General features: G+C 70.4%; 46 protein-coding genes and 3 pseudogenes (1 of these 49 only partly in view). 25 read left to right on the top strand and 24 right to left on the bottom strand.

What is annotated here, in order from left to right:
* A protein-coding gene (locus ACZ60M_RS11495) for a hypothetical protein (RefSeq protein WP_465417147.1) crosses the window boundary here: on the top strand, positions 1-82 show its 3' end. Its footprint begins 218 nt before the window's first position; only the last 82 of its 300 coding nucleotides appear in the window; its start codon lies off the left edge, out of view; the stop codon is at positions 80-82.
* A gap of 114 nt (positions 83-196) precedes the next feature.
* Here ACZ60M_RS11495 and ACZ60M_RS11490 read toward each other — a convergent pair whose 3' ends face one another.
* Positions 197-1,114 carry a zinc-binding dehydrogenase gene (locus ACZ60M_RS11490; protein ID WP_465417145.1) on the bottom strand — a complete coding sequence of 306 codons (918 nt, stop codon included), beginning with the start codon at positions 1,112-1,114 and terminating at the stop codon, positions 197-199.
* 118 nt (positions 1,115-1,232) lie between these two features.
* Between ACZ60M_RS11490 and ACZ60M_RS11485 the strand changes: the two genes are divergently transcribed.
* The 3 genes from ACZ60M_RS11485 to ACZ60M_RS11475 all read left to right on the top strand — a co-directional run bounded on the left by ACZ60M_RS11485 (position 1,233) and on the right by ACZ60M_RS11475 (position 5,140).
* Complete coding sequence (locus ACZ60M_RS11485; protein ID WP_465417144.1) at positions 1,233-1,664, top strand: winged helix-turn-helix transcriptional regulator; 432 nt, start codon at positions 1,233-1,235, stop codon at positions 1,662-1,664.
* A gap of 150 nt (positions 1,665-1,814) precedes the next feature.
* Complete coding sequence (locus ACZ60M_RS11480; protein ID WP_465417143.1) at positions 1,815-3,392, top strand: FMN-binding glutamate synthase family protein; 1,578 nt, start codon at positions 1,815-1,817, stop codon at positions 3,390-3,392.
* Between the two features lie 14 nt (positions 3,393-3,406).
* Positions 3,407-5,140, top strand: a complete 1,734-nt coding sequence (locus tag ACZ60M_RS11475) for a thiamine pyrophosphate-dependent enzyme (protein ID WP_465417141.1) — start codon at positions 3,407-3,409, stop codon at positions 5,138-5,140.
* A 13-nt stretch (positions 5,141-5,153) separates the two neighbouring features.
* On the opposite strand, the gene ACZ60M_RS11470 is transcribed toward ACZ60M_RS11475, so the two are convergent.
* The gene (locus ACZ60M_RS11470; RefSeq protein ID WP_465417227.1) at positions 5,154-6,686 is read right to left on the bottom strand and encodes an MFS transporter; all 1,533 of its coding nucleotides are present in this window, start codon (positions 6,684-6,686) and stop codon (positions 5,154-5,156) included.
* A gap of 330 nt (positions 6,687-7,016) precedes the next feature.
* Here ACZ60M_RS11470 and ACZ60M_RS11465 point away from each other — a divergent pair, with 330 nt between their 5' ends.
* On the top strand, positions 7,017-7,613 hold the full coding sequence (locus tag ACZ60M_RS11465; protein WP_465417139.1) for a helix-turn-helix domain-containing protein: 597 nt from the start codon (positions 7,017-7,019) through the stop codon (positions 7,611-7,613).
* A gap of 39 nt (positions 7,614-7,652) precedes the next feature.
* Here ACZ60M_RS11465 and ACZ60M_RS11460 read toward each other — a convergent pair whose 3' ends face one another.
* Complete coding sequence (locus tag ACZ60M_RS11460; protein WP_465417137.1) at positions 7,653-8,609, bottom strand: LacI family DNA-binding transcriptional regulator; 957 nt, start codon at positions 8,607-8,609, stop codon at positions 7,653-7,655.
* A 158-nt stretch (positions 8,610-8,767) separates the two neighbouring features.
* Here ACZ60M_RS11460 and ACZ60M_RS11455 point away from each other — a divergent pair, with 158 nt between their 5' ends.
* The 5 genes from ACZ60M_RS11455 (at position 8,768) to ACZ60M_RS11435 (ending at position 14,910) form a co-directional block, all read left to right on the top strand.
* Positions 8,768-11,212: a glycoside hydrolase family 2 TIM barrel-domain containing protein gene (locus tag ACZ60M_RS11455; RefSeq protein WP_465417136.1), complete on the top strand. Its 2,445-nt coding sequence runs from the start codon at positions 8,768-8,770 to the stop codon at positions 11,210-11,212.
* 48 nt (positions 11,213-11,260) lie between these two features.
* Complete coding sequence (locus ACZ60M_RS11450) at positions 11,261-12,583, top strand: MFS transporter (RefSeq protein WP_465417134.1); 1,323 nt, start codon at positions 11,261-11,263, stop codon at positions 12,581-12,583.
* A 26-nt stretch (positions 12,584-12,609) separates the two neighbouring features.
* Complete coding sequence (locus tag ACZ60M_RS11445) at positions 12,610-13,233, top strand: GDSL-type esterase/lipase family protein (RefSeq protein ID WP_465417132.1); 624 nt, start codon at positions 12,610-12,612, stop codon at positions 13,231-13,233.
* A gap of 127 nt (positions 13,234-13,360) precedes the next feature.
* A complete protein-coding gene (locus ACZ60M_RS11440; protein ID WP_465417131.1) occupies positions 13,361-14,206 on the top strand; it encodes an NAD(P)-dependent oxidoreductase in 846 nt (281 codons plus the stop codon).
* Positions 14,206-14,910, top strand: a complete 705-nt coding sequence (locus ACZ60M_RS11435) for a 4'-phosphopantetheinyl transferase family protein (protein ID WP_465417129.1) — start codon at positions 14,206-14,208, stop codon at positions 14,908-14,910. The genes ACZ60M_RS11440 and ACZ60M_RS11435 overlap by 1 nt, the downstream gene beginning before the upstream one ends.
* On the opposite strand, the gene ACZ60M_RS11430 is transcribed toward ACZ60M_RS11435, so the two are convergent.
* From ACZ60M_RS11430 to ACZ60M_RS11365, 14 genes are read right to left on the bottom strand one after another with little or no spacing between them, the layout of a single operon-like run.
* Positions 14,897-15,835, bottom strand: coding sequence for a hypothetical protein (locus ACZ60M_RS11430; RefSeq protein ID WP_465417127.1), 939 nt, complete (start codon positions 15,833-15,835; stop codon positions 14,897-14,899). The genes ACZ60M_RS11435 and ACZ60M_RS11430 overlap by 14 nt on opposite strands.
* Complete coding sequence (locus ACZ60M_RS11425; protein WP_465417126.1) at positions 15,835-16,362, bottom strand: flavin reductase family protein; 528 nt, start codon at positions 16,360-16,362, stop codon at positions 15,835-15,837. The genes ACZ60M_RS11430 and ACZ60M_RS11425 overlap by 1 nt, the downstream gene beginning before the upstream one ends.
* Positions 16,359-17,423 (bottom strand): MupA/Atu3671 family FMN-dependent luciferase-like monooxygenase, encoded by a 1,065-nt coding sequence (locus tag ACZ60M_RS11420; protein ID WP_465417124.1) that lies wholly within the window; start codon positions 17,421-17,423, stop codon positions 16,359-16,361. Before ACZ60M_RS11420 ends, ACZ60M_RS11425 begins: the two co-directional genes overlap by 4 nt.
* 16 nt (positions 17,424-17,439) lie before the next feature.
* Entirely contained in the window at positions 17,440-18,684 is a 1,245-nt protein-coding gene (locus tag ACZ60M_RS11415; RefSeq protein WP_465417122.1) for an MFS transporter, read from the bottom strand.
* Positions 18,685-18,705: 21 nt separating this feature from the next.
* Positions 18,706-20,223, bottom strand: a complete 1,518-nt coding sequence (locus tag ACZ60M_RS11410) for an amino acid adenylation domain-containing protein (RefSeq protein ID WP_465417225.1) — start codon at positions 20,221-20,223, stop codon at positions 18,706-18,708.
* A gap of 11 nt (positions 20,224-20,234) precedes the next feature.
* A complete protein-coding gene (locus ACZ60M_RS11405) occupies positions 20,235-21,308 on the bottom strand; it encodes an HAD-IIIC family phosphatase (RefSeq protein ID WP_465417120.1) in 1,074 nt (357 codons plus the stop codon).
* 3 nt (positions 21,309-21,311) lie between these two features.
* Positions 21,312-22,277: a 3-oxoacyl-[acyl-carrier-protein] synthase III C-terminal domain-containing protein gene (locus ACZ60M_RS11400; RefSeq protein ID WP_465417118.1), complete on the bottom strand. Its 966-nt coding sequence runs from the start codon at positions 22,275-22,277 to the stop codon at positions 21,312-21,314.
* Positions 22,277-23,380 carry an acyl-CoA dehydrogenase family protein gene (locus tag ACZ60M_RS11395; RefSeq protein ID WP_465417116.1) on the bottom strand — a complete coding sequence of 368 codons (1,104 nt, stop codon included), beginning with the start codon at positions 23,378-23,380 and terminating at the stop codon, positions 22,277-22,279. The genes ACZ60M_RS11400 and ACZ60M_RS11395 overlap by 1 nt, the downstream gene beginning before the upstream one ends.
* Positions 23,373-23,630, bottom strand: coding sequence for an acyl carrier protein (locus tag ACZ60M_RS11390; RefSeq protein ID WP_465417114.1), 258 nt, complete (start codon positions 23,628-23,630; stop codon positions 23,373-23,375). The genes ACZ60M_RS11395 and ACZ60M_RS11390 overlap by 8 nt, the downstream gene beginning before the upstream one ends.
* Positions 23,627-24,490 carry a 3-hydroxyacyl-CoA dehydrogenase family protein gene (locus ACZ60M_RS11385; RefSeq protein ID WP_465417112.1) on the bottom strand — a complete coding sequence of 288 codons (864 nt, stop codon included), beginning with the start codon at positions 24,488-24,490 and terminating at the stop codon, positions 23,627-23,629. Before ACZ60M_RS11385 ends, ACZ60M_RS11390 begins: the two co-directional genes overlap by 4 nt.
* Complete coding sequence (locus ACZ60M_RS11380) at positions 24,487-27,885, bottom strand: thioester reductase domain-containing protein (protein ID WP_465417110.1); 3,399 nt, start codon at positions 27,883-27,885, stop codon at positions 24,487-24,489. The genes ACZ60M_RS11385 and ACZ60M_RS11380 overlap by 4 nt, the downstream gene beginning before the upstream one ends.
* Entirely contained in the window at positions 27,882-31,277 is a 3,396-nt protein-coding gene (locus tag ACZ60M_RS11375) for an acyl carrier protein (protein WP_465417108.1), read from the bottom strand. The genes ACZ60M_RS11380 and ACZ60M_RS11375 overlap by 4 nt, the downstream gene beginning before the upstream one ends.
* Complete coding sequence (locus ACZ60M_RS11370) at positions 31,274-32,680, bottom strand: condensation domain-containing protein (RefSeq protein WP_465417106.1); 1,407 nt, start codon at positions 32,678-32,680, stop codon at positions 31,274-31,276. Before ACZ60M_RS11370 ends, ACZ60M_RS11375 begins: the two co-directional genes overlap by 4 nt.
* Entirely contained in the window at positions 32,677-34,452 is a 1,776-nt protein-coding gene (locus tag ACZ60M_RS11365) for a non-ribosomal peptide synthetase (protein ID WP_465417104.1), read from the bottom strand. The genes ACZ60M_RS11370 and ACZ60M_RS11365 overlap by 4 nt, the downstream gene beginning before the upstream one ends.
* A 439-nt stretch (positions 34,453-34,891) precedes the next feature.
* On the opposite strand from ACZ60M_RS11365, the gene ACZ60M_RS11360 reads away from it, so the two are divergent.
* Positions 34,892-35,701: an AfsR/SARP family transcriptional regulator gene (locus ACZ60M_RS11360; RefSeq protein WP_465417102.1), complete on the top strand. Its 810-nt coding sequence runs from the start codon at positions 34,892-34,894 to the stop codon at positions 35,699-35,701.
* Positions 35,702-35,923: 222 nt separating this feature from the next.
* Here ACZ60M_RS11360 and ACZ60M_RS11355 read toward each other — a convergent pair whose 3' ends face one another.
* The gene (locus tag ACZ60M_RS11355; RefSeq protein WP_465417100.1) at positions 35,924-36,775 is read right to left on the bottom strand and encodes a helix-turn-helix domain-containing protein; all 852 of its coding nucleotides are present in this window, start codon (positions 36,773-36,775) and stop codon (positions 35,924-35,926) included.
* 207 nt (positions 36,776-36,982) lie between these two features.
* Here ACZ60M_RS11355 and ACZ60M_RS11350 point away from each other — a divergent pair, with 207 nt between their 5' ends.
* The 3 genes and pseudogenes from ACZ60M_RS11350 to ACZ60M_RS11340 all read left to right on the top strand — a co-directional run bounded on the left by ACZ60M_RS11350 (position 36,983) and on the right by ACZ60M_RS11340 (position 38,819).
* Complete coding sequence (locus tag ACZ60M_RS11350) at positions 36,983-37,960, top strand: aldo/keto reductase (protein ID WP_465417098.1); 978 nt, start codon at positions 36,983-36,985, stop codon at positions 37,958-37,960.
* Between the two features lie 95 nt (positions 37,961-38,055).
* Positions 38,056-38,299, top strand: a pseudogene (locus ACZ60M_RS11345) (transposase); the annotation flags it as partial.
* A 103-nt stretch (positions 38,300-38,402) separates the two neighbouring features.
* Positions 38,403-38,819, top strand: a complete 417-nt coding sequence (locus ACZ60M_RS11340) for a hypothetical protein (RefSeq protein WP_465417231.1) — start codon at positions 38,403-38,405, stop codon at positions 38,817-38,819.
* On the opposite strand, the gene ACZ60M_RS11335 is transcribed toward ACZ60M_RS11340, so the two are convergent.
* Positions 38,806-39,702, bottom strand: coding sequence for a helix-turn-helix domain-containing protein (locus tag ACZ60M_RS11335; protein WP_465417096.1), 897 nt, complete (start codon positions 39,700-39,702; stop codon positions 38,806-38,808). The two genes, ACZ60M_RS11340 and ACZ60M_RS11335, sit on opposite strands and share 14 nt — an antisense overlap.
* 104 nt (positions 39,703-39,806) lie before the next feature.
* Between ACZ60M_RS11335 and ACZ60M_RS11330 the strand changes: the two genes are divergently transcribed.
* From ACZ60M_RS11330 to ACZ60M_RS11305, 6 genes are all read left to right on the top strand, one after another.
* A complete protein-coding gene (locus ACZ60M_RS11330; RefSeq protein WP_465417094.1) occupies positions 39,807-40,565 on the top strand; it encodes a nuclear transport factor 2 family protein in 759 nt (252 codons plus the stop codon).
* 12 nt (positions 40,566-40,577) lie between these two features.
* Positions 40,578-40,904, top strand: a complete 327-nt coding sequence (locus ACZ60M_RS11325) for a MoaF-related domain-containing protein (protein WP_465417093.1) — start codon at positions 40,578-40,580, stop codon at positions 40,902-40,904.
* A 68-nt stretch (positions 40,905-40,972) separates the two neighbouring features.
* Entirely contained in the window at positions 40,973-41,869 is an 897-nt protein-coding gene (locus ACZ60M_RS11320) for a protein-ADP-ribose hydrolase (protein WP_465417091.1), read from the top strand.
* A complete protein-coding gene (locus tag ACZ60M_RS11315; protein ID WP_465417089.1) occupies positions 41,866-42,693 on the top strand; it encodes an SIR2 family NAD-dependent protein deacylase in 828 nt (275 codons plus the stop codon). Before ACZ60M_RS11320 ends, ACZ60M_RS11315 begins: the two co-directional genes overlap by 4 nt.
* A gap of 45 nt (positions 42,694-42,738) precedes the next feature.
* Entirely contained in the window at positions 42,739-45,396 is a 2,658-nt protein-coding gene (locus ACZ60M_RS11310; protein WP_465417087.1) for an ATP-binding protein, read from the top strand.
* 243 nt (positions 45,397-45,639) lie between these two features.
* Entirely contained in the window at positions 45,640-46,284 is a 645-nt protein-coding gene (locus tag ACZ60M_RS11305) for a DUF4333 domain-containing protein (RefSeq protein ID WP_465417085.1), read from the top strand.
* A gap of 138 nt (positions 46,285-46,422) precedes the next feature.
* Here the strand turns inward: ACZ60M_RS11305 and ACZ60M_RS11300 are convergent, their stop codons facing one another.
* Positions 46,423-46,842, bottom strand: coding sequence for a tetratricopeptide repeat protein (locus tag ACZ60M_RS11300; protein WP_465417223.1), 420 nt, complete (start codon positions 46,840-46,842; stop codon positions 46,423-46,425).
* A gap of 65 nt (positions 46,843-46,907) precedes the next feature.
* Positions 46,908-49,004, bottom strand: a pseudogene (locus tag ACZ60M_RS11295) (AfsR/SARP family transcriptional regulator); the annotation flags it as partial.
* Between the two features lie 338 nt (positions 49,005-49,342).
* Between ACZ60M_RS11295 and ACZ60M_RS11290 the strand changes: the two are divergent.
* From ACZ60M_RS11290 to ACZ60M_RS11275, 4 genes are read left to right on the top strand one after another with little or no spacing between them, the layout of a single operon-like run.
* Positions 49,343-49,732, top strand: a complete 390-nt coding sequence (locus ACZ60M_RS11290) for a YbaB/EbfC family nucleoid-associated protein (RefSeq protein ID WP_465417083.1) — start codon at positions 49,343-49,345, stop codon at positions 49,730-49,732.
* Positions 49,733-49,736: 4 nt separating this feature from the next.
* On the top strand, positions 49,737-50,051 hold the full coding sequence (locus ACZ60M_RS11285) for a type VII secretion target (protein WP_465417081.1): 315 nt from the start codon (positions 49,737-49,739) through the stop codon (positions 50,049-50,051).
* Positions 50,052-50,062: 11 nt separating this feature from the next.
* Complete coding sequence (locus ACZ60M_RS11280; protein WP_465417079.1) at positions 50,063-50,791, top strand: WXG100 family type VII secretion target; 729 nt, start codon at positions 50,063-50,065, stop codon at positions 50,789-50,791.
* An 8-nt stretch (positions 50,792-50,799) separates the two neighbouring features.
* Positions 50,800-51,510, top strand: coding sequence for a hypothetical protein (locus tag ACZ60M_RS11275; protein ID WP_465417078.1), 711 nt, complete (start codon positions 50,800-50,802; stop codon positions 51,508-51,510).
* Between the two features lie 294 nt (positions 51,511-51,804).
* On the opposite strand, the pseudogene ACZ60M_RS11270 reads toward ACZ60M_RS11275, so the two are convergent.
* The 3 genes and pseudogenes from ACZ60M_RS11270 to ACZ60M_RS11260 all read right to left on the bottom strand — a co-directional run bounded on the left by ACZ60M_RS11270 (position 51,805) and on the right by ACZ60M_RS11260 (position 55,866).
* Positions 51,805-52,567: pseudogene (locus ACZ60M_RS11270) on the bottom strand (transposase).
* Positions 52,568-52,599: 32 nt separating this feature from the next.
* Entirely contained in the window at positions 52,600-53,154 is a 555-nt protein-coding gene (locus tag ACZ60M_RS11265) for a hypothetical protein (RefSeq protein ID WP_465417076.1), read from the bottom strand.
* Positions 53,155-53,295: 141 nt separating this feature from the next.
* Positions 53,296-55,866: an ATP-binding protein gene (locus ACZ60M_RS11260; RefSeq protein ID WP_465417074.1), complete on the bottom strand. Its 2,571-nt coding sequence runs from the start codon at positions 55,864-55,866 to the stop codon at positions 53,296-53,298.
* Positions 55,867-56,098: 232 nt separating this feature from the next.
* On the opposite strand from ACZ60M_RS11260, the gene ACZ60M_RS11255 reads away from it, so the two are divergent.
* Complete coding sequence (locus tag ACZ60M_RS11255; RefSeq protein ID WP_465417072.1) at positions 56,099-56,938, top strand: hypothetical protein; 840 nt, start codon at positions 56,099-56,101, stop codon at positions 56,936-56,938.
* Positions 56,939-57,075 lie beyond the last annotated feature (137 nt).

Here is a 57,075-nt window from a genome sequence, read left to right as displayed (position 1 = left end):
GAACCGCGCCGCCGTCCAGAGCGGACACTTCGACAAGATCTACAAGCCGGTCCACGACGCCCTGCACCAGACGCAGATCTGACCGCGCCCTCAAGCGCCGACCCCGCATCGACAGCGCATTCGACCCGGCCGACTTCGACACCGCCTACGCCCCTCGGCGGGGCCTGCCGCGAGGCCCCGCCGAGGGCGTCCGCTGTCAGGGCACGAGCACGTAGCGGCCGCGGACGCCGCCCTCGGCCGCCGCCTTGTGGGCCTGGGCGGCCCGGTCGAGCGGCAGGACCTCGTGGACCCGCGTCGGCAGGCCGCCCGAGGCGGCGCGGGTCAGCAGCTCGCCCAGCCGCGCCGTGTCGGGCTGCACCTGAAGCGTCTGCACCGCGATCCCGCGCTCGGGCGCGGGCACCATGTTCGGGCGGACGCCGACGAACGTGCCGCCGTCGCGGACCGGGGCCAGGCCCCACGCCTGCAGCGAGGAAGTGTCGACGACCGCGTCCCAGCCCGAACCCGCCTCGGTGGCGAAATCGGCGCCGAGACTCCGCACGAAGGTCTCGTCACCGGCGCGGGCCACGCCCGTGACCTGCCAGTTCCGTTCGCGCGCAAGCACGACCACGCCGGCCCCGATGAGTCCGGCCGCACCGGCGACCAGCAGGCGGGCGCCCTCGGCGGGCGCAGCGCCGAGCAGGTCGACGATCTGCGCCGCGCTGAGCCCGGCGAGCGGCACCGTCGAGGCCGCGACCAGGTCGAGGCCGTCCGGCACCACCGCGACATCGGCGGCGTCCACGACCAGCTGCTCGGCGTACGTCCCGAAATCGCGGTCGAATCCGAAGACGGCACCGGCGACGCGGGTGCCGATCCCCAGTTCGACCCCGGCCCCGACAGCACTGACGGTCCCGGAGAAGTCCCAGCCCAGGCCGGTGTGCTCGGGCTGGGTGATCAGCCCCAGCCCGTGGAAGAAGCCGCTGGCGACGCCCAGGTCGGTGGGGTTGACCGGCGCGGCGGCCACCTCGACCCGCACCTGGCCGGGTCCCGGTTCGGCAAGGGGGACATCGATGACCGCGATCGCGTCCGGTCCGTAGGGGGCGCGGACGACGGCTGCGCGGAAGGTGGCGGTGTTCATGGTTTCGGCTCCTGCCGTTCGGCGGTGACTTGACTACTTCACTATGGCTGTGTAACTCTCCAATGGGAAGTACGCACTTTGGAGTGCGTAAGCCACCCGCAGGCAACCAGGAGGAGCCATGCCCACCATGACCGCGGCCCAGCAGCGCGAGCAGGCCCAGTTCGAATACAACGCCTACCTGGCGGCCTGCCCCAGTCGTCAGCTGCTGAGCCGGATCTCCGACAAGTGGGTCGCGCTCGTCCTGGCCGCGCTGGGCGGGGACGGGGCAGGCGGCGACGGCTCGGGACCGAGGCCGATGCGGTACTCGGAGCTGTCCCGTCGGCTCGCCGGCGTCAGCCAGAAGATGCTCACCCAGACCCTGCGCTCCCTCGAACGGGACGGCCTCCTCACCCGCACCGTGACCCCGACGGTCCCCGCGACGGTCACCTACGAGATGACCGACCTCGGCCTCTCCCTCCACCACCTGATGCGCGGCATCAAGGACTGGGCCGAGTCCCACATGGACGAAGTCCTCGCCAACCGCGACACCTACGACGGCCGGGCGACCTGACCTGCTTCAGAACTGGATCATGACCTTGAGGGCTTCGCGGCCGTCCATGGCCGCATAGCCTTCGGGGGTCCGGTCGATGCCGATGGTCTGGTCGAAGGCGAATGCCGCTGACCGGCAGATTCGTCCACTGTGACCGATTACCGTGGCCGCATGCTCCGTTTCGCACCGTTCTTCACCGTCGTGCTGCTGGCCGTCGCAGGCAGCGCGCTCGCCGCGGCGGTCTCGCCGTGGTGGCTCGTGCTGGCCGTGCCGATGCTGGTCCTCAGCGCGGTCGGCGTCTGGGACCTGGTCCAGCGCCGCCACTCGATCCTGCGGAACTACCCGCTCAGCGGGCACTTCCGCTTCGGGCTCGAGGGCATCCGGCCCGAGATCCAGCAGTACTTCGTCGAGAGCGACACCGACGGGCGGCCGTTCGACCGGGACGCGCGCTCACTGGTGTACGAGCGGGCGAAGGCGGTCAACCAGGAGAAGGCCTTCGGCACGGAACTGGACGTCTACGAGGTCGGCCAGGAGTTCCTCGCCCATTCCCTGGCCCCGCTCGAGCCGCCCGCCGAGCAGCACCGGGTGTCCGTGGGCGGCCCCGAATGCAAGCAGCCCTACGACATGGCGCTGCTCAACGTCTCGGCGATGAGCTTCGGCGCGCTCTCGCCGCACGCGATCCTCGCGCTCAACGGGGGCGCGCGGCTCGGGGGTTTCGCGCACGACACCGGGGAGGGCGGCCTGAGCGACTACCATCTGCGGCCCGGCGGGGACCTGGTGTGGGAGATCGGCTCGGGCTACTTCGGGTGCCGCACGCCCGAAGGCAAGTTCGACATCGAGCAGTTCGCGGCCAAGGCCGCGCACCCGCAGGTCAAGTGCGTGTCGGTCAAGCTCTCGCAGGGCGCGAAGCCGGGCATCGGCGGGGTCATGCCCGCCGCGAAGGTGAACCCCGAGATCGCCGGCATCCGCGGCGTCCCGGTCGGCGAGAAGTGCGTCTCCCCGCCCGGCCATGCGGCGTTCGCGGGCCCGACCGGCCTGCTGGAGTTCGTCGCCGAGCTGCGCGAACGCTGCGGCGGCAAACCCGTCGGGTTCAAACTCTGCGTCGGGCGGCGCAGCGAGTTCCTCGCGATCTGCAAGGCGGCCATCGCCACCGGCATCATGCCCGACTTCATCATCGTCGACGGCTCCGAAGGCGGCACCGGGGCGGCACCGCTCGAATTCGAGGACAACGTGGGCATGCCGCTCACCGACGGCCTCACCTTCGTCCACAATGCTCTCGTCGGGACGAATCTCCGCGAGCACGTCCGCGTCGGGGCCTCAGGCAAAGTGGCCTCGGGCGCCGACATCGTCAAACGCCTCATCCAGGGCGCCGACTACACGAACGCCGCCCGCGCCATGATGATGGCGCTCGGCTGCATCCAGGCCCAGCGCTGCCACACCAACCGCTGCCCGGTCGGCGTCGCGACCCAGGACCCGCGCCGCTACCGGGCCCTCGAGACGGGCACCAAGGCCGAGCGGGTACGCAGCTTCCAGCGCGAGACCGTCGCCAGCGCCGCGGCGCTCATCGCCGCGATGGGACTGCCCGGCCCGGAGGCGCTGCGCCCCGCGCACCTGGTGCGGCGCACCGCCGACCACACCCTGACCCCGTTCGACGAGGTCCATCCGGGCCTCGGTCCGGGCCAGCTGCTCGCCGAGACGCCGCCGACGTGGGCCGCCGACTGGCACACCGCCTCGGCCGACCGCTTCTAGGAGAGGGAGACAGGATGTCGAAGTCCGTCAGTCAGACCATCGTGGACGCACTGGTGTCGCAAGGGGTGCGGCACGTCTTCGGCGTGGTCGGCGACGCGCTCAACAGCGTCACCGACGCGATCCGCACCACCGAGGGCATCGACTGGGTCGCGACCCGCCACGAGGAGGCCGCCGCGTTCGCCGCCGGGGCGGTCGCGCAGCTGACCGGGCGGCTCGGGGTGTGCGCCGGCACCGTCGGGCCGGGCGCGGTGCACCTGCTCAACGGCCTGTACGACGCCGCAAAGAGCCACGCGCCGGTGCTGGCGATCACCGGGCAGGTGCCGTTGGCCGAGCTCGGATCGGACTACTTCCAGGAGGTCGACAACGACCACCTGTTCCGCGACGTGGCGCTGTTCAACCGCACCGTCACCAGTCCGGCCCAGATGCCGTACCTGCTGGACCAGGCCGTGGAGGCCGCGTTGAACGGCCCGGGTGTGGCCGTGCTCAGCCTCCCGGGCGACGTCGGGCCGCAGCCGGTGGCCGATCCGCGCCCGGCGCGGGCGTTCCGGGGCCGGGTCCGCTCGGTGCCCGAGGCCGCCGACCTCAAGCGCGCCGCCGCGATGCTCGAAGCCGCGCACAGGGTCACGATCCTGGCGGGCTGCGGCTCGTCGGCGGCCCGCGCCGAGGTGCTGGAGCTCGCGGAGCGCCTCGGCGCGCCCGTGGTGGTCACTTTGAAGGCCAAGGAGATCTACGACGCCGACGAGACGCACCAGGTCGGCCAGGTCGGTCTGCTCGGCAACCCGGCCGCCGCGAAGGCGATGACCGATTGCGACCTGCTGCTCATGGCCGGCACCGACTTCCCCTACCGGGACTGGTATCCCGAGGACGCCGAGGTCGTCCAGATCGACGCGCGCGCCGAGCACCTCGGCAGGCGGGTGCCCGTCGACATCGGACTGGTCGGCGACGCCGAGCTCACCCTGCAGGCGCTGAACCGGCTGGTTGAAGGCCGGGCGCGCGACGGCGGCCGACTCGCGCGTATCCGCGAGGAGTACGGGCGGTGGCGCGAACGCCAGGCCCGGCTCACCGACCCCGCCTACGGCGAGGGCCTGGCCCAGAAGGCCCGGTCGGCGCTCGACGACCCGGGGCACCGCATCCGCCCCGAGGCGGTCGCGGCGGCCGTCGGCGACCTCGCGGCCGACGACGCGGTGTTCACGTCGGACACCGGCATGTCGACGGTCTGGCTGGCCCGCTTCGTCCGTATGCGGCCCGGCCAGCGGCTCATCGGCTCCTACAACCTCGGTTCGATGGCGAACGCGATGCCGCAGGCCATCGGGGCCGCGACCGCGTTCCCGGGCCGCCAGGTGATCGCGTTCTGCGGCGACGGGGGCTTCACGATGCTGCTGGGCGACCTGCTCACGGCGGTCAGGTACGCGCTCGACGTCAAACTGGTCGTGTTCGACAACCACCGGCTCGGCATGGTCAAGCTCGAACAGGAGCAGGCGGGCCTGCCCGAGTTCGGCACGGTGCTCCCCAACCCGGACCTGGCGGCGGTCGCCGAAGCTATGGGCGCCACCGGAATCCGCATCGCCGACCCCGCCAAGCTCCGCACGGCCATGGCCGAGGCCCTGGCGCTGCCCGGACCCGTCGTCATCGACGTCCTCACCAATCCGCAGGAGATCGCCGTCCCGCCGAAGACGACCGCGGGCCAGGCGTGGGGTTTCGCGATCGCCAAGATCAAGGAGACGCTGCACAGCGAAGGCGACGCCTGAGCGAGGGCGCTCGCTATCCTGCGGGACGGCGCGGGCCCCGCGCGAGGATGTAGAGGAGCAGGGCCGCCATGACCGCGGCGCCCACCCACATGGACTGGCGCCATCCATCCACGAAGGACTCTTGGGCGGCGCGGATGAGCGTATCGGCGTCCGTCTCCGCATGCTCAGCGGCGGAGAAGGCGGTGGCGATGCCGTCTCTGGCGGTGGCGGCGTCGGTGCCGTCGAGGCGGGAATCCACGGCGTTCCGGTATCCGGCGGTGAGGACTGCGCCGAGGAGCGCGACCCCGAGGGCCGTGCCGAATTCCCGGGTGATGTCGTTGAGTGCGGAGGCGACGCCTTGACGTTCACGGGGCAGCGCCGCGGTGATGGCCTCGGTCGACGGTGTCATCGTCAACCCCATGCCGAGTCCCATGGAGAGCATGCCGGGGAGGATCGACGGGTAGCCGCCGTCGACGGAGACGAACGCCGCCATGAGGGCGAGGCCGACGCCGCCGAGGAGGATGCCGACCGCCATCATCGAGCGCGCGCTGACGCGCGCGGCGGCCTTCGGGGCGAGTCCGGAGGCCGCCATCATCAGCAGCGCCATGGGCATGAGCGCCAACGTGGACTGGAGGCCGGTCCAGCCGAGCACCGCCTGGAAGTACAGGAACAGCACCACGAAGATCCCGGCCTGCACGCCGAACACGACCAGCAGCGCCAGCGCGCCGCCCGCGAGGCCGCGGTCGCGGAACAGGCGCAGGTCGAGCAGCGGCGCGCGCCTGCGCAGTTCCCAGACGGTGAACGCGGCGGCGGCCGCGGCCCCGATGAGCAGACCGAGCAGCGCGATCGGGTCGCTCCAGCCCTGATCGGGGGCTTCGTGCAGGTAGTAGACGAGGCCGACCACGGCGATCACGGAGGTGATCGAGCCGCCGAGGTCGAACGGGTGGCGGGCGGGTTCGCGCGAGTTCGGGACGGCGCGGGCGGTCATCGCGGCTGCGGCGACGACCAGCCCGACCGGCAGGGCGAACAGCCACCGCCAGTCCGCCACGTCGACCAGGAGCGCCGAGAGGTACATCCCGAGGATGCCGCCGCCTCCGGCGACGCCGGTCCACACGCCGATCGCCTTGGCACGCTCGGATTCGGGGAAGGTCGAGGTGATGACTGCGAGGGTGACCGGCATGATCGCCGCCGCACCGACCCCGGCCAGCAGCCGGGCGCCGAGCATCACCTCGGTCGCGGTGGCGAGCGCGGCGGCGGCGTTGGCCGCGCCGAAGACGGCGAGGCCGGTCAGCAGCACCGGTTTGCGGCCCCAGCGGTCGCCGAGGGCGCCGAGCGGCAGCAGCAGGGCGGCGAGGGTGATCGTATAGATGTTGATGAACCACAGCACCTGGGTCTGCGACGCGTCGAAGGCGACGGCCAGCTGGGGCTGGGCGACGTTGAGCCCTGACACGGAGGCGATGACGGCCATGAGGGCGACGCAGACGGCGGCCAGGATCTCGCGGCGTCGGCGTGGATCGTCGACGGTCGGGTCGGGTTCGGCTGCGCGCGTGGGGACTTGCGAAGTCATTGGAGTCCTCTCAGCATGAATTCGGGCGGGTTCAGGGGCGTTTGACGGCGCGCACGACGACGTCGTGGAGTTCGACCGCGCGGCGCCGGCCCCGCATCCCGCGTCCAGGGCCGTGCCCGGAACGAGGTCGTCGGCCGCTTCGGCGAGGTACGGATTCGCCGGGTGCGCGGCACCGCGCTTCTGCCGCCAGCGCTGTTCCCAAGCGTCCCTGTCGAACTCGGTCATCGTTCCCCTCCTTGTGGGCCTGTGCCCCGGGGCGGGGCACCGCACGATGGTGACGCTCGATCCCGAGAATGTGCAAAGCTATTTGCCGAATGGCAAAATGGGGACATGGGAACGGATCTGGAATCGACGCTCGACGCGGTCGGGCCGCGACTCAAACGCTTGCGCCTGGGCCGCGACGTCACGCTCCTCGACCTCGCGGCGGAGACCGGCATCTCGGCGAGCACGCTGTCCCGCCTCGAGTCGGGCCTGCGGCGTCCGACCCTCGAACAGCTCCTCCCCCTCGCCCGGGCCTACGGCGTCACGCTCGACGAGCTCGTGGACGCCCCGCCCACCGGCGATCCGCGCGTGCACCTGCGCCCGATCGCCTGCCGTGACGGGGCGACGATCCTCCCGCTCACCCAGCGGCCCGGCGGGATCCAGGCGTACAAGTTCGTGCTGCCGACCGGCCGGGACGATGCCGAACCCGACATGCGCACGCACGAGGGGTACGACTGGGTCTACGTCCTCAACGGCCGCCTCCGCCTGGTCCTCGGCGAGCACGACATTCTCCTCAAACCGGGTGAGGCCGCCGAGTTCGACACCCGCACCCCGCACTGGTTCGGCGCGACGAGCGCCGGACCCGTCGAGTTCCTCAGCCTCGTCGGCAGACAGGGCGAACGCGCGCACATCCGCGCCGCACCGGGGCGGCGCCCGCCGGGCTAACCGACGGCTTTCTTGGGTTCTAGTGCGTGGCCTTGCGGTTCAGGAGGTTCCGCCGGGAACGATCGTCAGCGGGGAGCCGACGGGGGCGTTCGCCGCCGCGTCGGCACGGCCGAGTTCGGCGAGGACTCGCTCGAACATATCGGTCGCCGCCGCGCCGAGGTCGTAGGCGACCGTGGTCAGCGGGGGAATCGTGAGCCGGGAGAGCGGGGTCGCGTCCATGCCGATCAGTGCGAGCTCGGTCGGGACGCGCCAGCCGCGAACCGTCCCGGCCGACAGGAGCGCGGTGGCGACGTCGTCGTTGTAGCAGACCACGGCGATTCCCGGCGGTTCGAGTTCGTCCACCGCGGCCAGGGCGTCCTGCGAGTCGACGTCGAGGCGCACGATCTTCGGTTCGGCAAGTCCTGCTTCGATACAGGCGGCGCGAACGCCCTCCTCCCGGAGGAGGCCGAAAGGGTCCTGGCGGGCGTCCGCGAGGTGGGCGAACGCCAGTCGCGTGTGCCCTCGGGCGATGAGGTGGCGGGCTTGGAGTTCGCCGATGGCGCGGTTGCGGGCGTCGTCGGCGTGCGAGGGCTCGACCGCGTGAACGCCGCGCTCGTCGAGGAGTCTGCGCTGCTCCGGGGTGAACGGGATCATCGAGACCACCGCTGCCGGGGCCATCCCGACCGCGATGCGGTCGAGCGACTGCCTCGACGGCGCAGAGAACCGCAGCACCAGGGTGAGCCCGGCGGCGGCGAGGGCTTCGGTGAGCCGGTCGACCAGATCCTGCAGGTTCTTGCCGAAGGTGGTGTTCGGAATGAGCAGGACGACCAGGTCGCTGGAGCCGCGCGCGAGGGTGCGTCCGGCGACCGACGGGTGGTAGTCGAGCTCGGCCGCGGCCCGGTGCACGCGGTCGCGCGTTTCGCTGGCGAAGCGCTCGTCGCGGCCGTTGAGGATCAGGCTCACGGTCGCGCGCGAGACGCCGGCGCGTTTGGCGACGTCGGCGCTGGTGACCGCCATGTCCGTCTCCTTTCGGCTTGCGAGTGGGTGCAACAGGATCTTACGGGACGAGTTCGGCCCCGGAGTTGACGCGCGTTAACAACGTGTGCTTCCCTAGGTTACGCGCGTTAACAACCTTGTCCGCCGACGCGCTGACACCGGAGCCTGAGGAGTTCGCCATGACGCGACGGCAGTTCAACCGCGGTTGGTCGTACCGGCCGAAGACCACCGCATTCCAGGAGCTCGGCGGCGCGGGCGCCGAGGCCTGGACCGAGGCGGTACTCCCCCACGACGCCCTCATCGGCGCCCAGCGGCATGCCGACGTCCCGCGCGGCGAGACCACCGGGTACTTCCCCGGCGGCGCATTCGAGTACCGCAGGACCCTTCCCGTGCCCGCTGAGGACGCGGGCAAGCGGTACGTCCTCGAATTCGACGGGGTCTACCGCGACGCGATGGTCTACGTCAACGGCGCCCTCGCAGGCCAGCACGCCTACGGCTACTCGCGGTTCACCGTGCGCATCGACCCGTACCTGACGTTCGGCGGGGACAACGAGATCCGCGTCGAATGCCGCGCCCACCTCGACTCCCGCTGGTACACCGGCGCTGGGCTCCACCGGGAGGTGCACCTGCACGTCACCGAGCCGGTCCACTTCGCCGTGGACGGCATCCGGATCACCACCCCGGACATCGACGGCGAGCGCGCCGTCGTCGACATCGAGGCCACAGTCGTCAACGGCGGTTTGACGACCGCGACCTACCTCGTCACCGGTGCGGTCACCGGCCCCGACGGGACCGAGCTCGTGCGCGGCCGCTCGCCGATCACGCTGCCGCCGGGCGGGTCCGGGGTGGTGCGGCAGCGCCGGTACGTCCCCGAGCCGAAGCTCTGGAGCGTGGACGACCCGAACCTGTACACGGCCGAGCTGCGCCTCCTGGACGGCGACCGCCTCGTCGAGGAGGCGGACCTCGCGTTCGGCATCCGCTCGCTCCGGCTCGACCCCGAGCACGGGCTGCGGATCAACGGCGAGATGGTCAAGCTGCGCGGCGCGTGCGTGCACCACGACAACGGCCCGCTCGGCGCGGCTTCCTTCGCGGCAGCGGAGGAACGGCGGGTGCGGCTGCTCAAGGAGGCCGGGTTCAACGCGATCCGGAGCGCGCACAACCCGGCGAGCCCGGCGATGCTGGAGGCCTGCGACCGCCTCGGGATGCTCGTGATGGACGAGTCGTTCGACATGTGGACCTCCGGCAAGTCCGACTTCGACTACGCCTTCGACTTCCCGCAGTGGTGGGAGCGGGATCTGGAGGCGATGGTCGCCAAGGACTTCAACCACCCCAGCGTCGTCTTCTACTCGATCGGGAACGAGATCCCCGAGACCGGCACCGCTCACGGATCAGTCTGGAGCCGCCGTCTGGCCGAGAAGGTGCGCACGCTCGATGCGACCCGGTTCGTCACCAACGGGGTCAACGGCTTCGTGTCCGTCCTGGACGCGGTGATCCCGGCGATGCGGCAGCGCCGCGAGAGCGCCGGGGCCGACGCGGGCGGCGTGAACGGGATGATGGCCGGGTTCGGGCAGATGATGGACCAGATCCAGGCCTCGCCGATGGTGACCGAGCGGACCGAGGAGTCGTTCGCGGTGCTGGACGTGGCCGGGATGAACTACGGCGAGGCCCGGTACGAGCCGGACGCGGCGGCGTTCCCGGACCGGATCATCGTGGGCGCCGAGACCTGGCCGAGCGTGATCGACCGGAACTGGGAGCTCGTGAAGGCCCACGGCCGGATCATCGGGGACTTCACCTGGACCGGTTGGGACTACCTGGGCGAGACCGGGATCGGCCTGATCCAGTACGCGGGCGAAGGCGAGGGCGCCGCATCGTTCTCCAGCGGGTTCCCGGGTCTGACCGCGTGGTGCGGGGACCTCGACATCACCGGGCATCGCCGACCGGTCTCGTACTACCGCGAGACGGTCTTCGGGCTCCGTTCAACGCCCTACATCGCCGTGCAGCGGCCCGAGCGGTACGCGGCCGAGGTCGCCGTGGCGACGCCGTGGTCATGGAGCGACACCCTCTCGGGCTGGAGCTGGCCCGATCATGTGGGCGCACCCGTCCGCGTCGAGGTCTACTCGGACGCCGAAGAAGTGGAGCTGCTGCTCGACGGCCGCAGCCTCGGGCGCGCGAAAGTCGGTGCCGAGCGGCGCTTCCGCGCGGACTTCGACCTCCTGTACGAGCCGGGCGAGCTGACCGCCGTGGCCTACACCCGCGGGGCGGAAACCGGCCGGGCCGGTTTGGCCTCGGCCGGCGCTGACCTGCGACTGTCCATGGAATCGGACCGGTCCGAACTGGACGCCGACAACGATCTGGCCTTTGTAGACATCATGCTCGCCGACGGAGACGGCGTCGTCCACCATGCCCTGGACCGCGCCGTCACCGTCGCGGTCGAGGGCCCGGCGGTCCTCCAGGCGCTCGGCAGCGCCAACCCCGTGACCGACGAGGGCTTCTGCAACGACACGCACCTGACCTTCGACGGCCGGGCCCTCGCGATCGTGCGGCCCACCGGGCCCGGAGCGATCACCGTGACCGCCACCTCGGAGGGCTGCGAACCGCAGTCGCTCACCTTGCACGCCAACTGATCCCCATCACCTGATCCCTCACCGAATTGACAAAGGAGTCACGAGACCATGACCAACGATCTCCCTTCCGCGGTCGTCGCGGACGCAGGCGCGGTCCTCGACCAACCACCGCCGGGGCCTGGTGCCACCCGCACTGAGCAGCCGAAGGCGAACGGCCGCTGGGTCCTGCTGCTGATCCTCGCCATCTTCGGCGCCTATATCGCCTGGGTGACGCCGATCGGCGTCTCCCTTGCCGTTCAGGTCAATGCGCTCGCGCCCGACCATGAGGAGTACCTCGGGATCGTCCTGGGCATCGGTTCGGCCTCGACCATGGTCTTCGGGCCGTTCTTCGGGCAGTTGAGCGACCGCACCCGTTCCAGGCTGGGACGGCGTCGGCCCTGGATCATCGGCGGCACCGTCGTCGGGGCCGTCGGCCTGGTCGCCATGGCGGCCGCGCCGAGCGTGTCGCTGCTGTGCGCCGCCTGGGTGATCGCCCAGATCGGTTGGAGCCAGGCCGCCAACAACCTCGTCACGCTCCAGGCCGACCGGCTCCCGGAGTCGCAGCGCGGCAAGGTCGCCGGGTTCGCCGGTTTCGCGACCATGGTCGCCCCGGTCCTCGGCGCGGTGATCGCCGGTTCGTTCGCCGCCGACCCGTTCCTGCTCTTCCTCGTGCCCGGTGCGATCGGCACGGTCCTGATGGCCCTGTTCGTGCTGCTGGCCCGTGAGGACGACAGCCGCGGCCTGGTCGTCACCGAGGCGCTGACAGCGACGTCGGTGCTGTCGAAATACGGGTTCGACCCGCGGCGCTACCCCGATTTCGCCTGGAACTGGATCGCCCGCTTCCTGTTCTTCTTCGGCCTGACGCTCAACACCACCTACACCGCGTACTTCTTCGCGTCCCGGCTGGACATCCCGGTGAGCGAGATCGGCGGCACCGTCGCCACCGTGGGCATCATCGGCGTGGCCGCCACGATCATCGGAGCACTCGGCAGCGGCGGGCTCTCCGACAGGCTCGGCCGCCGCAAGGTGTTCGTGATCGGCTCAGGGCTCCTGTTCTCCCTGGGCACCATCGTGACCGTGCTCGCAGACGACCTGCCGCAGCTCATCGTCGGCACCTTCGTGTGCAACCTCGCCATCGGCGTGTTCTCGGCGGTCGACCAGGCCCTGTTCATCGACGTGCTCCCCGAGCGCGACACCGACGCCGGCCGGTTCATCAACCTCACCCAGTTCGCCGTCGCCATCCCGCAGTCGATCGCCGCGCTCGCCGCCGCGGCACTGCTGACCATCGGTGCGGCCGGGGGCGAGCAGAACTACACGGCCGTCTATGTGGCAGCCGCGATCTGCACCGCCATCGGCGGATCACTGGTCACCCGCATCAAATCCGTGCGCTGACACGAAGACTCGAGAAGGAGCAGCACATGTTCACCGACTGGCACCGCATGATCGAGCGGCGGTTCCTCGGACCGTCGCGGGCGATGAAGGCCTCCCACTTCGAGCAGCTGGAGCTGCACGGCGGCGAGATCGTCTTCCTCGGCGACAGCATCACCGAAGGCGGCCAATGGCACGAATGGTTCCCGGGCCTGGCGGTCGCCAACCGCGGTATCGGCGGCGACACGACCACCGGCGTCCTGAAACGGCTCCACACCGCCACGGCAGGCCCGCCGCGCGCCGTCCTGCTGCTCATCGGCACCAACGACCTGAGCCTGCAGTACCCGACCGAAGCGATCGCCGCCAATGTGGATCGCATCGTGTCAGCCATCCAGGCGGACGCCCCTGACGCGCAGATCGTCCTCCAGAGCGTAATGCCCCGCAGGGCCAAACGCCGCGAACGCATCCAGGAGCTCAACGACCGCTACCGCGAGATCGCGCACGCCCGAGGCATCCGGTTCCTCGACCTGTGGCCCGCGCTCGCCGACGAAGCCGGAGCGCTGAACCGCGCCTACACCCTGGACGACCTCCATCTCAACGGCGCGGGCTACCGTGCCTGGATCGACCTGCTGCGACCGGTCGTCGCGGACGCCCTGGCGGACCGTCAGGCATAAACGACTCGACCCTGGTCACACCTTCGGCTCACTCCGAGCAAGAAACCGGGGTATCGCGAGCTCACCGCCGCTGAGCGGCGCGCTCGCGGACCCCGCGACGATCGCCTCCAGGTCTAGACTGGCGGCCATGACCTCGATCGGCTTCATTGGCCTCGGCAGGATGGGCCGCATCATGGCCCGGCGGCTCATCGATGCGGGATTCGATGTGGCCGTGTGGAATCGGACTTCGGACGCGATGGAGGGGTTCGCGTCGGCGGCCGCCGACGCGCGGCAGGCCGTGGCGGGGCGGCAGTTCGTCGTCACCATGCTCACCGGGCCGGAAGCGGTGCTCGAAGTCCTGTTCGGCGAGCACGACGCCGCGACGGCGCTCGCGGAGGGCACCACCGTCATCGACATGTCCACGATCGGCCCCGAGGCCGTCCGGGAACTGCGCGAACGGCTTCCCGACACTGTGCACCTCGTCGACGCGCCGGTCCAGGGCAGCCTCCCGCAAGCGGAAGCCGGGGCCCTGCGCATCAGCGCGGGCGGCGACGCCCAGGTCGTGGCCGCGTGCCAGCCGGTGCTCAGCACGCTCGGAACCGTGCGCCATGTGGGTCCGCTCTCGTCCGGCGCGAAACTGAAAGTCGTGGTGAACGCGGCGATGATCGCCTCGTTCGGGGTCATGGGCGAGGCGCTCGAACTCGCCCGGACCCTCGAGTTGAACGAAGAGGACGTCTTCGAAGCGCTCTCGTCCACCGCCGTCACCTCGCTCGCGGAACGCGTCCGGCAGCGGATCGACGACACCGACGGCCCCACCCGGTTCGCACTCGGCTTGGCAGAGAAGGACTTGCGGCTGTGCCTCCGGGCCGGACTGGCCGAGGACGGCATCGTCGCCGCCGCCCAGGGGCGGTTCGCCGCGGCGGTGGCGGACGGGCTGGACCAGCGCGACTTCTCGGAGATCGTGCGGTACCTCCGCGGCGCGAAGGCGCGGTAGTGCTCGGGCGGGGCGAGTGCCAGGTGTGGTGGGCCGGGCCCGGTGACGTCAGGGACTGGCACCGCGGGCTGCTGAACGAGCAGGAGCGCGGGCGCGCCGACGCCTACCGCCAGGAGGTGGATCGCGCCCGGTTCACGATCGGCTGCGCGCTCAGCCGGATCCTGCTGGGGCGGTTGACCGGGACCGAGCCGGGCGAGCTGCGGATCGATCGGGAATGCGACGATTGCGGTGGGCCCCACGGGAAGCCGAGGATCGCCGGGGATCTGGCGCACTTCTCGGTGAGCCATTCCGGGGAGCGGGTAGCGGTGGCGGTAACCGGGGCAGGGCCGGTCGGGGTCGACGTGGAGTCCCGCGATGCGGTCGCCGAAGGCCTGGCGGAGCGGGTGCTCGCGCCCGGGGAGCTCCTCGAGTTCGAGGCCCTGGAGCCGAAAGCGCAGCGGGAGGCGTTCTTCACGTACTGGGTGCGCAAGGAGGCGGTCCTCAAGGCCACCGGGGACGGCCTGCGGTTCCCGATGCGGCGCCTACGGGTGAGTGACCACCGCAGTCCGGCAGCGTTGCGGGCCTTCGAGGGCCGACCCGCGCTGGCGATGCGGCTGTTCGATCTGCGGGCGTCCGAGGGTTACGCGGCCGCCGTGGCGGTGGCGACCGGCGAACCGGTCGACGTCACCGTCCACAGCGGCACGGATCTGCTCACAGGTCGTTGAGGGCGCTCCGCAGCGCCGCGAGGCTCGCGTCGAAGTCCAGCGACAGACCCAGTTCCATAATGGGCAGTTCTCGCAGGAAGCCCCGAAGGTCGGCCTCGACCGCCTGCGAGACGGCGGGGTCGGACTTCCCGGTGAGGATGTCGTCGCGGCAGCGGTCCACCGCCTCCTCCAACGGGACCGGCCTGACCCCGGGTTCCCCGTGCCGCAGGAACACCAGCACCTCCGGGCGCAGCCGGGGCGCGAGCGCGACCTCTGGCCTGCCGGTCCAGCTGACGCGGAACTTGCGGCCGTCATCGACTGCCGCAGTGGGCAGCCCGGTCAGCTCCTCGCATCGGTCGAAGAGCCCGGCGTCGAGGTACATCACCTGAGGCAGGCCGGTCACGACCCGGGCGGGCCCGTCAATCGAGCGGACCATGATGTCCTCGCCCGCGAGCACCGCGCCGTTCCTGGCCGCCCAGTAGCCGAACGTCGACTTGCCGGTCCCGGTGGGCGCGGACACCAGCACCCGGCGCCCGTCGAGCACGAAGCCTCCCGCGTGCAACGGGTAGTGCCGCGCCGACCGGCACACCAGATAGAGGAAGGCGCGCTCGAACATCCAACGGCCCCAGATGATCGGGTCGTCCAGGTCGGACTTCGACAGCGTCATGTCGATGGTCATGGCCTTCGGGTCGATCTCGGCGCGGGACCTGCCCGAGTCGATGACGATCGGGTCGGCGGCGATGACCTCCTCTGTGTGCGGCGGTTCGACCGTGGCGGCGTCGCGGCCGTCCACGACGTCGATCCGCAGCTCGATCGCGGGCCGACCGGTCGACTTCCCCGCCGGTGCGCCGGGGTTGAAGAAGTCCGCCACCAGCGCCGCTGCCGCCGGATGCACCTCGGCCCGCACGGCGAGTCCGTAGCATTCCAGGTCCTCGAAGGTCCGCATCATGCACTCCTCAGTGGATGGTCTTGGCTCGTCTTGAAGCCGCTGTCCAGGAACACCAGCGGTTCACGCTCGGAAAGGACCCTGAACTCCAGGACCCGGCCGATGACCACGTCGTGGTCGCCCGCCGGGTGGATCGCGTCGACCAGGCAGTCGAAGTAGGCGACGCCGTCGGCGAGCACCGGGGCGCCGCTGTGCGGCGCGGCCCAGTGGGGCCAGCGCGCGAACGCCTCGGTGCCGCCGGGCCGGGCTGGATCGGCGAACCAGCGCGCTTCGTCGCGCTGCCCGGAGGCCAGGACGGTCACGGCGAACGCGCCCGCGCTCATCACCTCTTTGCCGGTCCGCGAGGCACTGCTCAGCGAGACCAGGACCAGGAGCGGGGAAATCGATACGGCGGTGAAGGAGTTGACGGTCATGCCGCAGGGCCGGGGGCCGACCATGGCGCTCAGCACCGTGACGCCGGTGGGGAACCGGCCCGCAGTGCGGCGGAAGCGCTGCGACAGGCCGCGCGCCTGCTCGGTCGCGGTCATGACGCGGCCTTGATTCCGGCCGCGTACTCGCGCAGCGCGTCGAGGTGCGTCAGCGCGTCGAGCACCTGGTCGGCGGGCGGGCCGAAGTCGATGAGGCAGGCCGCTTCGTCGACGCCGAGACTGGCGAGCCGGTCGATGACCTTGGCGGCCTTGTCCACGGTGCCGAGCAGGCCGCCGTCGTCGTAGTAGCGGTCGAACGAGCGGCGGACCAGGAACTCCCGGTCGTTCTCGCTGAGGCGGGCCGGGTCGATCTTGCGGGTGCCGTGCGCCTGGGAGCCCAGGAGCAGGCCGAGGGAGCTGCGCAGGTAGTCGCAGAGAGGCTCGCGCACGGTCTCGCGCACCGCCTCCTCGTCGGTGCCGAGGAAGGTGTGGACCATGACGACCACGTGGCCGGGCCAGCCGTCGGCGTCGGGGCGGGCGGCGACGGCCTCGCGGTACGCGCCGATCTTGGCCTCCAGGTCGTCCAGGTCCTGGCCGAGCAGGTGGGTGAGGACCCCGGCGCCCATCGCGCCCGCGCTGCGGAAGGTCTCGGCTCCCCCGGCGCTGGTGATCCAGACCGGGAGGCGGTCGCGCACGGGCCTGGGGTAGACGCGGACCTCGCAGGGCTGCCCGGTGCCGTCGGTCAGCTCGACCGGGTCGCCCCGCCAGAGGCGGCGCACGGTCGCGGCGGTGTCGAGCACGATCTGCCTGCGGTCGGCGTAGTTCTCGGGTCGGAGCGCGAAGTCCTGTGCGTGCCAGCCGGACGCGAAGGCGAGGCCGACCCGTCCGTTGGAGAGGTTGTCGACCACGGCCCATTCTTCGGCGATGCGCGCCGGGTGGTGCAGCGGGGCGACCACGCTTCCGGCGCGGATCTGGATGTTGCCGGTGACGGCCGCGACGGCCGCCGAGGTCACGGAGGGGTTCGGGTAGAGGCCGCCGAAGGGGTGGAAGTGGCGTTCGGGCGTCCAGACCGCCGAGAAGCCGTGCTCGTCGGCGAACCGGGCGCCGTCGAGCAGGAGGCGGTACCGGTCGCCGTCGGCGGCGTCGCCCGCGTCGGCGAAGTAGAACAGACCGAGGTCCATGGGGTGTCTCCTTTGGTCAGACCGTCGCGGTCTGCGGTTCGGCGGCGGATTCGGCGGCGCGGCTGCGGACGGCCCAGCGGGCCACGGGCGGGGCGCAGAACCCGGCGGCCATGAGGATGACGCCGAACAGCAGCCAGCCGGGCCAGCCCCAGCCGAGGATGAGGACGCCGGTGATCGCGGGGGCGGCGGTGGCGCCGAGCTTCGTGGCCACGCCGATGAGGCCCTGGTACTGGCCTTGCGCGTGGTCGGGGGCGAGCCCGAAGGACATAGCCCATTGGCCTGCGGCGTAGAGCAGTTCGCCGAAGACGTGTACGAACGCGCCCAGGCAGAGGCAGGCGACGGCGACCCAGACGGGTTGCCCGGCGGCGGCCGCGAAGATCGCGCAGCAGACGGCGAAGAGGATGCCGGCCTTGCGGAAGGCTCGGGAGCCGCCCAGGACGTCTTCGGCGCCGCGGCTCATCCGTACCTGGAACAGGACCACCGTGACCGTGTTGATGACCAGGACGGCGGCGTAGGTGGCGACCGGCGCGTCGGTGCGCTCGGAGATCCACAACGGCAGGGCGACGGTGAGGAGGCCGTCGTTCATGATGAGCACCGCGTTGATCAACGCCACCACCAGGAACGGGCGGTCCCGGAAGATGCTCTTCCGCTCGTCCTTCGCGGGGCGCTCGACGGCCGGGACCGGCGGGGCCAGGAGGTAGAGGAGGGCGGCGACGATGAACATGCAGCCGCTGGCGATAAGCATGGCGGTGTAGGTGGCGCGGCTGTCGTGCACCAGGGCCGCGCCTCCGGCGAGGATGCCCATCGAGAGGCCGAAGTTGGTGACCGACCGCAGGTACGCGCGGGACTTCACCCGGTCTTCCGGGGGGACGGCGGCGGCGATGACCGCGCCGCGCGCGGCCGTCGCCGAGGCGTCGGCCATCATCACGACGCTGGCGGCCACCACGAAGCTGGTGAAGCCGCCGACCAGCACGTACCCGCCGATGGCCAGCCCTTGCACGGTGATGAACGCCATCGCCATCCGCTTGGGCCCCAGCACGTCGGCGGCGTGGCCGCCGAGCATGCCGACGAGCATCCCGGCGGCGGAGGCGACGGTGAGGCCGAACGCGACCTCCTGGGCGGGGATGCCGACCGAGCCGGTGAAGAACAGCACGCTCGCGGAGACGATGAAGCCCTGGCCGAGCGTGCGGGCCAGGTTGCTGGCCGCGAGCACGCGGACGACTCCCGGCGGCGGCTTCAGGTCCTTCAGAATTGACAGCAAGGCAGGCTCATTTCGATCGGTTCACTGGGTCTGGAGGATCTGCCGCAAGAGCGCCGGGCGGTCGATCTTCCCGTTGGGGTTCAACGGGAGCGCGGGCACGGACTCGTAGCGGCGCGGGATCATGTGCATGGGCAGGTGCCGCCGCAGCCAGGTGACGACCTCGACGGGCGCGAGCGGTTCCCCGGTGTGGCAGGCGACCAGCTCGGTTCCGTTGTCGGCGTCGACCGCGAGGACCACGACCTCGGCGATGCGCGGGTGGCGGCGCAGCGCGGCCTCGACCTCGCCGAGCTCGATGCGGTAGCCGCGAACTTTGACCTGGTTGTCCAGGCGCCCCAAGTGAACCAGGGCCCCGGCCTCGTGGCGCACGCGGTCGCCGGTGCGGTAGTAGCTGGCGTCGTCCACAGTGTCGGCGTCGACCGCGCGGCCGGTCGCCTCGTCCCAGCGCAGGAAGCGCCCGGCGTCGTCAGTCGGGTCCAGGTAGCCGTCGAAGCGCTGGACGCCGCGCACGCACAGCTCGCCTTCGGGGGCGGGCTTCCCGTCCTCGTCGAGGATGCGGTGGTCGAGGAACGGGTAGACCGGTCCGATGGGGACGGTGTCGTTGGCGGTCGCGGGCCAGTGCTCGGGGTCGCGCGGCAGCCGGTACTCGGTGCAGGCGACGGTGAGTTCGGTGGGGCCGTAGACGTTGTCGATGGTCGATCCGGGCACGGCCTCGGCCCACGCCCGGGCCTGGGGCAAGGTGAGGCGCTCGCCGATGAAGCTGCTGCGGCGAACGCCGTGGGCGAGCCCGGCGGGCAGGTTGCCGAGCCCGGCCGCGACCGAGACGACGGACGGGACCGAGAACCAGTGCGTGATTCCGCGTTCGACCAGGTACCTCACCGGTTCCAGCAGTTCGTTGCGGGCCGGGACGACGAGGGCCGCCCCGGCGGACCAGGTCACGAAGAGGTCGAAGATCGACGGGTCGAAGGTCAGGTCGAAGGTGTGCGAGAGGCGGCTCTCCGGGTCGACCTCGAAGTACTCGCGGTTGCGGTCCACATAGGCGGCGACGCTGCGGTGCCGGATCGGGACGCCCTTGGGGCGGCCGGTCGAGCCGGAGGTGAACAGGACGTAGGCCGTGTCGTCGGGCCCGGCGGGCCGCCGCGGGCCGGATTCGTCGAGCGCGGGATCGAGAGCGTCGTCCTTGAGCGCCAATGTCGCCGGGAACTTCGCGGCGGCGAGCTGCGCGGTGCCGGACTCGTCGGCGATGAGGACCCGCAGTCCCGCGAGTTCGCAGACCCGGGCGTTCCGTTCGGCGGGGTAGCCGGGGTTGAGCGGCGTGACGACCGCGCCGAGCCTTTGTGCCGCAAGGTATCCGGCGAAGGCGACCAGGCTCCGCGACGCGAGCAGCCCGATCCGGCGCGGCTCGGGATCGGCCTCGAGCACGCGGTTCGCCACCTGGACGGCGCAGCGGTCGAGCTCCCGGTACGTGTAAGCGAGGCCGTCGATCTCGAGGGCGGGCCGGTCCCCATGGGCGCGCACCGAAGCCTCGAACCATTCGTACATCGTGGACCCGTTCACGCGACCGCCTCCTTCGCGAGCGACACGGCGTCGAGCACCATGGTCGAAGCGGCGCACTGCGGTTCGGGAACTAGGTGGAGCGGGTCAGCACTGCCGGGCACCTCGGCGGCGCAGCGGTCGCAGCGCTCACTGCCGAACCCCGCGAAGCGGTAGGCGACCTCCATCATGCGGTTGCGCCCCGTGGGCGCGAAGTCGGCGAGCAGGTGCACGCCCGCGTCGGCGGCCTCGCCGATGAGCCATCGCAGCAGGACCGAGCCCGCGCCGACCGCGACGACGCGGCAGGAGGTGGCGAGGAGCTTCACGCGCCAGGTGCGGGCGGTCCGGGCCAGCAGCAGGATGCCGACCGCGCCGTACGGGCCGAAGCGGTCCGCCATCGACACGACCAGGACCTCGTGGTCGGCGGCGGTGCGCAGGGCCCGCAGGTCCGCGTCGGAGTAGTGGACGCCGGTGGCGTTCATCTGGCTGGTGCGCAAGGTGAGCTCTTCCAGGCGGGAGATGTCCTCCTCGCCCGCGCGGCGGATCTCCATGGTCACTTCGAGGGAGCGGATGAAGTCGTCGTCGGCCCCTTCGAAGGCGTCGCGCGTCGCGTCCCGCTCGAAGCCGGCCCGGTACATCTCGCGGCGGCGCGCGGAGTCGCGGGTGACGGCGGCGGGGGTGAACTCCGGCAGGCCTGGGAGGTCGGTCGCGGCCTCGGCGGGGTAGCAGCGCACGTCCGGCAGGTGGTAAGCGACTTCGGCGCGTTCGGCCGGGGTGTCGTCGATGAAGGCGATGGTGTTGTGCGCGAACCGGAGCGCGTCGGCGATGGCCGCGATCGAGCCCGATTTCGCTCCCCAGTGGATCTTCGGGAGCAGGAAGTACTCGCTGACGCCGAGCTCGACCAGGCGCGCCCACGCCTGGTCGTGGTCGTTGCGGCTCGCCACGGACTGGAGGATGCCCCGCGAGTCCAGTTCGACGATGGTCCGGCGGACGGCGTCGTCGAGGACCACCGTGCCGTCCTCGCTCAGGGTGCCGTTCCAGAGCGTGTTGTCCAGGTCCCAGACCAGGCATTTGACCGTGTGTTCACTTGTCATCGCTTACACCTCCCACAGGGTGGCCGCCCAGGCCGCCACCGGACTGTTGTTCAGGACCAGGACCAGGTCGCCGCGGCTCAGGCCGCCTTCGGCGAGGAGCCGGTCGAGGTTCGCCACCACGTCCATCGCGCCCTGGTGGCCGTACCGCCGCAGGCGCTCCGGGCACACCGGGTGGATCGGCAGGCCCAGGACGGTCTCATAGAACTCGAACGCGCTCGCCGTGACGTTCTGCATCAGGGTCGCACTGATCGCGCCCTTGTCGGCCCCGGCGTCGGCGAGGACCTGGTCCACCAAGCGCGACAGGCGAAGCCGCGAGTGCATGGACAGTTCGAAGAGGTACCGGTCCGGGTCGGCGCACTCCTCGCGCCACTCGTACCAGGGGCCCTGCCGGTAGTCGACGCCGAACAGGTCGTTGAACCTGCCGTCGGTGGCCTGCCGGTGGGCGCGCAGGACCGGCCTGCCGCCGCGGACCAGGGTCATCGCGCACGCGCCGTCGCCGATGACCGTGACGGGCGCGCGCACCCGGTCGACGCCGGTGGGCCGCGAGGCGTGGGCGATGAGGACGCTCTCGCGGCCGGGGTCGGCCGCCAGGAGGTCCCGCGCGAGGCCCCAGGCCGCCGAGGAACCGGTGCAGCCCAGGCCGTCCAGGGTCATCGCGAAGGCGCGTTCCAGTTTGGTCTCGGCCTGGACGCGGCAGGCGTCGGAGCCGAGGAGCACGTCAGGGGCTCTCGCGGCCACGAGGATCAGCACGTCGGGGTCGACGGGCTCGGGGAGGCCGAGCACGGCCTCCACGGCGAGCTCGGCCCCGGTGGCGTCCTCGCGGACGCCGACCGTGGCGATGCCGGAGCCGTCGGCGAACTCCCGGGCGCGGGCGTCGAGGAGGGCGTACTCGTCGAGTTCGGCGACGGGCCGCAGCAGTGTCGGTTCAGCGCAGTGGATCTGGCCGATGCCGATGTCCTGTGTCGTCATCACACGGCCGCCATCGCCTGCTGCGCCAGCATCATCGCGGACAATTCGGTGGTCCCTTCGATGAGTTCCATGAGTTTCGCGTCCCGGTAGGCGCGGGCCACCGGGTGGCCGTCCTGGGCGCCAGCGGCACCGAGCACCTGGACCGCCGCCGAGGCGCAGCGCGCGGCCTTGGTGGCGGCGACCTGCTTGGCGAGCACGGCTTCGGCCCCGACCTCGGGCGCCCCGGCGTCCATGGCGCGGCTGGCCTGCCCGCAGATCGCGGTGGCGGTCCGCTCGGCCGTGTAGAGCTCGGCGAGGTGGGCCGCGACGAGCTGGTGCTCCGCGAGGGGCACGCCGAACTGCTCGCGCTGGCGCGCATGGGTGACGGCGGCGCTCAGGCAGGCCCGGATGATGCCCGCGCAGCCCCAGGCCACCGAGAGACGGCCGTAGGTCAGGGCGGTGGTGACCAGGAAGGACAGCGGCATTCCGGCCCCGCCGAGGAGGGCGTCGGCGGGGAGCCGGACGTGTTCCAGGCGGACTCGCGCGTGCCCGGCCGCGCGGCAGCCCATCGGCGCCGGGACCCGTTCGACGGTGACGCCGGGCGCGTCGGCGGGGACCATGACGGCGGCCGCGCCTTCTCCGAAGCGGCCGAAGACCAGGAGGTGCGCGGCGTACACGGCGCCGGTGATCCAGACCTTCTCACCGTCCACAATGACGCTGTCGGCGTCGCGGCGGACGCTGGTGCGCATCGCCGAGAGATCGCTGCCGGCCTGCGTCTCGCTGAACGCCACCGCCGCGGTGGCCCCGGAGGTCAGGGCCGACAGGTAGTGCTTGCGCTGCACGGGATCGCCGAACCTGCCGACGGTCCACGCGACCATGCCCTGCGAGGTGGCGAGGCTCCGCAGGGAGGAGCAGCGGCTGCCGAGCGTCGCGGTCAGCTCCCCGCACGCCTCGCTCGAGAAACCCAGGCCGCCGTATTCCGGATCGACTTGGGGGCACAGCAGTCCGGCGTTCGAGGCCGCGGCAACGACCTCGCGCGGGATGGCGCCGGCGAGGTCCCAGTCGCCTGCGGCGTCGCCGACGAGCGCGTCGATCCGTTTGAACGCCTCAGCGGGGTCATGCACCGGTCTCGCCCCGCAGCCTGCCGACCATGGCCGCCATCGCCGCGACCGTGCGGAAGTTGGCGAGCTTCAGGTCATCGCCCCCGACCTCGATCGCGAACGCCTGCTCGACGTGCATCACCAGTTCCATGGCGAACAGCGAGGACAGCCCGCCCTCGGCGAAGAGGTCGGTGTCGGGCCGCCAGGACCGCTTCGTGCGCTCCTCCAGGAAGGCCAGCAGGTCGGACTCGACGGACTTGGTACTCGGGGTCATCGGTTCACTCCGTACTCGAAGAAGCCACTGCCGCTCTTGCGGCCGTGCTCGCCTTGGGCGACCTTGCGCCGCAGCAGGTCGCAGGGCTGGTATCCGGCGTCGCCGGTGCGTTCGTGCAGGACTTCGAGGGTGTCGACCACGTTGTCCAGACCGATCAGGTCGGCCGTCGCCAGCGGGCCGGTCTCGTGGCCGAGGCAGCCCCGGAACAGCGCGTCCACGTCCTCGGCGCTCGCCAGGCCCTCCTCCACGACCCGCGCGGCCTCGTTGATGGACCGCTGCAGGATGCGGTTGATGACGAAGCCGGGCCCGTCCCCCACGGTGACCGGCGCGCAGCCGAGCCGCTCCAGCAGCGCGGTCACCGCTGCCAGCGCGGTCGCGGAGCTGCGCGGGCCGCGCACGACCTCGACGGTCGGGATGAGGTAGGGCGGGTTCATGAAGTGGACGCCGACCAGGCAGCCCGGTTCGGTGAGCGCTTCGGCCATCTCGTCGATGGGGATGGCGGAGGTGTTGGAGACCAGCGGCACGCCTTCGGGGACGGCCTTCGCCAAGCGGGCGAACAGGTCGAGTTTCCGGGCGGGGTCCTCGGTGATGGCCTCGACGACCGCGGCGAGGCGGTGGGGATCGGGTATCGCGGCGAGGTCGTCCCAGACGTGCACGGTCCCCGTGTCGCCGCCGGGCTGCTTGCCGAGCAGGCGGCCGAGGCGGATCTCGCGGGTGGTGCGGGCGGCGGCCGTCCGCGCGGCGGCCCCGTCGGTGTCGACGAGGTGGACGTCGAGGCCGCGTCCGGCGATGAGGGCGGCGATGCCGATGCCCATCGTCCCGGCGCCGAGTACGGCAACTGCTCGTTCGTCGGTGTTCACTTGGCCGCCTCCTCGGTGGTCAGGTAGTCGCTCAGCAGGTCCGCGAAGCGCGCGTCGTGCGCGGCCACATAGGACAGGCTGCGTTGGAGCAGTCGGCCGGTGGGGGCCGAGGAGAGGCCGCTGCTCTCCAGCCAGTCGCGCCAGGCGTCGGCCTGGAGGCCCCGTTCGTCGAGTTCGTGCCCGTCGAGTTCGTACAGGGCCATGGTCGAGAGGATCTCGCTGTCTTCGGCGAGCGCGCGCTTGGCGATCGCCTTCTGCCAGTCCTCGTGCGAGGTGCCGACGGTGTCCCACCCGGCGGAGGCCAGGAGCGCGAACAGGCGGCGCGGGCTGATCGCCGTGTCGTGGACGAGGTGGTAGGCGAGGCCCGCCGAGCCCGGCCGGAGTGCGAGTTCGGCGATGCCGCGCGAGACGAGGTCCACTGAGGCCATCGGCATGGCGCGGTCGTCGAAGGGGTGCATGCCGACGGCGAGGCCGCTGGCGGCCAGGTGCCAGAGCAGGTCCTTGGTGTTGCACGCGCCGGTCTCGGCGGAGCCGAGGATGAAGCCGGGCCGGAAGATCCTGACGCGCACGCCGTGGGCCTCGGCCCGTTCGAGGAGGCGCTCGCACACCCATTTGCTGACGCCGTAGCCGCCTTGGAGCGGGTCGAGCGGCTGGTCGCGGGTTTCGAGGATCTTGTGGTCGGTGCCCATGGCGTAGCCGGTGGCGGCGACGGTGGAGACGAAGCTGATGTCGCGGATGCCGTTGTCGCCCATCCAGCCGAGCAGGTCGATGAGCGGCTGGACGTTGTCCTTGCGCAGCACCCGGTACGGCTCGGTGAAGACCACTTTCGCAGCACAGTGGACGATGTGGCCGACGCGGCGGCCGAGTTCGCCGTCCCGGTACTCCCGGCAGAGGGCGCCGACCTGTTCGAGGTCGCCGAGGACGATGGGGACGCGGTCGAAGTCGGGTTCGGGGAGTTCGAGTTCGATAGCCTTGGCGCGCAGGCGTTCCCGGGCCTGCTCGACCGAGTCGGCGCGGACCAGGCAGTACACGTCCGCGTCGGAGGCGCGGAGCAGTTCGTGGAGGACGAACGCGCCGAGGAACCCGGTGGCTCCGGTGAGCAGGAGGTCGCGGCCGTCGGTCTCGGGCCGGTCGAACGGGCCGAGGTCGAGCTGGAGGTCCTGGTCGACGAGGTCGCTGTCGCCGTCCGCGATGGTGTCGGGGTTGCCGTCCGGGTCCTGCAGGCCGCGGATGATGTCGGCGATGCGGCGGGGCGTGGCGCGGCTGCCGCCCGCCCGGTGGACGTTCACGAGGACGCCCGTGCGCTGCTGGATCTCCAGGGCCATGCGGACCGAGAGCAGCGAGCTGCCGCCGAGCGCCCCGAACTCGTCGTCGACGCCGATCTCGGCGATGCCGAAGAGGTCCCGCCAGACCTCGCACAGCTGGGTCTCGAGGTCGCCGGTCGGCGCGGTGGAGGCCGGGGCGGCGGGGCGGACGGGGGGCGCGGCGATCGGGGGGAGCCGGTCGAGGGCCCAGTAGCGCCGCCTGGTGAAGGGGTAGGTGGGCAGGGGGATGCGGCGTCCCTCGCCGGTCGCGACCTTGCCCCAGGCGACCGGGACACCGGCGAGCCAGGCGGCGGTCAGGGCCGCGTCGAGGTCGGCGGCGGTCGCCTCAGACGGCAGGAAGGTCCGGTCGGGACCGGTGTCGCCTTCGCCGCAGATGATCGCGAACCGGTTGTCGCCCAGGGTGTCCACGGGGCCGGTGTGGGTCTCGAGCGGTCCGCCGAAGGCGAGTTCCAGGTGCGCGCGCACGGCCTGCGGCACGGGTCCACTCGCGACGATGGCAGGACGGGGCTTGCGTTCGCAGTGGACGGTGACGGCGAACGGCGGGCGCGGGAGCCTGAGGGCCGCCGCGAGCCGTTCGGGTGCGGCCGTGACCACCCGCCGGTGGCCGAACGCGGTGCGGCCCGCCTTGAGGGTGTGGGCGATGTCCCGGAGGTCGGCCTCGCCGGTCGCGATCACGTCGGCGAGGTTGCGCGACATGGCGTCCAGTTCGACGCGGGTGCGGGCCGAGAGCAGCAGCCGCACCTGGGCGGGAGCGGCCTCGGGGCGCGGCTGCGGGACCGGCGGCGGCTCCAGGACCACGGCGGCGTTGGTGCCGCCCAGGCCCATCGAGTTGACCAGGACCGGGCCGGGCTCCACAGTGGCGGGCGCGGCGCTGACCTCGAACGGGCTGTCGGCGAGCATCCCCGGGTTGCGGGGGCTGCGGAACAGCGGGTGCGGCGGGAGCACGCCCGTCCGCGCGATCGGGATCGCCTTGATGAACCCGGCGATGCCGGCGGCAGGCCCGCAGTGCCCGATGTTGACTTTCACCGAGCCGAGGCCGCAGTAGCCGGTCCGGTCGGTGTAGCCGCGCACGGCCTGCGAGAGGCCGCGCAGTTCGATCTCGTCGCCGAGGGCCGTGCCGGAGCCGTGGGCCTCAACGTAACGCAGGTCCTCGGCCGCGATGCCCGAGAGTTCCAGTGCGGCGGAGACCACTTCGGACAGCGCGTTCGGGTTCGGGGCGGTGAACCCGGACCGGTCGGCGCCGTCGTTGCCGACCGCGCTGCCCGCGATGACCGCGAGGATCTCGTCGCCGTCGGCCTGGGCGTCCTCGAGTCGGCGCAGGGCGACCACGCCGACGCCGGAGCTGAACGACGTGCCCGTGGACTGGGAGTCGAAGGCCCGGCACAGGCCGTCGGCCGACACGAGCCCGCCGGGCTGGTAGCGGTAGCCGAGGACCGGTTCGTTGACGCACGCGCCACCGGCCAGCGCGATGTCGCATTCGCCCGAGAGCAGGCTGAGCACGGCGTAGTGGATCGCGGTCAGCGAGGAGGAGCACGCGGTCTGGACGGTCACCGAGGGGCCGCGCAGGCCGAGTTTGTAGGCGACCCTTGAGGTCAGGAAGTCGCCCAGGCCGCCGAGGTGCAGCTCCACGTCGTCGACGGCGGCCATCACGCCGCCCCCGAAGGCCCTGGCGGCGTGCAGCGCCGTCATGTAGGTGCTCGGGCTGCTCCCGGCGAAGACGCCGGTGACCGGGCCGTCCGGTCGGGCCGGGTGTCCGGCCGATTCCAGTGCCTCCCAGCAGGTTTCGAGGAACAGCCGCTGGGGCGGGTCGATCGATTCGGCCTCGGTGGGCGAGTAGCCGAAGAACTCCCCCGCGAAGTCGGCCGCGCCGTCGAGGACGGCGGCGGCGGTCACGTACGACGGGTCGGCGAGGTCGGCGTCGCGGACCCCGGACGCTCGCAGCTCGTCCATGTCCAGGTCGTGAATGGATACATTGCCGTCGTTGATGTTGCGCCAGAACTGGTTCGCGTCAGAGGCACCGGGGAACCGGCAGGCCGCCGCGATCACGGCGATGCGGGAGTCGTGGGTCATCGCCCCTCCCCCGCGTCCGGAGCGGTCCGGCGGCGGGCCTGCAGCCGGTCCCGGCCTACGGCCCCTCGCGGCGCCTGCCCGGCACTCGGCTGCGCGTCCCCGGAGAGGAACGCGGCCTGGGCGGCGACCGTCGGGTTGGCGAACAGGTCGGCGGCCTCGATCGGCCTGGAGGTCAGGGTCTTCAGCTCGTCCATGAGCAGGATGAGCAGCAGTGAGTCCCCGCCCGCGTCGAAGAAGCTGGCGTCCTGGTCCACATGCGGCACGTTCAGCACCGCGCACCAGGCGGCGGCGATCTGGTCGGTCAGGTCCGCCGGGCCGGGCAGCGCCGGGCTGTCGGGGTCGTCCGCCAGTCGTGCGGCGTCGCCTTGGAGGTCATGAAGCATTCGGTTCACTGTTTCCTCATCGAAGAGAGCGGTGGCGTAGGTCAGGGAGCACTCCAGTTCGGCCCCGGGCCGCGCGGTCAGTTCGAGCTCGAACTTCAGGCGCAGGCCCGGCAGCGCGCGCTGGCGCGACCGGATGGAGTCCCCGAGCCGGACGGGGTCGTCGGCCGGTTCCTCGACGCTGAGGTAGACCGGGGTCAGGGGCGGGCGGCTGAGGTCGCGGTCAGGTTGGAGGAGCGCGACCAGCACGTCGAAGGGGGCGTTCGCGTGGGTGTAGGCGTCGGCGGTGGAGCGGCGGACCCGTTCGAGCAGTTCCCGCCAGGTCGGTTCGCCGCGCAGGTCCACCCGCAGGAGCGCGGTGTTCACGAACATGCCGACGGTCTCGGCGCATCGCGGGTCCTCCCTTCCCGCCCAAGGGAAGGCGAACAGGAAGTCCCGCTGGTCGCCGTGCCGGGCAAGGGTGACTGCCCACAGGGCCGCGGTCATCGCGAACGTGCTGACCTCGGCGGTCTTGGCGACGGCGGCGAGGGCTGCGGTGGTGTCGGGGTCGAGCCGGACGGTGCTGAGCCCGGCGGCGGTGTCCTGCACGGCGGGGCGCGGACGGTCGTACGGGAGGTTGACGTCGGTGGGCGTGCCTCGAAGCGTCGCGGCGTACCGCTCGGCGGCGGCCGAGTCCGGTTCGGCCGCAACGGCAGCGGGGTGCCGGAGAGACCCGAGCTCGGGCTGGTCGCCGTTCGCGAGGGCGCGGTAGGCGCGGCCGATGTGGTCGGTGAGGATGCCGAACGACCAGCCGTCGGTGACGATGTGGTGGGCGCACAGGAGCAGCATGGTCCGATCGGCGGCCGCGAACAGCACGCTGCGGGCCGGGGCGTCGGCGGCGAGGTCGAAGGGGCGCCAACAGGCCTCTTCGATGAGAGCGGAAAGCACCTCCGGCGGCATTGCGCTGGCATCCACAAGGGTGGTTCGCACTGTCTCGCCGTCAGTGCGGTAGACGAGGCGGCGCTCCTGCCGGTTCATGGCGAACCGGGCACGCAGGCCGGGGTGGTGCGCCAGCACCGCGTCAACGGCCTCGCACAGCAGTTCCTGGTCGACCGGCCCCGTGAACTCGATCAGTGTCGGCGCCAGGTACGCGGACCGCAGTTGGGGAACGCGGTCCATGATCCACAGTCGGCGCTGGACAGCGGAGGCCGGATACTCGTCCGACCCATCGGCCAAGCCATCCGCTTCGGCCCCGGAGTCGGTTGCGGCTTCCAGCAGCTCGGCCAGGCGGCCGACGGTCGGATCGGCCAGGAACGCGCTGAGGGACACGGTGGTCCGGTGGCGCCGTTCCGCCTCGGCAACCAGTTTCACCGCGAGCAGCGAGTGGCCGCCCACGGCGAAGAACCCGGTGCCCGCGTCCAGATCGTCCGCAAGGGACCGCTCCGCGCCGATCGCGTCGGCCATGAGCTCGGCCGCCGCCCGCTGCCAGGGCGTCAGAGGAGCGCTTCGGGTCCGGTCGCGGGCCAGCACACGGAAGTCCATGGCGGCCAGAGCGTTCAGGTCGATCTTGTCGTTGCCGGTCAACGGGATCGCTGAGACGACGCGGACCTCGGTCGGCAGCGCTGCCGAAGGCAGCCAGGCCAGCAGCGGGTCGACCAGCCGCTCGTGACCGAGGTCGGCGTCCCGCAACCCGGCCGCTGAAAGCGCGACATAGGCCTTGAGGCGCAGGGGTTCGCCCTCGGCGACTACGACGGCGGCCGATACCGCCTCGTGCTCCTCCATCAGCCGCCGCACCTCGGCGGGCTCGATCCGGTTGCCGAGGATCTTCACCTGGTCGTCCATTCGACCGAGGTAGTGAATGCGTCCGTCCCGGACCGCCACGCGGTCGCCGGTCCGGTAGAGCCGGGACCCGTCTGCGGCGAAGGGGTCCGCAGGAAACGCCCGCTCGGTCAGGTCGGGTCGGTCCCAGTAGCCGAGCGTCACGCCGATGCCCGACAGGCACAGCTCGCCCGGGACGCCTTGCGGCAGTTCCTCGAGGTTCGGGCCGAGCACCCGGGCGGTGGTGCGCGGCAGCGGCCGGCCGATTGCCGGAGCGCCGGTCTCGCCCGGCAGCACCGGGGCGACCGTGGCGACGCATGAGGCCTCAGTGGGACCGTATACGTTCCGCAGCGGTATCCCCCAGCGGCGGTGGCACTGCTCCGCGAGGGCCCTGGGCAGGGCTTCGCCGCCGAGGTAGAGGGTCCGCAGCGAGGTCGGCGCGTCATCGTCGACATCGAGCACCGCGCGGAGCAGGCTCGGCGTCATCGAGGTCATGGTCGCCCCGGACTCACCCTGGATGAGCCGCAGAAGTGCGCGGGGGTCGCGCCGTTCGTCGTCAGTGGCGAGAACCAGCGTCGACCCGGAGAGCAGGGACCGGAACGTGTCGAAAGTGGCGCCGTCGAACGCCGATCCCCAGGTACACAGTAGACGGTCCTGCGGACCGAGATCGGTGTCCTGTCCCCACCACAGGGCGGTGTTGAGCAGGCCGCGATGCGGGACCATGACGCCCTTCGGCCTGCCGCTGGTCCCGGAGGTGAAGATGACGACAGCGAGATCGTCGGGCCCCGGATGCGGGATCGGCTGGCGCGGGGCGCGTGTTCCTTCCAGCCCAGCCACATCGATCAGCGGCGCAGACACGTCCATTCCGGATAGCAGTCGTGCGCCGTCAGCGTCGACCAGGATGGCAGCCGCACGGGTCTCGCCCAGTTCGTAGGCGATGCGCTGCGGCGGCGTGTCGAGGGCGAAGGGGACGTAGGCGGCGCCGCACCCGAGCGTCCCGAGCCAGGCGGCCGTGAGCGCGCCGGTGCGGGCGGTCAGGACTCCGACGACATCGCCTTGGCCGATCCCACGGTCGCCGAGTGCGCTCGCCGTGGCGTTGGACCACTGGTCGAGCTGCGCCCAGCTCGTCGCCGTGCCGCCGCTGACGACCGCCGGTCGCTCCGGGTCGGCCCCGTCGAAGCGGCGGCGCAGCAGGTCCAGGACGGACTCGTTCATGCCGCCTCCTTCCAGTCGCGGCGGCTGCGCCCAAGCGGGTCGTCGGTGTCGCCGACGATCGTGTTGAGCGGCTCGCCGCGCCCCAGCCGCAGGCCGGCGACCGGCGTCTCCGGTTGTGACACAGCGGTTTCGAGGACGGCGGTGAACTGGGCGGTGATCGCGCGGGCGGTCGCGGCGTCGTACAGGTCCTGGGCGTACTCCACGAACCCGGCGACTTCGCCTTCCGTCTCCTCCAGGACCATCGACAGGTCGAACTTCGCGGTCCCGGTCGGCAGGAGTTCGGGACGTTCCCAGGGCTGGTCCGCGCCGAGGTCGGCGGCAGGCATGTTCTGGAGGACGAATCCGACGCCGATCATCGGGCCGCCCGTGCCCAGACGCCTGCGGTTCGACTCGGCCACCAACTGCTCCAAGGGGATGCGCTGGTGACGCAGCGCCGCGAACGCTTCGATGCGTGCGGCCCGGCACTGGTCCGCGAAGCTGGCGGTCGGGTCCACAGTGCAGATCAGCGGCACCGTGTTGACGAAGAAGCCGACCATGTCGGCGACGGCCTGGTGCGGCCGGTTCGCGGTCATGGTGCCGATGACGAAGCTCCCCAAGCCGGACCAGCGGCTGACGACCACTTCGAATGCGGCCAGCAGGACCGCGAACGGTGTGGCGCGCAGGCTTCGCGCGAGTTCGGTCGTGGCGACCCAAAGGTCCGCAGGCAGGGTGAAGACCTCGTGGCCGCCGGGCCGATCGCCTTCCGGAGCACGCTTCAGGTTCAGCGGATCCCCGAAGAGCACCTCGGTCATGGACGGGCGCAGTTCATCGAAGCGGGCCGCGACGGCGTCCCCTTCCGCACCGGGATTGTCGCGTTCCCAAGCAGCGAAGTCGCCGTACTGGATCGACGCGTCGGGCAGGCGGGGGTCCTCGCCGCGCTCGGCACGCCGGTACGCGGCGGCCAGGTCGCTGAACAACGGCGCCAGCGACCAGCCGTCGACGGCGATGTGGTGCACCGTAATCAGCAGCCGGTCGCCTTCGGGCGCCTGCCACAGGACAGCGCGGATCGGCGGCTCGGCGTCGAGCGCGAACGGGGCCCGGGCTTCACGGGCGATGGCCTCAACACTCGGGGCATCGGTGCTCTCGATTCGGAGTTCGACGGCCCCTTCGTCCCGGACCCGTTGCCGCAGTTCACCGTCGACAAGGTGGTAGGTCGTGCGCAGCACCTCGTGGCGGAACGCCAGCGCCTCCAATGCCGAACGAAGCGCGGGAACGTTCGCGCGGTCGCGCCAGCGCAGCAGCAGCGGCACGTTGTAGGTGGCCGATCCGGGGCTGGCCGCGTCGATGAGCCAGAGTCGTTCTTGGGCCGAGGAGAGGGGAGCCTCCTTGCGGCCGTGCGCCACCGGCGCTTGGGTGCCTGTCACCGGGTCTCCTCGAGCAGGCCCGCGAGGGCGGCGAGGTCGTCGCTGAGCAGGATGTCGGCGGGGTCGGCGGCGACGTGCCGTTCGGATTCGATCCTGGTGGAGAGCTGCATCGCCAGGATCGAGTTGCCGCCCAGGTCGATGAAGTTGTCCGTGGGTACCGGAGCGGTTCCGGGCAGGAGGTCGGCGACGGCCGCGCACAGCCAGCCTGCCGGGGTGGCGGGCTGGGCGGCCGCTCGCGGTTCGGCCGCCGTCCACTCGGCGAAGAGCCGGTCGCGGTCGAGCTTGCCGGTCGGGCCGGTGGGGAGGCGGTCGCGGAACACCCGCCACTGCTGCGGGATCATGTACGGCGGCAGGGCGTCGGCGAGCTCGGCCTTGACGGAGGCGACGAGTTCGCCGTCGTCGCAGGCGGCGTCGAGCGAGGGAATGAGCACGCAGGCGAGCTGCGCGGCGGGCCCCGAGCCTTGGCATTCGAGGACGGCGAGATCGATTGCAGTACAGGCCAGGACGGCGTTTTCGATCTCACCCAGCTCGATGCGGAAGCCGCGCAGTTTGACTTGGCGGTCGGCCCGGCCGACGAGTTCGACGGCGCCGTCCGGACGCGTCCGCGCCAGGTCTCCGGTGCGGTACATGAGCCCTGAGGTGTCGGGCACGAACTTCTCGGCGTTGAGTTCGGGTCGGTTCAGGTAGCCCAGCGCCACACCGGGGCCGCCGATGTACAGCTCCCCGGTCTCGCCGGGCGGCACCGGCCGAGCCTCGGCGTCGCGCACGGAAACGGTCGTCTCCTGGATCGGGTATCCGATCGGGATCCGCTCGAGTTCGCCCAAATCGCTTGCTGTGCAGTCGAAGTAGGTCGCGAACGTGGTGGTCTCGGTCGGCCCGTAGCCGTTCACGAGCCGCTGCGGCGGCACGGACTCCAGGACCCGCCGCACCAGGTGCAGGTCGAGCTGCTCGCCTCCGACGACGACGGTCCCGACCGAGCCCATCGCCTCGGGGGTCTCGCGGGCGATCATGTGGAACAGCGAGGTGGTCAGGAACATGGTGTCGACGGCTTCCTCGCGCACCATCGCCGACCAGTCCTTCAAGTTCATGTCGGCGACCGAAGGGAACACGACCAGTGTGCCGCCGTTGGCCAATGCACCCCATACTTCGAAGGTGGTGGCATCGAATGCCGGATTCGAAGCGAACGCCACTCGGTCACCGGGCGAGAATGCGCAGTAAAGGGGATCGACAACCAGTCGGCGAACGGCCCGATGCGGCACCACCACGCCTTTCGGACCGCCGGTCGTACCGGAGGTATAGGCGACGTAGATCGGATCGTCAGCACCAGTCACGGCATAGTCGCAGCCGTTTGCCTGAGGCTCAGTATCAAGGCAGGAACGGACCGAGGCCACGACGCGTCCAGTCGAATCACCGTTCATCGGCGACTCCGGCCCGGTCGTCAGGACCACCGAAGCAGCGGCGTCTCCGAGCACCGCAGCGACCCGCTTCTGCGGCCAATGCTCGTCCAGGGCCAGGTAGAAGGCACCGATCCGGACGGTGCCGAGCATCGCCACAACGGTCTCGAGGGATCTCGGCCCGGCCACCGCCACCGCGTCCTTCGCGGTGGCGCCCTGCGCGTCGAGGAACGCGGCGACCTTCCCGGAGGCCTGCCACAGCTGCTCATAGGTCAGGGTGATGCCCGACTCGCGGTCGTGAACGGCAGGAGCATGTGGACGGTTGCCGACTTGGCGTCGGACCAGTCCAGCTATCCCGTCGAAGGCTTCCGCTCCCATGTCGTGTTCCTCGCTCGCTCGTGGTCGCCGCAATCCATTGCAGTTCAAGTGAGATTCACTCACTCGACGACTCATGTTAACCGCGAAAATCCTGAACCACGTCCCCCGAAAGTCCGAAATGTCCGGTCGTTGATGCCTGATATAGATCCATTCAAGAGCCCGTCCAGCGACCATCCAGAAACGAACAGGAGTGAAATTTGAAAACCAATGAGACCGAATACCGTGAATGATGCCGATGGGATCGACCCGAATTCTGTGAACAGAATTCAGGAGACCGAAGCACTCGATCCATAGCAACCGAGTTCCCTTGGCGTGCAATACATCTGAAGCAACCATCGTTCTATTTCAGACTGCAGCCTCGGATAACTTCGGACCGTCACCGATCCATTGCCGTTGCTATCATTCGTCCTGATGTCACCTTTCGGGAAAGAGGGAGCACATGGCGGCACGTTCGCTGACTGTTCACCTGCTCGGGCAGATCGGCGCTGCCCGCGGCGGCGCCGAGATCCAGCTAGGACCGGCCCGCGAGCGCGAATGCTTCGCCGCTCTCGCCCTCCGGCGCGGCAATCCTCTACTGGTGGAACAGCTCATCGATCACCTGTGGGGCCGAAGGCCCCCGGCCAGTGCGCCAGGCGTCGTCCACACCTACATCAGCCGTCTTCGCGGCCGCCTCGCCGAACCCGGATCGACCGACCCGCAGATCGTGCGGTCACTCCACCCCGGCTACCTGATCGACACTGACGCCATCGCTCTCGACGTCGACGACTTCGAGTCCGACCGCCGCACCGGGGTGGCCCTGCTGCAGGCCGGGAAGGCCGAGCCCGCCCGCAGAGCGCTGCAGCGCGCCCTCGGCCGATGGCAGGGCGGAACCGCCCTGCACGGCGCCACCGGGCCGCTCGCCTCCCAAGAGCGCCAACGCCTCACGGAGCTCCGCCTCGACGTCACCGAGCATCTGATCGCACTGCGCCTCCACGCGGGCGACCGCCTCGACAGCATCGCCCACTTGGGAACGCTGGTCGGCGAGCATCCGCTCCGGGAGCGGCTGTGGAGCCTGTTCATGCTCGCCCTCACGATCTCGGACCGGCGCGGCGAGGCGCTGATGGCCTACCACGACCTGCGCCGCTGCCTCAAGCACGACCTCGGCATCAACCCGTCCCACAGGGTCCAGCTCCTGTTCGACGACCTCCTCGCGGACAAGCCCCCGACCGACGTCTGGGACGCCCACTTCCGCCTGACCTCGCAACGCTGACGACATGGCGCGGCGTTCGTCCCTAGCTGCGCCAGATCAGACCGATGAGCTCAGGCAGGTACCGCAGCGGGATCACCTACGTCTTCGGCACCCGCTACGACACGGTCCAGCTCGCCGACTGCGTCCACGACCAGCTCCAAAACGCAGCCTTCAAAGCATCGAACTCATCGCCGACATCTTGGGCCACAAGGACATCACCACAATCTGGACCGTGTGCCGGCATCAGCTCCGCCCGGTTGGTTCGGTACCGACCCAAGACGCGAGGAACCGCAGCCCGTCATGCGAGGGTGTGCCGGGCTCAGCGGAGTAGACGACGAGTTGCTGGTCGGGGTCGGTCGAGCAGGTGAACAGGTCCCAATCGAGCGTGAGGTCCCCTGCGAGCGGGTGATGGAAGAGCTTGGTGCCGCTGGAGCGCTGCGCGACGTGGTGCGCGGCCCACCACTGCCGGAACTGCGGGTCCTGCACGGACAGTTCGCCGACCAGAGCGGCCAAGCGCGGATCGTCGGTACGCTGCGCGACCTCCATGTGGAGGTAGGCGACACAGGATTTGGCGACGGTCTCCCAGTCGTCGTACAGGCTCCGAAACGCCGGGTCGGTGAACACGATCCGCACGTAGTTGCGGTCTTTCGCCGGAATCTGCCCGAAGTCGGTCATCAGAGCGGCAGCGAGGTCGTTCCAGGCCAGCACGTCCATGCGCCGGCCCATGACGAGCGCGGGGGCGTCGGTGCTCTCGAGCAGCCGCCGCAGCTGCGGGCGCACCCGCTGCGTTGCGGCGCGGCGCGGGCGTGCGCGTTCCTTCCCTGCCAACTCCAGCATGTAGTCCCTCTGGTCGTCGCCTAGGCGCAGCACCCGGGCGAGGTCGAGCAGGACCGGCCCGGACGCGTGGATGCGCCCCTGCTCGATGCGGGTGTAGTACTCGGTGCTGATCGAGGCCAACTGCGCGACCTCTTCGCGGCGCAAGCCCGCGACGCGGCGTCGACCGGTCTCGGGCAGGCCGACCTCGCGCGGGCCCAGTTCGGAGCGCCGCGCCTTGAGAAAGCTCCCCAGCTCGTTCAGTCGCACATCCTTGCCCATGACCTCACCCTACTTCCGAAAACGCCCCGGCACCGGCGCTGAGAGGGGGAACGATCCATACCCGGAACCGCTGGTCCCGGTACGTTTTCCGGCTCTTTTCGATACCCCTCAGCCGTGTCACGCTCATGCTGTGACCGGGTGGGAACCAGGCGGCACCACCGCAGCCGACACCCGGCCGCGCAACACCGATTCGAACGGGGCAATCTCGTGAAGCACGCTTCTCTGGGCGACCTGCGGGTCTCCCGCATCGGACTGGGCGCCATGTCCATGTCCGCCTTCTACAACACCGCCGACTTCGACGACGCCGAGTCGATCCGCACCATCCACCGGGCCCTCGACTTGGGCGTCACCCACCTCGACACCGCCGAGATCTACGGCCCGTATGTCAACGAGGAGCTGGTCGGCAAGGCCCTGAACGGCCGCCGCGACCAGGTCGTGCTGGCGACGAAGTTCGGCTTCGTCTCCCACCACGGCGCCGGACCCGGCCACCTCGACTCCAGCCCGGTCAACGTCCGCGCCGCGGTCGAGGGCTCGCTGCAGCGGCTCGGCACCGACTACATCGACCTGTACTACCAGCACCGCGTCGATCCGAACACGCCGATCGAGGACACCGTCGGCGCGCTCGCCGAGCTCGTCGCCGAAGGCAAGGTCCGCCACATCGGCCTCTCCGAGGCCGGACCCGCGACGATCCGCCGCGCCCACGCCGTGCACCCGCTGACCGCGATCCAGACCGAGTACTCGCTGTGGACCCGCGACCCCGAGGCCGAGATCCTGCCGCTCCTGCGTGAACTCGGCATCGGCTTCGTGCCCTATTCGCCGCTGGGCCACGGGTTCCTGACCGGGAACATCCGCTCTGCCGACGACCTGTCCGACGACGACTGGCGCAAGAACAACCCGCGCTTCACCGGCGAGAACCTGCAACGGAACCTGCGCATCGTCGACGAGGTCCAGGCCGTCGCCGCCGAAGCGGACGCGACCCCGGCGCAGATCGCCCTCGCCTGGCTCCTCGCCCAGGGCGAGGACATCGCCCCGATCCCTGGCACCAAGCGCGTCGCCCGCGTCGAGGAGAACACCGCCGCCGACACGGTCGAGCTGACCGCCGACCAGATCGAACGCTTGAACAACCTCACGCCCGCTGCCGGCGAGCGCCACGAGGAGGCCAACATGGCCAACATCGACCACTGACCCACCCGTGGGTACCGGGGTCAATGCCTGCCGCACTGGTAGTGCGGCCCCGGTGCCTGAGGTCGGTCGTTGGGCCGAGTGTGGCGAAACCGTGGATGATCGACGACGAACTGTGGTTCCGGGTCAAGACGCTCCTTCCACCGCACCGGCAGGGAACGCGCGGACCCGTGCCCTTGGATGATCGGAAATGCTTGCAGGGCATCCTGTTCGTGCTCTACACCGGTATCTCCTGGCGTCACCTGCCACCTCGACAGCAGTCACCTTCGGACCAAGAGAGGGGACGCCGGAGCCGGGCCCTCACCGGTGGATCGAGGCAGGCCCGGCTCAAAGCATCACATCGCATCGGTGCTCGACCACGGCATCCGCAAGCTCACCGTCGCCGAGGTCGCGAAGGCCGCAGCGTCTGGCGCCGCTGCTGCTTCGTACCGGGCGCAAGAGCGCGATGGCCAACCGCCTCACCGCCGCCGACTTCGACCTGCTGCGCCGACTCATCCAGCAGTCGGGCGCCCAGGACCTGTTCGTCGCGACGCTGCCGGGAGCGCTGTGCGAGACGGTCATGCCGGTGCTCGGCCGGCACGGCCTCCTCGCGGGTGACCAGCCGCTTGCGGACCAGTCGTACACGATGCACGCGCTGCTCACCGGCTTCGGCGCCGCCATGTCGGAACCAGACGCGGCTCCACTCGGCGACGCCGACCCCGATGCGATCCTCGCCTTCGCCGCAGCGCGACTGCTCGAACCGGCCGCGGCCCCGGCGGACTCGGCCGTCGCCGCCGCGGCCGCGGAAGTCGCCCAGGTCATGGACCGCACCCGGGAGGCGTTCGTGGACCTCATCGGCCGCACCGAGGTCAGCGGGACGTGACCCCCGGCAGCTGGCGGGCGTCCGCGCGGAACTCGATCGGTGTCTGGCCGGTCCGCAGCTGGAAGTATTTCGAGAAGTTCGTCGGGTCCTTGAAACCGAGGTCGCGGGCGATCCGCGCGGCCGTGCGGTCGGAGTGGGCGAGCAGTCGCTTCGCTTCGAGGACCACGCGTTGGTCGATGAACTCCTTGGCGCCCGAACCGGTCGCGGCGATCGCGGCCCGTGCCAGGGTTCGCGGCGAGTAGCCGAGTCGCGCGGCGTAGTCCTCGACCCGGTGGGTCTCCGTGAAGCCGCGCTCGACCGCGTAGCGGAACCGGCGGAACGTCTCGCTGACTTCGACCGGGGGCGCCTCCGCCGCGTCGGAGTGGGTCAGGCGCAGAGCGAGGACGGCCAGCAGGTGCCGCATTGCCGCCAAGTGGACGGACAGCGGAAGGTCGCCGAGCGAGCGGAACTCGCGCTCGAGATGCGCCCGGGCGGCCTCCAGCGCGTCGGTGCGTTCGGGACGGTAGTGCGTCGGCGCACCAGGTTCGTCGACACGGGCCGCGCTGGCGGTATCGGGGTCGAGGAAGTCGTCCTCGAACAGGATGAGGCTGCCTTCGACGCCGGCGAGGTCGCCCCACAGCTGGACCTGGCCGGGGCGCACCCACAGCCAGGTCCCGGGTTCGGCCTCGTAGTCCACGAAGTCGACCATGAAGCCGAGACGCCCTTGGCGGGGTGCGATGAGCTGGTGGAAGTGCGGCCGCTGCAGGTGCGCGAGCGTCGTCATCTTCCGGCGGCGCAGGTCGCCCAGATCCAGCATCTCGATGCCCGCCGGGGAGCCGATCGGCGCCCGGAAGTCGACCTCGAGAATCGTCCCCGGTGAATCCTGTCGGTTTTTTACCACCATGAGTCCCGAGTGTATCGGGCGGTGCCCCAGATCCGGCCCTAGTTTTGAGGCGTCAAGGCAGATGCGCACCGCAGCGGTGACGCACAGGAGCAAGGGAGGACGCCATGGGCAACGCGAAGGACACGGTACTCGGAGCGGCTAAGGAACTGTTCGCCGACAAGGACCCGTCCGCGGTCGACCGCTGGGTCGCCGCCGACTACAAGCAGCACTCGGCGCTCGCACCCGACGGCCCCGAAGGCCTCCGCGGCCTCGTCCAGAGCCTGCCCGAGGGGTTCAGCTACGAGGGCGTGCGCGTGATCGCCGACGGCGACCTCGTTGCACTGCATGGTGTCTACCACGGTTTCGGGCCGGACCCGCTGGTCGCGTTCGACCTGTTCCGCGTCCAGGACGGGAAACTCGCCGAGCACTGGGACGCGCTCGTCCCGGTCGTGAAGGACACCGCCTCGGGCCGTTCCCAGACCGACGGCCCCGCCGCCGTCACTGACCTCGACAAGACCGAGGCGAACCGGGCGCTCGTCGCCGAGTTCGCCGAGAAGGTCCTCAAGGGCGCCGACTACTCGGTGCTGACCGACTACATCTCGACCGAGCAGTACGACCAGCACAACCCCGAGGCCGCCGACGGCCTCGCCGGGTTCGGCGCGGCCGCCGCCGCCTGGGGCGAGCAGGGCAAGAACCTCGTCTACAAGACGATCCACAAGGTTCTGGCCGAAGGGAACTTCGTGCTCGTGCAGTCCGAGGGCGAGTTCGGCGAACCGGTCGCCTACTGGGACCTCTTCCGCGTCGCCGACGGCAAGATCGTCGAGCACTGGGACATCGTCGCCCCGATCCCTGCCGAACTCCCGCACGGCAACGGCCTCTTCTAGAAGGGCGCGGTCATGGGCGGATTCGCGTTCGCGGGCAAGACGATCGAGTTCAAGGTCGACAACGGCGTGGTCTTCCACAACACGTACTCGGCCGACGGTGCGGGCCTGCACTACGAGGCCGTCGACGGCCCCACCAAGGGCGCGGCCGAGGACGTGCGGCTCCAAGCCGCCGAGATCGCACCCGGCGTGTACCTGGTCGGCTGGACCGAGGCGTCCGGCATGTCGATCACGCACGCGATGAACTGGAACGAGGGCGTCATCCACGCTTTCTGGACCTACGAGACCGACACCGGCCGTATCGGGGAACTCCACACCGGAACCTTCCGCGAACTGGCCTGAACCGCAGTACACCAACGGTCCGGCCCCGGCCTCGGCCAGGGGCCGGACCCATCTCCCCGGGACACCCGATGACCCTCCTCGAACTCGACGACTACCGCGAGGCGATCGACCTCGACCGGCCGTTCACGCCCGCCACCGAACCCGCCGCACCGGATCGATTCGACGCCCTGACACGAACCGCGCTGCGTACCTTGGCCTTTGAACCGTCAGCGGCACCGCTGGCGTTGAACGAGGGCCGCATCGCCGCACTCAGCGACACCGAGGCCGCCCTCGCACTACGGGCAGTACTCAACCTCCGGCCGCCCGCACCGCTGCCGCCAGGCGCCGACGACGTCCTTGACGCGCTCCTGGCGGGCCGCCGTGCGTCGCAGACCGCGACCGATCCGAACCTGGTGCCGACCGTCCGGCCCGGCACACCGCTGGCGCTGTGGCAAGGCGACCTCACCCAGCTCGGCGCCGACGCAATCGTCAACGCCGCCAACAGCGCCATGCTCGGCTGCTTCCAGCCGCTCCACGCATGCATCGACAACGCGATCCACACCGCGGCAGGACCGCGCCTGCGCCAGGACTGCGCCCAGATCATGGACAGACAGGGCGCGCCCGAGCCCGCAGGCACCGCCAAGATCACCCGCGGCTACCACCTGCCGGCCCGCTACGTACTCCACACCGTCGGACCCATCGTCGACGGCCCGCTCCGCGCCGAACACGAACGGGCCCTTGCCGACTGCTACACCGCCTGCCTCGACCTCGCCGCCGAGGTCGACGAGGTCCGCACCTTGGCGTTCTGCGCCGTCAGCACCGGCGTCTTCGGCTACCCGAAACCCGACGCCGCCCGCACCGCGCTGCGCGCCATCGACACGTGGGCCGCCGCCCATCCCGGCCGTTTCGAACGCATCATCTGCTGCAACTTCACCCCGGCCGACCAGGCTACGTACGAGACCGCCCTGAAGGAGACGGCACTGTGAACCTCCGAACCGCACAAGCATGGATCGACGACGCCGACCGCGTCCTCATCACCGCAGGCGCCGGGCTCTCGGCCGCCGCCGGGTACGACTACACCGACGCCGCCCGCTTCGCCGAGCTCTTCCCCGCACTCCACCAGCGCGGCCTGACCGCCCGCTACCAGCTTATCGGCCTCGACCTGCCGCAACCGCTGCTGTGGGGCTACTGGTCGGTCCACCTCGCCGACATCCGCTTCGACCCGAACCCCAACCCGCTGTACACGCGGCTACGGGAACTCGTCGGCGACCGCGACCACTTCGTCATGACCTCGAACGTCGACGCCCTCTTCGAACGCAACGGGTTCGACCCCGAACGCGTCTGGACACCGCAGGGCGACTACGGGCTCCTCCAATGCGACACCCCGTGCACCCGCCAGACCTGGCCCGCACAGTCCGCCGTCGAGGCCGCCCTGGCCGCCTACGACCCCGAGACCGGCCAGATCACCGACCCGGACGCGATCCCGCACTGCCCGAACTGCGGCGGCACCGTCTTCCCCAACGTGCGCAAAGGACCCGAGTTCATCGACGACCCCTACCGGCCCGGCCGAGACCGCCTCCTCGCATGGCTCGAGTCCCGGTCCGCAGAGGAGCACACGGTCGTCCTCGACATCGGCTCGGGCTTCAACACACCCTCCGTCATCCGCTGGCCCGCAGAACAACTCGCCTACCGTGACCCCCGCGCCCGCCTCATCCGCATCAACCGCGACCACCCCGAAGTCCCAGCCGAACTCGCCGACCGCGCACTCGCCGTCAAAGCCGACGCCACCGTTCTCGGCACTATGCGCTGATCCAGGCCAGGAGCGGCACCTCCCAGGTCGGCCTATCATTGCCGCATGGCCGACCCCCGTTCCAAAGCCACCGTTCATCTCCGGCCGCTGCGGCTGCGGGCGATGATGACGCAAGAGGAGCTCGCCCTCAAATCGGGGGTCGGGACGCGCACCGTGCGGGACATCGAGTCGGGGAAGGTCCGGCCGCAGCCGAGAACCCTGCGGTTGCTGATCGAGGCGTTGGATCTGGACGAGGCCGACCGGGCGATGCTGGCCGGAGCGCCGGAGGAGCCCGCGGCGCGGGACCTCGCACCGATGACGCTCCCGTCGGGCACGACCGCGTTCACCGGCCGCAGCGCGAGTCTCGCGAGGCTGGACGAAGCGGCGGCCTCGGGGTCGAGCCCTCTCGTCGTCTTGTCCGGTACCGGGGGCGTCGGCAAGACGATGCTGGCCCTGCAATGGGCGCACGGGTCGGCCGAGCGGTTCCCCGGTGGGAGGCTTTATGTGGACCTGCGCGGCTTCGCTCCCGGTGCGACCGCAATGGAATCGGCCGAGGCGGTCCGATTCCTGCTCGGCACGTTGGGGGTGGAACCTCAGCGCATGCCGGCCGACGCCAACGCTCGGCTCGGTCTCTATCGCACGCTTATTGGCAGGGAGCGGCGGCTGCTGATCCTCGACAACGTCCGTGACGCGGAGCAGGTGCGGCCGCTGCTTCCAGACGGCGCCCAGGTGCACACGGTGGTGATCAGCCGTCGTCGGCTCGTCGGGCTCGCGGCGTCGCACGGGGCGGCGACCATCGAGGTCGGGACCTTCGACAGCGCCGAAGCCGCCGCCCTGCTCGAACGGCAGCTCGGGGCAGCGCGACTCGCGGCCGAACCCGAAGCGGCGGAACGGGTCCTGGGCTCGTGCGCAGGACTCCCGCTGGCTCTCGCCATCGCCGGTGCCAGGGCCGCGACACGGCCCGATCTCGCTTTGGGCACCGTCGCCGACGAGCTGGCCGCCTCGCGGCTCGACGCGCTCGCGATCGATGAGCCGTCGATGGACCTCAGGGCGGTGTTCTCCTGGTCCTACCGCTCGCTCGACCCCGACGCGGCCCGGCTGTTCCGGCTGCTGGCCGTCATCCCCGGCCCTGACTTCGACACGGATGTGGCCGTGCGGCTCCACGGCGGTCCCGAGGTAGACGCCGGACGGGCACTTCGGTCCCTTGCGGACGCTCACCTGGTCGAGTACGGCCGCCCGGGCCGCCACCGCCTCCACGACCTGATCCGCGCGTACGCGGTCGAACTCCTCGAATCCGAAGTGCCGCAGCCCGATCGCGATGCCGCCTTCGACAGGCTGCTCGACTGGTACCTGCACGCGGCCGCCGCCTGCCGCGCGGCGCTCTACCCTGCGATGGTCAGCCTGCCCCTCCCCGACACTGCGGACGGCTTCGAACCGACGGCTGCGGAGGCGGCGCAGTGGCTGGAGGCCGAGTGGGGGAACCTCATCGCGGCCGTGGAACTCGCCGCCGCGCACGGGCGGGCGCGGTTCACCTGGCTCTTGGCCGACGTGTTGCGCGGATACGTGTGGCTCCACATGCTCGGCGACGACGGCGTGCGCATGAACACGGCTGCATTGACGGCGGCGTCCGACGTCGGCGATCCGCTCGGTATGGCCTCGGCGGCACTCGCGCTGGGCTGCGCACTGATGCGCTCCAACCTGCTCGCGGAGGCCATCGACCACCTGCGAGACGCCGCCGACTTCGCCCGCCGCGCCGATTGGCCCGCCGGTGCTGCGGCGAGCGAGGGAAACACGGCGATGGCCTGCTACCGCCAAGGCCGGATGCGCGACGGGCTGGAGCACGCCTACGGTGCGATGCACGCGTACCGGGAGATCGGCGAGCATCGCGCCGAGGGCACGAACCTGCACCTGATCGGGCTCTTCCACTCCCTCATGGGAGAGCTCGACACGGGCATCGACTACCTCGAGCAGTCGCTGAAATTCGCGACAGAGGCGGGCAACGACCCGATCCGCCTGACCCTGCTGACGCATCTGGCCGAGATCCAGATCCACCGCGGGCGCCTCGACCTCGCCACCGCACACCTCGACGAGGCGGCCGACCTGGAGCGCACCAGCGTCAGCATCGACAGGACCAGCGACATTCCCGGGGTGCGGGCACGGCTCCTGCTAGCCGCAGGGCGGACAGCGGAGGCCCTGGAACTCGCGGGGCAGGTGACCGCAGAGCGGACCGGCGACGCCGACCATCGAATCCGGGCCTCCGGGATGGTCACCTTGGCCGCCGCCCTCGACGCCGCGGGCGATCACCAGGAGGCGGTCGACCTTTACGACCGCGTGCTCGCCATGACCGAGCACGACGCCACCGTCTTCCACCGGGTCGAGGGGATCGTGGGCCGCGCGGGCGCGCTGCTGCGCAGCGGCGACGCCGGAGCCGAGGACGCGGCCGTTCGCGCACTGCAGCTAGCCCGGAAAGCCGAATACCGGTTCCTGGAAGGGCGGGCGCTCAACGTGCTCGCAGCGATCGACCTGCGGGCCGGACATCTCGCCGAAGCCGCCGACCGGGCGACCGAGGCCATGGAGATCCACCGGCAGACAGGGCACCGCGCCGGTGAGGCGACGTCGCTTCAGCTCCTCGCCGACTGCACTACCGACCCGGAGACCGCCCGCACCTGGCGCGACCAGGCTCGTGCCTTGAGCCCCCAGAAGCCCTCGTCGCGAACTGACTGAACCTCTTTGGGGCGAGGTCGTCGATGACGCGGTCGATAAGCCTTCACCTGACGTGCGATGTCGTCCACCGACTGCGCCTCTCCTGCCGCTATCCCGCCGGTGTTCCGCCTTGAATGCCACGTCTCCTGCAGGAAAAATTGCCTCAGTGTCGGCTCAGGCCGGCATCGTCCACGGCCGCAGCAGGAATCCGAGTACGCACGCCAAGCGACCGCAATCCCCACCCACCGAATGAAAGGCCCTGTTGTGCCCAACCGAAAACTAGCGGCCCTGCCCTTTGCCCTCGCGCTCCTCGGACTCGCGGCGTGCACTGCCGAAGCCGGACCCACGGTTTCCGGCGAGGAACTCGCCGACCTGGCCGCGGACGCCCTGGAGAAGGAGACCGGCTCGCGTCCCGACCTCGACTGCGGAGACGACTCGATCATCGTCGCTCAAGACAAGGAGGTCGACTGCGTGGCGACCTCCACGGAGACCGGCGCTGCATACGACGCCACCATCACCTTCACCAGCGTCGAGGGCAGGGACTACGAGATCAGCGTGGAAGTCGCCTCCGAGCCCAACGGCGCCACTAGCGAGGCCCCCGCATCCGATCCTGCCGAGAACGACACTTCGGCACCGGCCGCCGACGCGAACAGCATTGTGGTTCCCGCTCCAGACTTCGCCGCGGCGGTCGCGGACGCGGTGGCGCACGAATGGGGATCCGGTAACGAGATCGACTGCGGCGACACCACCACGAGAACCCTTTACGCGGGCGCGGTCCACTCCTGCGTGCTGATCGACGCCTCGACGGATGCGGAGTACACCATCACCGTCACCATCTCCAGCATCGACGTCGAGGCCAACACCTTCAACTTCGAAGCTGAGGTGGATGACACCCCGTTGAACCGCTAGGACCGTGTGTGCTCGACGGCAACTTCTCCAACGCCGCGACCTTCCGCGACGAGCTGGTCTACGACCGCGAGCTGAACCCGGGTGCTGCGGCCTGGTTCGAGGGATCAGCAGATGCTGCCCGGCGCCCCGGATCCGCCATCAGGAAACCCGCCAAGATTCCTGATGGTGCCCGTCCAGTGCGCGGAGCTTGCCGTTGATGCGTTCGATCTCGAGGGGCCCGAGCGCCTCGCGGACGGTGAGCGCCTGGAGCCACGCCTCCCGAGCGGCGGCGGTGTCGCCGAGCGCGACGAGGGCGTCGCCGAGGTGCTCGGCCGTGTTCGCCATGCTGGTGCGGCTGCTGACGCTCCCATACTGCTCCAGCACCTCCCGGTAGTAGGCGACCGCCTTGCGGTGCTCGCCCCGGCAGTGGTGGATGTAGCCGATGCTGTCGAGGACCGATGCGACGTGGCCGAAGTCGCCGACGGCGCGGCTTTCGGCGAGGGACTCCAGGCAGTACTCCATGGCCTCGTCGTGGCGGCCGAGGTTCGCGAGGTACCAGCCGACGCTGTTGAGCGCCATGGCGGTTCCGGGCCGGTTCCCGATCTCGCGGAAGATCCGCAGGGCCGTCTTCCCGTGATCAAGGCCTGCTTGTAGCGGTCGAGCCGCCCGTGGACGTTCGCGGTGCTCCGGTGGACGCGCGCGAGCAGCGCGCGCTCGTCGGTCTCGGCGCACAGTTCCAGGGCCTGCTGGAGGCGCGCGAACGCCTGGTCGTCGCGGCCGAGGTGGAGGTAGAGCAGCGCGATGTGGCGCAGCAGCTGGACCTGCCCGGCGACCGCGCCCTCATGCTCGGCGGCGCGGAGTCCGAGCAGGAGCGTCTCGATGCCGTCCTGAGGGCTTCCGATGCGCTGGAACATGTTCGTCATGGACCAGGCGAGTCGCCAGGCATGGGTGCGCAGGTGCTCCCGGTCGGCGGAGCGGACGGCGGCGGTGAGCGCCTGGTGCTCGGCGACGGACCAGGCGATCGCCTCGTGCAGCTCGCCGAACCGCTCCGGTGCGCAGCCCTCGGCGGGAGCGCCGATGTCGATGGGGTCGCGCTGCTTGTAGAGCAGCATGGCCGCCCCGTACGCGGAGTGGAGGTAGTGGTCGAGGATCCGCAGGAGCGCCGTGCGCTGGTCCGCTTCGGCGTCGGTTGCCGCGGTGAGTTCGCCTGCGTAGGCGCGCAGGAGGTCGTGGAGCGTGTACCGGCCCGGGAGGTGCTCGGTGATGAGGTGGGCGGTGGCGAGTTCGCGCAGGAGCCTGCGGGCGTGTTGCACCGGGACGGCGGCGAGGCTCGCGGCGGCGGGGGCGGACCAGTCGGGGCCGGGGTGCAGGCCCAGGAGCCGGAACAGGCGGGCCGAGTCCGGGGTTAGCGCCCTGTAGGACCAGGAGAACACGGTCCGGATGTCGGTCGCCGGGTCGTCGCCCGCGAACGCTTCGAGGTCGCCGCTGAGCTCGGAGGCGAGGGAGGCCAAGGGGAACGCGGGCCTGCTGGCGGCCCGGGCGGCGGCGATCGACAGGGCGAGCGGGAGCCCCCGGCACGCGGTCAGGATGCGCTGCAACGCATCGGGGTCGGCCTCGACCCTGCGCCGCCCGAGCCGCTCGGTGAGGAGCCGCTCGGACTCCTCGGGCCCGAGGACGTCCAGCGGCGCGGGCCTGGCGCCCTGCGCGAGCAGTCCGGTGAGTTCGTTGCGGCTGGTGACGAGCGTGAACGTCCCGGGCCCCGCGGGCAGGAGCGGCCGGACCTGGGCCGCGTCGCGGGCGTTGTCGAGCACCACGAGGATCCGCTTGTCGGCGACGAGGCCCCGGTAGAGCGCGATCTGCGCGTCGCCGTCGGCGGGGATCTGCCTTGCCGGGACGCCGAGCGCACCGAGGAAGAGCCGCACCGCCGCCCCGGGCGCCATGGGCTCCCCGTGGAGGTCGAAGCCGCGCAGGTTGGCGTGCAGCTGCCCGTCGGGGAACCGGTCGGCGACGCGGTGCGCCCAGTGCGAGGCCAGTGTGGACTTCCCGATACCGCCGGTGCCGGTGACCAGGGCCAGACCCGCGGCGGTCTCCAGCAGGTCGTCGAGGTGCCCGAGGACGTCGTCCCTGCCGGTGAAGGCGGCGGTGTCGGCGGGCAGCATCGCCGGAACGTGCACGACCGCAGGCGCGGCCGGATCGGGCTCGGGCCGCAGGCCGGTGTCTTCCCTGAGGATCGCGGTGTGCAGCTCGCGCAGCTCGGGCCCGGGGTCGATGCCGAGTTGCTCCGCGAGTCGGGCGCTCAGGTCCGCGTAGGCCTGGAGCGCTTCGGGGCCGCGCCCGCACCGGTACAGGGCCGTCATGAGCTGCTCGCAGCACCGCTGGCGCAGCGGATGGTCCGCGGCGAGCCGCTGCAACTCGGGGATGAGCGCCTCGTGCAGGCCGAGCCGGAGATCCAGGTCGATGCGTTCGGTCAGGAGCCGGAGGCGGTACTCGTCGAGGCGGCGCGCGACCGCTTCGACCATGCGTCCCGACTGGTCGGCGAGTGAGGGCCCGCGCCATTCGGCCAGCGCCTCCCGGAGCACCGCCGCGGCCCGGTCCGGCCGGCCCGAGGCCGCAAACTCCCGTGCCCTCGCCTCGTTCCGCTTGCACCGCAAGACGTCCAACTCGTGCTCGGCTGCGGTGAACCGGTACCCTGCACCGACCTTCTCCAGCCGCTCGCCCGCCTCGCCGAGCTGCCTGCGCATGGCGGCCGCGATGTTCTGCACCTGCCGTGCTGCGGTGTCGGGCGGGTCGCCCTCCCACAGCCCCTCCACGAGCCGGTCGACCGGGACCACCCGGTTCGCCTCGTCGAGCAGCAGCACGAGCAGTCTCGGATGGTGCCGCCCGCGGACCGGGACCGCGCCGCCTTCGCCGCGGACCTCCAGCGGCCCGAGCACGCGGAAATCGATGCCCATATCGTCACGTCCTGCCGTTCACTCCGAGAAGCCGAGTGTCCCACAGAATCCGTGCATTATCCGTGCACGATCCGTGCGCCCGGCCGCCACGATGACCTTCCGCCCGAACGAATCCGGAGGTGAAGGGCATGAACGACCCCCTGCTCGACATGGAGGACGCCCAGTCGCGGCTGAAGGAATGGATGGAGCGCACGGAGCAGCGTGCCGCCGAGACCCAGGCCGCCAGCGAGGGGCTCCAGGCGCTGCGCGTCACGGCCACCGACGAGAACGGCGTCGCCTCCGTCACCGTCGACGCCGCCGGGAAGCTCATCGAACTGCGGCTCTCCGCACGCGTCCTCCGGCAGGCCCCGGAGTTCACCGAACGCGTCGTCCTCGAAACCTACCGGCGCGCCCAGGCCGACCTCGCCGACGCCGCCACTGAGGTCGTACGCGAGACGATCGGCGCCGACTCGCCCACTGGCCGCGCCATGCTCGCCGGATTCCCCCGACCCGAAGCCCCCGAACCGGAACGGTGGTGACCCCGTGTCCGCCTCCATCAGCGTCGACCCCGACGCCCTCCGCGACCACGCCACCCGCCTCCTCGCCGTGACCGATCGCTTTACCGCGATCCGCGAGGCCAGCGCCCACATCGTCCAGGACGACGAGGCGTACGGCCAGCTCTGCAGCTTCTTCCCGATGATCCTCGAAGGCAGGCACGAGGAGCAGGACGAAGCCGTGGACCTGCTCACCGAGAACATCGAACTGCTTTCGGCGGCGGTCGTCGAATGCGTCGACCTGTACGAAGCCGCCGATGAGGCGGCGTCCGCGGACTTCGCCGCGCTTGAAGCCGAGATATGAAGGATGCCAACATGTCTGATACCTCGCTCGTCGCTACCGAGGGCGACATCACGAAGGAGAGCGACGCTTACCGTGACGGCAGCACCGGCCTCTCCTTCGCCGAGAACTACAACTCTTATGCGGAAGCCATCGAGAAACGCGAGTGGGTCGACGCGTCCATCGCGGGTCTGGGTTTGGCGCTCGATGCCGCCTCGGTCGCGATCGACCCGTTCAGCACGCTGCTCTCGATGGGCATCTCATGGGCAATGGAGCAGATCGAGCCGCTCAAGGAGGCACTCGACTGGCTCGCCGGGGACCCGCAGGCGATCGAGACGCATGCGATGACATGGGACAACATTGCTGCCGAACTCATGGAAGTCGCGGGCGACCTGCAATCCGGTCTCGACGGCGACCTTGACGGCTGGCAAGGCGACGCGTCCGACGCCTACCGGGCGATGCTGACGGGCAACATCGAAGCCGCCGGGTGCCTTTCGGGCACGGCTGCGGGCATGGCCGCCGCCACGCGCGGTGCCGGGTCGCTCGTACAGATGGTCCGCGAGTTCATCCGGGACTTCATCGCCGACTGCATTGCGAAGGTGGTGGTCTGGCTGATCGAGCTCTACGCCAGCGGCGGCATCCTGGGCCCAGTCGTCACCAGTCAGCTCGCGGTCGCCGTCGTCAAGTGGACCGGCCGGATCTTCGGCTGGCTCATGGGCCTCGTCACCAGTATCCAATCGCTTCGCGCACTCCTCGACATCTAGGGACCACCATGAGCAAGAAGAACAGCGGTAACGGATCTGCGCACCACGCCGACGGCGTCAGTCCCGGCACGACCATCTCTGAGGGCATCGGCAACGCGAACGTCAAGCTGAAGGAATGCCGGCCGGGGAAGCTCCACCAGGTCGGGCTCGGCCCGTCCCCGACCACGCTCAAACCGACGAACTCGCTCACCAAGCGGCCGAACCCGGGCCTCGCCGATCCGTACAAGGGCGGCTGGCACAAGAACCACGGCGGGATCAAGGGACTGGGTCTGGAGTCCAACCACACACCTCCGAAGAAGGTCATGGAGGGCCTGGGCTTCGTCAACGAGAACGGCAGCAAATGGAGTGCGGGCAATGCTTCGGCAGTCGTCCTCGACTACGAGGACCACCGCGCGCTCACCACCACGGGCAGCGGCGCCTACAAGACCTACCTCTCGAAGCTCACCGATGCGCTCACCGGGAAGAAGGATGGAGAGGACACGGGGCGGAAGTACCCGGACACCATGGCTGATGCGCTCGTGCTCGAAATCAACGACCTCCGGAGCAAGCTCGCCGCCCACTACACCAAGATGCAGGCCGAACCGGGTGCGTCGAACCCGCACGGCACCCCCGGCAAGGACTTCCACAAGTACGACCAGGCCTACAAGGACATGATCACCACCTGCTACCCGTCGTTGAAGGGACACGTGAAACTCGTTGAAGAGCTTGGCCCGTTCTAGTGGGACAGCGCTTGCAAGGAAATGGGCTACTAGGAAGCTCATGCAAAAGTCTCGTTCGGGTGAAGCGGGGTGCTGGTACCAAGGATGTCGGATGCCCGGTCTGACATTTCTGTTAGCCGCCTCCAGCAGATGGCGGCCCCGCTGCGGGATGACCGAGCGAACCCGAAGCCCCGTACCGCACAACCAGTCCGAGCGCCCGCGAACTTGAAACCGATTCTGACTTGCTCTCGCTAAAGGTTGTCCCGCTATTCGTTTCGGCGGTGAGCGGCGGCAGCGACTGGGGCAGTCGTCCGATCAGGTGGTTCGGGCGAGGTTGCGGAGGCGGGCAATGCCGAGCATTGCGGTTGCGACGCCGTCTCCACGCAGGCGACAGTCCCGCAGAATCTTCCAGGTCTTCATCCGCGCGAACGCGTGCTCGACACGTGCTCTGACCTGCCGGTGTGAGGTGTTGTGCTGCTCCTTCCAAGCGGGAAGCGCCTCACCGGGCCTGCGGCGATGCGGATGATCGCGGAAGTTGCGATGTAGCCGCCGTCGGCGATGACATCGACGTTGCGGCAGGCGTACTCAGCGCCGGATTCCCCGAACGCTCGGCAGTCGTTGCGGTTGCCCGGTAGGGGTGCGCCGACGATGACCACCTGCTGTGAGTCTGCGTCGATGACGACCTGATGGTTGGTCGAATACCGATAGATCTTGCTCGGGGCGGCGATCGAGCGGTCGCGGGTCGGCACCAGGGTGCCGTCGACGATAAGGACCGTGCCTGGAGTGACCTCTGGCGGGGCCGCAGTGCGAGCTTGGGGCCCAGGTCATCGATGATGCGGGCGGCCGCTGACTTGGAGATCCCGAACAGCGGCGCGAGTTGGCGCAAGGTCAGGTTGGTCCGCCAGTACGAGGCGACCAGCAGCACCCGGTCTTCCAGCGGCAGGCTCCAGGGCCGCCCCCGGCGCCTCGCTTCGGCGCCGTCTCTGTGCAGTTGGCGTACCAACTTGGCGAATGCCCGGGGCCGCAGCCCCGAGAATGGTTCGATCCAGCACGCTTCCGCTGCGGTCACCACATCCACGGTGTCATCGTAAACCGTTGCGGTGCATGGAATTACGTGGACATGCTCTGGGATTCTGCGCCTTGGCGGAGGTGTCCGGCAAGCGGTGCGTCGTCCCAGACTTGGGCCTCGATGTAGCGCTCAGGACCGCGCGAACCGTCGGCGTTCCACTCCTGCGGCAAACCGTACTGGTCGATCAAGACTCCGATCTCCTCGACAGTGAAGACCTGCCCCCAGTAGGGCCGCTGGTCGGCTAGCCGCATTGCCGGGAACAGGTCCCCGTAGGTAAAGCTGATCGCCGACGGATCGAATTGGTCAAGCCCGATCGCCAACTCCCGGCCCTGGCGGTACCAGTCCAGGAGCCACGTGCAGGCGCCGAGCGTCATGTAGTGGGGCCTGGCCCTGACCGGCCTGCCGCCCTTGCGGGCGAACAGATCGCGCGCCCGGTCCTCAAGCTCGCGTCGCACCATCAGGTAATCGTTCGAGCGGCGGCTCGCGAACACGTCCCCGCGCTCGCGCAGCGCGTGCATGACCGCCTCGGCCTCCTCGGCCGGCAGGTCCGACAGGTTTCGAAACGGTCCGAGCTCACGTTCGTAGTAGTGATGCACCCTCAACGGTCTCACCGCACCTCCATCTCCCGAGCGCGACGGATCATAACAGCGACCGCGCCCTCTCGCCAGCATCGTCGCAGGAGTGGGCCCGGCACCCAGCTGCAGCAGTCTCAAAACGGGACAACCTTTAGAGTGCCGTTACGAGTGTGCCGTTCCCGACCTCCAGACTTCCTTGCTCTCTCGAATGGCGCTTGCCATGTCGGCGAGTTTGGCCCGGATTCCGGCGGCGCTGTCGTGGCCGATGTCGGAGAGGATTTCCAGCGCCTCCTCCAAAGCCTCGCGGGCGGCATCGGGATCACCGGCCGAGAGGTGGAGTTCGCCGAGGGACGCGAGCGTATCGCCCTCTCCTCGGCGCGATCCGACTTCGCGAACGCGTGCGAGGGCCAGGTGATAATAGGCGCGGGCCCGTTCGTACCTGCCGAGGCGATGGTGGATGAAGCCGAGGCTGTCCAATATGGCGGCCTCTAGATGGGGGCGGAGGTCGGATTCGACTTCTTGGCAGGCATCGAGCGCCCGTTCGCAGTATTCGATCGCCTCCGCGTACTCGCCGAGCTGCGCGTGGTACCAGCCGACCGAGTTCAGCGCGCGGGACACGCTGATTCGACTGCCCTGCGAACTGGAAACCTCCAGAAACCGCCGGGAGTGTTCAAGCGCCGCGTCGTGATGCCCTTGCATTGCGGCCAGATTGGCAAAACCGTGGTGAGCGGCCGCTTGCGCTATACGATCATCGGCCGCGACAGAGAGCCGCAACGCCCGGATCAGATGCGTGCGACTGTCCTCGAACCGCCCGAGCCACGTATAGCTCCAGGCCAGGAGCCGATGGGAGTGGGCCTGCGCGGCCGAGTCGCCGATCCGTTCTGCGGCGCCCAGGGCTGCGAGCTGGAGGACGACCTGATCGCGCATGTGGCCGCGGACGTAGTAGAAACCGGAGAGCGCCCAGCCGGACTGCCAGACCTGGACGTCGAGTTCGCCTTCCGGTTGGCGGATCACGGCGGCGGCCATTCCTGCATGCTCCGCTTCGAACCAGGCCCGCGCCTCCGCCCGCTCGGTGAGGGATTCGGGGACGGTGCCAGGACTCGGCTCGCCCAGCGGGAGGGTGAGCTCGTCACCGCTCGGTCGAATCAGCGCGGCCGCGGGGCAAGCGGTGTGCGTGTAATGGTCCAGCAGCCGCCGCATGGCCTTTCGTCGCTCAGCCGCCGAGTCGGTGCGCTCAGCCAGGGCGACGGCGTGTTCCCGCACGAGGTCATGGAGGGAGAAGCGGCCCTCGGCGTTCTGGGTGAGCAGGCTGGCCCGGGTCAGCTCCATCAGAGCGGACCCGGTGTCGCCGGCTCCCATGCCGGTGAGGCTGGCCGCCAATGGGGCGGTGAGGTCCAGGCCCGGGTGCAGGGCGAGCAGCCGGTATGCCCGTTGCGCCGAGGTGGAGAGGTGGCGGTAGGACCGGTCGATCGCCGCTGCGACTGAAGTGGACGGATCCGTGGGACCGACATTCAAGTGGCCGAGGCGGTCTTCGGTCAGCGCCCGAGCGTACTCGCCAATCGAGGTCGTGCGCGAGTGGTTGGTCAGGTAGTTCGCGGCCGCGATGTGGATCGCGAGCGGCAGGCGGCCGCAGGCTGCGGCGAAGGCCGCTATCTCGTCTTCGTCGGCCCCCTTGACGGTCAAGCGTCCCAGGAGGCCGCGTAGGAGAGAGGCGGCCTCGGCAGGGGTGAGGGTGTCCAGGGCCAGGTGGACGATGCCAGAGTGGCTGGTGCGCAATCCGTCGAGTCGGCACCTGCTGGTGATGACGACCAGGCAGTTCGGTTCTGTCGGCAGGAGCGGGCGAACCTGCGGTTCGGCGTGGGCGTTGTCCAGCACGATCAGCAATCGCTTGCCCCGCAACGCCTCTTGGTACCGCGCGGCCAGTGCGTCAGGATCGTCCGGCATGGCCTTCGGGTCGACGCCGAACTGCTCCAGCAGGCCGCGCAGCGCCTGCTCCGGGTCAGTGGGCGGCACGTCGGCGTAGCCGTTCAGGTTGACGTACAGGCATCCGTCGGGGAACCGCGCCTTGACGGCCCGGCTGCGGGCCCAGTGCACGGCGAGCGCGGTCTTGCCGACGCCGCCGGACCCGGTGAGGGCGGAGATGACCACCACTCGGCCGCGATGGTGCTCGCGCAGCAGGCGATCGAGTCGCCGCTGCTCCTCGTTCCGGCCGGTGAAGGCCTGGTCGTCGGCCGGGAGGGCGCGGGCCGGCCAGTCGGAGACGGGTCTCTCGGCGCTCAGGGAGGTGCCGGTGAGGCGGCGCCGGACCTCGTCGAGCTCCACGCGCTCGCGCAGGCTCAGCCCCAGGCGGGGGTTGCTGAGGAGCCGGTCGAAGCGGTCGGGCTCGTCGGCGGTCGGCGGCTTCGGGAGATGCTCGCCCCGAAGCCAGTAGTAGATCGTCACCCGGCTCACGTCTTCAGTTGTCTCCGCTATCTGCCTTACGCTGCAACCGGAGTCCGCAATGCGGGCACGCAGCCAGCTGCCGAGCTTGGCCGGAGTGTCGAGGTGTGCGAACCTGCCGCTCTCATCGTCGGGCCGGTGACCGGCAAGCCAGGACCGAACTGTCCCCTCGCCCACACCGAGTTCGTCGGCCACTTCGGCGACGGTCCGGCCGCTGTCCGAGAGATGCACGGCCAGCCAAGGGGAGAGCTTCGCGATGGAGTCGGTGCCGGATCGGCGAGGGTCGGCGTTCATGGGGAAGGCCTCCGCTGGCGAGGGGCGGCGGATGCGCCCGGGGTGAGTTCAAAGTAGTTCACCTGCGCCAGGGGTGAGTTCAAAGTAGTTCAACGGAAGCTTGTAGCCAACGGCCGCATTGGATGCAATGACGGAGTCGGTCACCGACCGTTGCACCGCAAGCGGTTCATGCAGTTCCTGCTGCTGTCGCGCCGCGCGATGCCCCCCAACGGCACAGGAAGGCTTCCCTCCCATGGAAGACGACAACAACGCCTCGACAGAGCCCACCCCGTCAGCCGGCCGCCTCGACCGCCGCCGGATCCTCACCCTCGCAGCGGGAGGTGCCGTCGCGGCGGCCTCCGGCATCCTCCTGCCCGCGTCCGCCGCCGAGGCGCACGGCACGATCAGCAGCTACCCGGGCATCGGGGGACAGCCGACGGTCTACGAGGAAACCGGGGCCCGCACCTCGTTCGGTTACCGGCCGTCCTTCCACGACGAACTGGGCCAGTGGCTCGATCGCTGGTACACGAACACGCCGACCAGCTGGCTGAAGCCGATGCGGATCTGGACCCTCGGTGCCCACTACGACGGCCGATACAGCGCGGCTCACAACGAAGGCAGGGGTTTCGACCTGACCCGCATCTACAGCACCGTCAACGGCAGCCTGTCGAGGAGGTTCTGGGCCAACTACGGCTCGTGGAGGAACACGACCGGCAGCACCCTCAGCACCCACCGCAAACGCTACTGGGCGACTTCAGCCAGCCTCCACTACCACTTCCAGAACGTGCTTACCTATCCCTACAACTCAGACCACCACAACCACATCCACATCGACAACCTCGTGTCCGGCACCGGCTACTCCACCTTCCACCGCGATAGCCGCGCTCAGGTCCTGCACGTTCAGGCCTGCTGCCGCTACATCTGGGGCAAGGGAACGGACATCGACGGAGTGTGGGGAGACCAGTCGAGCCGACACGCGCACGAGGTCCTCGTGCGAATCGGCAAGGGCGGATACATCGGATCCTCCCAGTCGCACTGGCAGGCGTTCAACATCGCCTCCACCCGTAAGGGATCCGGTCGGCAAGCCTACTGACCGCCTGCCACGACCCTGAGGCGGCGAGCGGCCGCGATGTCCCTTTAGGTTGGTCTAATCGGCCGCTGGTCATGCCGCCAGCCCTTCCACACTGCGGGGCGCCGGGCCGAAAGGCCCGGCGCCCCAGGGCGGGCGAA

The organism is Glycomyces sp. NPDC050141, from assembly GCF_055586545.1.
Note: the sequence above shows the minus strand (reverse complement) of the source record. Positions and strands in the feature narration are given on the sequence as shown.

Bases quoted from the DNA above. Each gene is read 5' to 3' on its own strand.
- ACZ60M_RS11490 (WP_465417145.1), bottom strand. From the start codon at position 1,114: ATGAACACCGCCACCTTCCGCGCAGCCGTCGTCCGCGCCCCCTACGGA.
- ACZ60M_RS11485 (WP_465417144.1), top strand. From the start codon at position 1,233: ATGCCCACCATGACCGCGGCCCAGCAGCGCGAGCAGGCCCAGTTCGAA.
- ACZ60M_RS11480 (WP_465417143.1), top strand. From the start codon at position 1,815: ATGCTCCGTTTCGCACCGTTCTTCACCGTCGTGCTGCTGGCCGTCGCA.
- ACZ60M_RS11475 (WP_465417141.1), top strand. From the start codon at position 3,407: ATGTCGAAGTCCGTCAGTCAGACCATCGTGGACGCACTGGTGTCGCAA.
- ACZ60M_RS11470 (WP_465417227.1), bottom strand. From the start codon at position 6,686: ATGACTTCGCAAGTCCCCACGCGCGCAGCCGAACCCGACCCGACCGTC.
- ACZ60M_RS11465 (WP_465417139.1), top strand. From the start codon at position 7,017: ATGGGAACGGATCTGGAATCGACGCTCGACGCGGTCGGGCCGCGACTC.
- ACZ60M_RS11460 (WP_465417137.1), bottom strand. From the start codon at position 8,609: ATGGCGGTCACCAGCGCCGACGTCGCCAAACGCGCCGGCGTCTCGCGC.
- ACZ60M_RS11455 (WP_465417136.1), top strand. From the start codon at position 8,768: ATGACGCGACGGCAGTTCAACCGCGGTTGGTCGTACCGGCCGAAGACC.
- ACZ60M_RS11450 (WP_465417134.1), top strand. From the start codon at position 11,261: ATGACCAACGATCTCCCTTCCGCGGTCGTCGCGGACGCAGGCGCGGTC.
- ACZ60M_RS11445 (WP_465417132.1), top strand. From the start codon at position 12,610: ATGTTCACCGACTGGCACCGCATGATCGAGCGGCGGTTCCTCGGACCG.
- ACZ60M_RS11440 (WP_465417131.1), top strand. From the start codon at position 13,361: ATGACCTCGATCGGCTTCATTGGCCTCGGCAGGATGGGCCGCATCATG.
- ACZ60M_RS11430 (WP_465417127.1), bottom strand. From the start codon at position 15,835: ATGCGGACCTTCGAGGACCTGGAATGCTACGGACTCGCCGTGCGGGCC.
- ACZ60M_RS11425 (WP_465417126.1), bottom strand. From the start codon at position 16,362: ATGACCGCGACCGAGCAGGCGCGCGGCCTGTCGCAGCGCTTCCGCCGC.
- ACZ60M_RS11420 (WP_465417124.1), bottom strand. From the start codon at position 17,423: ATGGACCTCGGTCTGTTCTACTTCGCCGACGCGGGCGACGCCGCCGAC.
- ACZ60M_RS11410 (WP_465417225.1), bottom strand. From the start codon at position 20,223: ATGTACGAATGGTTCGAGGCTTCGGTGCGCGCCCATGGGGACCGGCCC.
- ACZ60M_RS11405 (WP_465417120.1), bottom strand. From the start codon at position 21,308: ATGACAAGTGAACACACGGTCAAATGCCTGGTCTGGGACCTGGACAAC.
- ACZ60M_RS11400 (WP_465417118.1), bottom strand. From the start codon at position 22,277: ATGACGACACAGGACATCGGCATCGGCCAGATCCACTGCGCTGAACCG.
- ACZ60M_RS11390 (WP_465417114.1), bottom strand. From the start codon at position 23,630: ATGACCCCGAGTACCAAGTCCGTCGAGTCCGACCTGCTGGCCTTCCTG.
- ACZ60M_RS11380 (WP_465417110.1), bottom strand. From the start codon at position 27,885: ATGACCCACGACTCCCGCATCGCCGTGATCGCGGCGGCCTGCCGGTTC.
- ACZ60M_RS11375 (WP_465417108.1), bottom strand. From the start codon at position 31,277: ATGAACGAGTCCGTCCTGGACCTGCTGCGCCGCCGCTTCGACGGGGCC.
- ACZ60M_RS11365 (WP_465417104.1), bottom strand. From the start codon at position 34,452: ATGGGAGCGGAAGCCTTCGACGGGATAGCTGGACTGGTCCGACGCCAA.
- ACZ60M_RS11360 (WP_465417102.1), top strand. From the start codon at position 34,892: ATGGCGGCACGTTCGCTGACTGTTCACCTGCTCGGGCAGATCGGCGCT.
- ACZ60M_RS11355 (WP_465417100.1), bottom strand. From the start codon at position 36,775: ATGGGCAAGGATGTGCGACTGAACGAGCTGGGGAGCTTTCTCAAGGCG.
- ACZ60M_RS11340 (WP_465417231.1), top strand. From the start codon at position 38,403: ATGGCCAACCGCCTCACCGCCGCCGACTTCGACCTGCTGCGCCGACTC.
- ACZ60M_RS11335 (WP_465417096.1), bottom strand. From the start codon at position 39,702: ATGGTGGTAAAAAACCGACAGGATTCACCGGGGACGATTCTCGAGGTC.
- ACZ60M_RS11330 (WP_465417094.1), top strand. From the start codon at position 39,807: ATGGGCAACGCGAAGGACACGGTACTCGGAGCGGCTAAGGAACTGTTC.
- ACZ60M_RS11325 (WP_465417093.1), top strand. From the start codon at position 40,578: ATGGGCGGATTCGCGTTCGCGGGCAAGACGATCGAGTTCAAGGTCGAC.
- ACZ60M_RS11320 (WP_465417091.1), top strand. From the start codon at position 40,973: ATGACCCTCCTCGAACTCGACGACTACCGCGAGGCGATCGACCTCGAC.
- ACZ60M_RS11310 (WP_465417087.1), top strand. From the start codon at position 42,739: ATGGCCGACCCCCGTTCCAAAGCCACCGTTCATCTCCGGCCGCTGCGG.
- ACZ60M_RS11300 (WP_465417223.1), bottom strand. From the start codon at position 46,842: ATGGCGCTCAACAGCGTCGGCTGGTACCTCGCGAACCTCGGCCGCCAC.
- ACZ60M_RS11290 (WP_465417083.1), top strand. From the start codon at position 49,343: ATGAACGACCCCCTGCTCGACATGGAGGACGCCCAGTCGCGGCTGAAG.
- ACZ60M_RS11280 (WP_465417079.1), top strand. From the start codon at position 50,063: ATGTCTGATACCTCGCTCGTCGCTACCGAGGGCGACATCACGAAGGAG.
- ACZ60M_RS11275 (WP_465417078.1), top strand. From the start codon at position 50,800: ATGAGCAAGAAGAACAGCGGTAACGGATCTGCGCACCACGCCGACGGC.
- ACZ60M_RS11260 (WP_465417074.1), bottom strand. From the start codon at position 55,866: ATGAACGCCGACCCTCGCCGATCCGGCACCGACTCCATCGCGAAGCTC.
- ACZ60M_RS11255 (WP_465417072.1), top strand. From the start codon at position 56,099: ATGGAAGACGACAACAACGCCTCGACAGAGCCCACCCCGTCAGCCGGC.